The following is a 56,143-nucleotide window of genomic DNA, read 5'->3' as shown; positions in this document are numbered from 1 at the left end:
GTGGCGGGGCGGCGCGCCGAGACCGCGTCGGCGTTCCTGGACTTCTACGCCGGCTGGTACTCCACCGTGTTCGGGGAGCGCCAGTGCGCGATGCACGACCCGCTGGCCGCCGCGATCCTGCTGGACGAGGCGGTGGCGACCGAGACGGTGGAGGTGCCGGTGCGGGTGGAGCTGCGCGGGGAGTTCACGCGCGGCATGACCCTGGCCGACATGCGCCTCAACCGCGACCTGGGCGACGGCCGCCCGCCGGTGCGGGTGGTGGGCGCCGCCGACGGCACGGTGTTCCTGGCCCGGATGCTGGACGCGCTGCGCTGAGGTCCTGCGGGCCGCGCGCCCGCCGCCGCGCCGGCGGCGGGCCCGGGCTCGGCCGCTAGACGAGCTTGCGCGCGGTGGCCCACCGGCTCAGCTCGTGCCGGTTGGACAGCTGGAGCTTGCGCAGCACCGAGGAGACGTGCGTCTCGACCGTCTTGACCGAGATGAACAGCTCCTTGGCGACCTCCTTGTAGGCGTAGCCGCGGGCGATGAGCCGCAGCACCTCGCGTTCGCGCTGGGTGAGCCGGTCCAGCTCGGGGTCCATGGGCGGGGCGTCGGTGGCCGAGAAGGCGTCGAGCACGAACCCGGCCAGGCGGGGGGAGAACACGGCGTCGCCGTCGGCCACCCGCACGATGGCGTCGGCGAGTTCGCGGCCGGAGATGGTCTTGGTGACGTAGCCGCGCGCGCCGCCGCGCACCACGCCGATGACGTCCTCGGCGGCGTCGGAGACCGACAGCGCCAGGAAGCGGATCTCGGGGTGCTGGGGCAGGACGCGGCGCAGTACCTCGCCGCCGCCTCCGCCGGGCAGGTGGACGTCGAGCAGCACGAGGTCGGGGCGCTTGTCGGCGATCTCGCGGACCGCGCTGTCGACGTCGCCCGCCTCGCCGACGACGTCGACGGCGTCGCCCAGCTCGCCGCGCACGCCGCTGCGGAAGAGGCGGTGGTCGTCAACGATCACGACGCGCGGTACGGCGGCGCCGGAGGCAAAGGTGCTGTTCTGGTCGTCCACACGTTGGACTGTACCCACCCCCGCCCGGCGCGGGAATACCCCCTCCTGCCCGGCTCCGGCCAACCCGCCCGCCGGGCGCCTGTCAGGCCGGCTCCTCCCTCTCGCGCGGCATGCGCAGCTGCACCTCGGTTCCCTCGCCGGGCGCGGTGCGGATGCGGGCGCTGCCGCCGTGGCGCTCCATGCGGCCCAGGATGGAGCCGCGCACGCCCATGCGGTCCTCGGGGATGGCGTCGAGGTCGAAGCCGGCGCCGCGGTCGCGCACGAACACCAGCACCTCCTCGGGCTCGACCTCGCCGAACACCGAGATGCTGTCGGTACCGGCGTACTTGGCGGCGTTGACCATGGCCTCGCGCGCGGCGCGCAGCTCGGCCTGGACGCCGTCGTCGATGGGGCAGTCGCCGACGCACACGACCTCGATCGGCACGCCGTGGGCCTCCTCGACCTCGGCGGCCACCCGCTCCAGCGCGGCCTTGACCGTGGTCTCGGCGTCGGCGGGCCGCTGGTAGAGCCAGCTGCGCAGCGCGCGCTCCTGCACCCGGGCCAGGCGCTGCACCTCGCGCGGGTCCTCGGCGCGGCGCTGGATCAGGGTGAGGGTGTGCAGCACGGAGTCGTGGATGTGGGCGGCGAGTTCGGCGCGCTCCTGGCTGCGGATGCGCTCGCGGCGCTCGCGGTCGCGTTCGCGCACCAGGCCGATGATCCACGGCGCGACGATGAGGGAGATCCCGGCGATGATGGTCAGCGCGAAGGTGAGGCCGGCGCGGGCGGCGGTGAGCTGCTGCTGGAAGGCGAGGAAGCCGATGGCGCCGATGACCACGAGCAGCACGCCCGCGCCGGTGCGGGCCCAGCTCTTGCCCGACTGCGCGAGCACGGTGGAGGCCATCCACTCCTCGCGCACGGCCGGGTTGGCCTGCTGCCACAGGATGGTGGCGCCCAGCGCGCCGAACACCATGAACCACAGCACCGGCTGGAACCAGCCGCCGAACAGCAGCGCGAGCACGCCCAGCCCGCCGGCGAGCGCGCAGTAGGCGATGAGCTGGCTGATGTCGCGGCCCTTGCGCCGGGTGGTGTCGGGCTCGGCGGTGTCGGCGGGGTCCTCGGTGGCGACCGGGGTGAACAGCACCAGGACGACGTAGACGGCGATCCCGATCCCGCCGAAGGCCAGGGCGAGCAGCGCCAGCCGGGCCACGACGGGGTCGATGCCCAGGTGGCGGGCGAGTCCGGCGCCCACGCCGGCGACGAGCCGGCCGCTGCGCGGCCGGGTCAGCTGTGGCGCCGGGGGCGTTCGGGTCGCCGTGTCGGTCACCGTGTCCGTGTCTCCTCGTCCGCAGGGCCGCGGGCGGCCCGCGCGGGGCGCCGGGCCGTTGCCCGCCGCCGCGCCCGGGGCGCGGCGGGGTGTCTCGGTATGTCCTCCAGCATGCCCCCTGCGCGGGCGCGCGGTCATCAGGGGCGCGCCCCGGGTGCGGGCGGCGCGGGCTCAGGGTGGGGTCAGGGTAGATCCCGATGGGCAGCACGGGAGGCGGGCGGCCAGGATGGGGCACATGCGAAGGACCCGGCGGACGGCGGTGGGTGCGGACGGTGAGTGACGAGCGAGGGCCGATGGACGGACCGGAGCGGCGGGAGCACGAGGAGCCCGCGGCCCCGGCGGCCGATGGCGGGCCTTCTGGGATGGACGCGCCAGGCGCGCCCGAGGACCGATGGGCGCACGGTTCCTCGGGCGCGCCTGGCGCGTCGGATCCCGCCGAGCCGGTGGAGCTGATCCGCGACAACGAGCGGGGCCTGATCACGGGCGTGTGCGCCGGGCTGGGCGCCTACACGCGTGTGGACCCCATCGTGTGGCGGATGGCCTTCGCCGTGACCGGGCTGGCCGGGCTCACCGGCCTGCTGCTCTACATCGGCGCGTGGATGGCCATGCGCGACCCCAACCGGGGGCCGGCGATGTTCGAGCAGCTGCTGAACCGGCGCATCGACGAGCGCGCGGTCGTGGCGCTGCTGGGCCTGGGGCTGGCGATCGCCGCGGCGCTCAGCCTCGTGGGCGGGGTGCGGTGGGGCACCCTGATGCTGGCGACCCCGCTGATCCTGGGCCTGCTGGTGGCGCACAACCGGGGCGTGGACCTGCGCCGCACCTACCGCGAGCTGCCGGGGCTGCTGAAGTCGGCCGAGCCCCCGCCGGCCACGCCCGAGCCCGAGCCCAAGCCCGCCTACTACAACCCGGCCCAGCCGTGGGCGCAGGCGCCGGCCGGCCCGGTGGACCTGGCGGTGGTGGCGCGGATCACCGCGGGGCGGTCGGCGGCGCCGGCGCGCGACGCGGGTGAGGACGACGACGGCGACACCGACGGCCCGGACGCCGACGAGCACGACGGGCACGACCGGCGGGGCCGGCGCGGCTCCCGCCGGCAGCGGCGCGCCGAGCGCCGCGCCAGGCGGGGGACGCGGCTGACGGGTTTCGCGCTGCCCGCGATCGTGGCGGCCACCGGGATCACGCTCGGCGTGACCGAGGCGCCCGTCCAGGAGGCCCTGCTCGGGCCGGAGACCGGCCCCCTCTACCTCGGGAGCGTCGTGGTGATCATCGGGGTGGCGCTGCTGCTCGGCACCTGGTTCGGCGACCCGCGCGGGCTGATCGTCCTGGGGGTGGCCGCGACCGCGCTGCTGGTGCTGTCGGCCGCCGTTGACCTCACGGGGCAGCGGTTCGGGGCCGAGGAGTGGCGGCCGCGGTCGGTCGCCGACGTGCGGCAGGGGTACACGCTGACGGTGGGGGTGGCCGAACTCGACCTCACGGAGTTGCCGCTGGAGCCGGGGCAGCGCGTGGACGTCGACGCGACGGTGCGCTACGGGCGGCTGGAGGTGCTGGTGCCGGAGTACGCCCGGGTGGAGGTGCGGGGCGACGCCGCCTTCGGCGAGGTGCGGGTCGACGGCAGCACCCAGTCGGGTACCGGGGTGCGGCTGCGGCGGGTGCTGGAGCCGGTCGCGCCCCCGGAGGGCGCGGCCGCGCCGGCGGGCGGGGCGCGGGGCACGGGGGGCGCTGGAAACACAGAGGGCGCTGAAGGCACTGAAGGCGCGGGGGGCGCGGACAACGGGGCCTCGCCCGCCGGCGGGCGGGGCGGGGAAGGCGGCGGTGCCGACGAGGCGGCGCCGACGCTGGTGCTGGACCTGGACTCCCGATTCGGCGAACTGGAGGTGCGGCGTGTGGCGGCATAGGACCGACTGGGGCTCGCTCATCGCCGGGCTGCTGTTCATCGTGCTGGGGACGGCGTTCATCCTCGGCGGCCCCGGCCGCTGGGGCCTGGACACCGTGTGGATCGTGCCCGTGGTGGCCGTGGGCCTGGGTATCGCCGGAGTGGCGCGGGCGCTGGCGGCCTCGCGCGACCGGCACGGCCCCACGGAGAGCGGCCGGCCGGGCTAGCGCGGCACCGTCGCCGCGCGCACCGCCCGGCCGGCCGGGGCCGGGGCGGCCGGGGCAGGGGGCCCGCGGGGGCCGCGCCCCGGCCGTGCCGCGTCGGGTACGTGCCGGGGCGTGTTGAGGGCGCCGGCCGGCGGGCATACCCCCACCTGTCGGCGCGGCGCCGAGCCGCCGGCGCCCCGGTGGGCGCGTCCGGCACACCACGACGCGGCAGGAAGGCGGCACGGAGCATGAGCGTCCGGCTGAACGACGAGTTCACGGTCCCCGTTCCCGTGGAGCGGGCGTGGGAGGCGCTGCGGGACGCCCGGCTGGTCGCCGCCTGCCTGCCCGGCGCCGTCCTTGACTCCGTGGAGGGCGAGCGGGCGACCGGCCGGCTGCGGGTGCGGATCGGCTCCACCACCGTGACCTACCGGGGGGAGGCCGAGTTCGGCGGCGCCGACCCCGCCCGGCGCCGTGTCGAGGTGCGCGCGTCCGGACGCGAGGCCCGGGGGCCGGGTACGGCGTCGGCCGCGATCACGGCCCGCCTGTCCGAGGCGGAGGGCGGAGCGGCGACCCGGGTGGCCGTGTCCGCCGACCTCACCGCGACCGGCCGCGCCGCCGGGTTCGGGCCCGACGTGCTCGCGCGCGTCGGAGCCCGGCTGGTGGCGCGCTTCGCGGCCCGGATCGCCGCCGAACTGGGCGGGGGCGGCGCCGAGGAGGCCGCGGGGGCGGGCGCGCGGGTGGACGCGGTCGTGCCGCCCCAGGCGGCGATGCCCGAAGAGGTCACGGCGGCCCGGCGCCACGGCGGCGCGCGCGCCGAGGCGCGGCTGGAGCACGCCGCGGCCGCGGGTGGCGGGCCCGGTCCGCGGGACGCCTCCGGCCCGCCCCCGGCGGCCGGCGGAAAGGGCGGGGGCGCCGACACGCTCGGGCCCGCCCTCCGGCGCGCGCTGCCCGTGCTCGGCGCGCTGGTCCTGCTGGCGGTCGTGGCGCGGTGGCTGCTCCGGCGGTGCGCGGGGTGGTCCGGGGGCGGAGGGCGCCGCAGCGGGCGTCCGCCGGGTCAGGGGCGGCCGCGGCCGCACGGCACAGTGTGACCGGTGCGCGGGGCGGGGACCGGCGCCGCTGGCCGGAACCGGCAATTCGCGCGGGAGCCGTCGACAGCCGGGGCGCGCTGGGTCACGCTGTGGCCGAGACCGCTTGACCGAAAGGCGTTCCCCCATGCGTGGTCTGCTGCGCACGACCTTCCTGTCGGCCGCCGCCCTCGCCGCGTTGGCGGCGGCACCCGTCGCGGCGTCGGCCGCCTCGGCACCGCCGGACTGCTCTCCGGGCAGCATCTGCGGCTACACCGAGTACGGCTTCCGGGGCGAGCCCATCCCGCTGAAGGCGGGGGTGGGCTGCGTCAACCTCCAGGTGCCGATCCGCTCGATCGCCAACACCTACGGCAGCCCGGGGATCCCCGCCGCGGCGGCGGTCTACGACTCCCCCGGCTGCACGGGCGGCATGGTGGCCCAGGTCGGCCAGGAGCAGTCCGACACCATGATCATTCCGGACGGAGTCAGCGTCTACCTGGTCTGGTAGCGCGCGGCGGCTCCCCGGGGGCACGGCCCGGGGAGCCCCACCCCGCGCGCGGGAAGGGGCACAGCGCCGGCGCCGCCCGCCCGCGGGTGCCGGGGGCGATGTCCGTATCGGGACCCTGGACCCGGCTCGCCGCCCGCCGCATCCGGATCGGCCTTTTCCCGGAACCCTGTTCGGAGTTTACGCGTCGGAGGGGGTGTCGTCACCGCCCGTCGCCGCCTCGCCGCCTCCGGCGAGCGCGTCGCGCGGTCCGGTAGTCCACAGATCGGAGACCCCCCGTGTCCGTCGCCCGCCACGCGCGCCGCCTCCGCCTCCCCCACAGCGTCGTTCCCGCCGCGCTGGTCGTCGTGCTGTCCGCGATTCCCGCCGGCTGCGGCGGCGGCGAGGAGCCCGCGCCGGCGCCCTCGCCCTCCGACCAGGCCGCCGACCCCTCCCCCTCCCCCTCGGCCGAGCCGATCGAACTGCCGGCCTCGGTCGAGAACCCGCCCTGGCGCGGCGAGGTCGGCGCCAACGACCGGGGCGAACTCACCGTCACCAGCTACAACGGCGACGTGTCGCCCGTGCAGCACCAGACCCGGGTGACCTTCAAGTCCGCCACCGCCACCCCCGAGGGCGTGGAGTTCCTGCTGCACTTCCTGTGGAACGTGGCCGAGCCGGACGGCGAGGTCTACCACAGCCAGATCTACGCCGAGTCGGGCGGCGAGCGCCACACCACGGGCGAGGAGGGGGTCATGACCTCCTACGCCACCGCCCAGGCCACCAGCGAGATGGTCATCGAGCACACCTTCGTGATCCCCGGCGCCCCCGAGTCCGGCGCGATCTTCTTCCAGGGCGAGACCTACGAGGCCGACGGCACCGGCCTGCCGCCCATCGGGGTCTGCTACACCGCCGGCGCCGAGTTCACCGCCGAGGGCTGCGCCTGACACCGCCGCCGCCCGCCCCCGACCGCCCGCCGCCCGGACTCGGCGCGCTCACCGGCACCGGCCCCGCCCACATCGGCCGCTTCCGGGTGGTGGGCCGCCTGGGCGCGGGCGGCATGGGGCCGAGGCGCTGCACGCGGTCCACGCGGACCGGCGGCGGAACCCGCGCCGGCAGGCCGGTTTCGGGCTGATAAACCACGCTTCTTACGGACGTCCCGAGATGCCCGAAAGCACTATGATCATCCCGCATGTCGGCCTAACGACGAGAAAGAACCCACCATGAGCGCGCACCCCGGGGCCGATGGTGTGCCCCTCCCCCCTGAACTGCGGCCGCTGGACGGCGGCGATCCCCGTGCCATCGGCCCCTACACGGTGGTCGGGCGGCTGGGGCAGGGGGGCATGGGCACCGTCTTCGGCGCGGTGGGCGCCGAGGGCACCTGCATCGCGGTCAAGGTGGTCCACGAGCGCTTCGCCGAGGACCCCGCGTTCCGGGAGGCCTTCGCGCGCGAGGTCGAGCTGATGCGGCGGGTGCGCGGCGTCTACACCGCGGCCGTGCACGCCGCCGACACCGAGGCCGCGCGCCCCTGGGTGGCCACCGACTTCGTACCGGGGACAACCCTGCGCCGGCGCGTCGAGCAGGAGGGGCCGCTGGAGCCCGACATGCTCCTGGCGTTCGCCGCCGGTACCGCCGAGGCGCTGACCGCCATCCACGCCGCCGGGATCGCGCACTGCGACGTCAAGCCCGGCAACGTCATGCTCTCCCCCGAGGGGCCGCGCGTCCTCGACTTCGGCATCGCGCGCCCCGCCGGCCGCAGCGCGGCCGGGCGCACCGCCGGGGCGACCTTCGGCTCGCCGGGCTGGGTGAGCCCCGAGCGCTACCGGGGCGCCGAGCCGGGCATGCCCGCCGACGTGTTCGCCTGGGGCTGCCTGGTCGCCTACGCCGCCACCGGGCGCCCGCCGTTCGGCACCGGCGACGCCCAGGACAAGCGGCGGCGGACCCTCGCGGGCGACGCCGACCTGGCCGGGGTGCCCGACACCCTGCGGCCGGTGGTCGAACTGGCCATGGCCGCCGACCCGGCCGCGCGGCCCACCGCCGAGAGCGTCTACCGGGGGCTGATCGCGTTCGCCTCGCCCGACGACATCTCGCGCGTGGAGACCCGCGACCTCACCCGGCGGCTGCTGGACGTGGTGGGCAGCCGCTGGCGCGGCATCGACGCGAGCTGGCACGACCCGCGGAAGTGGCTGGCGGCCGCCCGGTTCGCCGGCGCGGTCGGCGGCGCGGCGCTGGCCGCGGGCGGCGGTGCGGCCGGCGTGGGCGGTGCCGGCGCCGGTGCGGCGGGCGCCGCCGGTGCGGGGGCGGGCACGGGAGGCGCCGGAGGCGGCGCCGGGCTCGCGGGGGCCGCGGGCGGCGCCGGCGCGGCGGGCGCCACGGGCGCGGGCGGCGCCGGCGCGGCCGGGGGCGCCACCGCCGGGGCCGCGGCGGGCGGGCTGAAGATCGGCGCCATCGCCGCCTCGGCCGTCATCGTGGTCGGCGGCCTGGGCGCGGGCGGGTACTTCACCCTCGACGCGCTCTCCTCGGAGAACGAGCCGCCGCAGGAGCAGGCCGCACCCTCGCCCTCGCCCACCCTGGGCACGCCCGACGAGATCGTCGCCGGGATCGTGCGGACGGTGGAGACCGCCGACAGCTACCGCGCCGTCGAGGCGACCACGCCCACCGACGGCCTCCCCTCGCAGGTGGAGCACGTGCTCTCCACCTCCGGCGGCGAACCCGTCTTCCAGACGACCACCGTCACCGGCAGCCCCGAGTCGCCCGAGTTCGCCATGGACCTGATCTACCGGCCCGAGGCCGACACGCTCATCGAGCGCACCTGGGGCCCGGGGGCGCCCTCCGACGACTACGTCGCCTCGTCCACCGCCGTGAACGAGGCCGTCCGCTGGCAGAACTCGCGCGCCGTCGTGCTCGCCCCGCTGGAAAGCCTGGCCGACACCATGGAGGTCGGCGGGCGGAGCGAGGACGAGGTCGACGGCACCCCGGCGGTGCGCGTCACCGGCACCTTCGACCTGGACGTGCCCAACGGGGAGTTCCCCTTCGAGGCCGACGGCCTGGACTTCAGCCTGTGGGCGGCCATGGACGGCAGCCCGCTCCGGCTGGAGTACGAACTCACCGGCGACGACCCCCTCGCCGCCACCGAGTACGTCTGGACCTACGGCGGCTTCGACGGCCTGGACGGCGACCTGTGCGGCGCGGTCGAGGGCGTCCCCTCCGTGGAGCGGGCCCTGCTGGTGCCCACCGACGACGGCATCGACTGCGGCGAGGCGCGCGCCGTCGCCGAGGAGTACCTGGCCATGCCCGACGAGGAGAAGGAGGGCAGCGGCTACGTCGCCGAGGTGGACGGCTGGGTGTGCGGGCTGGCCTCCACCGCCGAGGTGGCCAACCGCCTGTCGGAGGCGGCCGGCACCTGCTACCAGGGGGAGCTGGGCGCCCGGGAGCGGGTGGACCTGGTCCGGCTGCACTGAGGCGGCGGGCGGCGGCCGGACGGGTCCGGCCGCCGCCCGCGGGGGCCCGCCGCGCCGTCAGGCGCTGCGCCGCCCCACCTCTTCGGCGGCCGGGCGCGGCGCGGCGGCCGTGCGGCGGGCGATGCGCCCGCCCCGGTCGGCGGGCACGATCAGCGGGGTGCCGGTCTCGGGGTCGGGGATGACGCGCACCGGCAGCCCGAACACCTCCTCCACCAGCTGCTCGGTGACGATCTCGGCGGGGTCGCCCTCGGCCGCCACCTGCCCCTCCTTCATCACGATCAGGTGGGTGGCGTACCGGCAGGCGTGGTTGAGGTCGTGCAGCACCGCCACCAGCGTGTAGGACCGCTCGTGGTGCAGCTCCGCGCACAGGTCGAGCACGTCCATCTGGTGGGCGATGTCCAGGTAGGTGGTTGGCTCGTCCAGCAGCAGCAGCGGCGTCTGCTGGGCCAGCACCATCGCCAGCCACACGCGCTGGCGCTGCCCGCCCGACAGCTCGTCCACCATGCGCCCGGCCAGGTCGGTGACACCGGTGGCGTCCATGGCCTCGGTGATGACCTGCTCGTCGGAGCGCGACCACTGCTTGAGGAATCTCTGGTGCGGGTAGCGCCCGCGCGCCACCAGGTCGGCCACGGTGATCCCGTCGGGCGCGATGGAGCTCTGCGGCAGCAGGCCCAGCCGCCGCGCGACCTCCTTGGAGGGGTAGGAGCTGATGAGCCGGCCGTCGAGGTGCACGGCGCCCTGGCTGGGCTTGAGCATCCGCGACAGGGCCCGCAGCAGGGTGGACTTGCCGCAGGCGTTGGGCCCGACGATGACCGTGAAGGAGTTGTCCGGGATGGAGATCCCCAGGTCACGGGAGATGACACTCTGGTCGTAGGCCAGGGTCAGGTTCTCCCCCCACAACCGGGACGGTTCGGACATCGCTGCTCCTCGCTGCTTCACGTTGCCGGACTCAGGCATTTCCGGTCCGCCATTCTCGGTACAGCACCCAGACGAGGTAGCTGCCCCCGATGACGGCGGTCACCACCCCGACCGGAAGCTGGGTGGGCGCCAGGGCCCGCTGCGCCACCAGGTCGGCGGCCGAGAGCAGCAGCGCCCCCATCAGCGCGGCGCCCATCAGCGCCGTGCCGCTGGTGCGGGCCAGGCGGCGGACCAGCTGGGGCGCCGCCAGGGCGATGAAGGCGATGGGACCGGCCACGGCGATGGCCGCGCCGGTGAGGGCGCTGGCCGCCAGCAGCGCCGCGACCTGGGTGCAGCCCACGGGCACGCCCAGCGCCTGCGCGGTGGAGTCGCCCATCTCCATCAGCCGCAGCCGCCGCCCCAGCAGCAGCACCACCGGCATCAGCACCGCGCACGAGGCCGCGATGGTGAGCGCCTGGCCCCACGCGGTGCCGTTGAGGCTGCCGATCATCCACACCTGGGCGGTCATGGCCTCGGTCAGTTCGGCGCGGGTCATCAGGTAGTCGCGCACCGACAGCAGCATGGCGTTGATGCCGATGCCCACGAGCACCAGCCGGTAGCCCTGCACACCGCGCTTGAGCGCGAGCAGGTACACCAGCCCGGCGGTGGCCACACCGCCGACGATGGCGCCCAGGGAGACCTGGAGGGTGCTGCCGCCCAGCACCAGGATCACGGCCACCGCGCCGGCCGAGGCGCCGCCGGTGAACCCGATGATGTCGGGGCTGCCCAGCGGGTTGCGCGACAGGCTCTGGAACACCGCGCCGGCGATGCCCAGCGCCGCGCCGACCAGCACCGCCGCCAGCGCGCGGGGCAGCCGGACGTCGCGCACGAAGAACAGGTCCAGGCGTTCGCCGTAGCCGACCAGCGCCCACAGCACCCGGTCCAGCGCGATGGTGTAGTCGCCCACGGCCAGGGACACCGCGAAGACGGCGGCGGTGGCGGCCAGCAGGCCGGTGTACACGGCGGCGACGCGGGGGCGCACCATCACCGACACCCGGCCGCCGGCCAGGCGCAGCACGGGGGCCGGGCGCGTGCGCCGGCCCCCCGCGGCGGTGTCCTGGGCGCCGGTGCCGGCGCCGCGCGCGCGGGCGGGGGTCAGGGTCATAGCTGGGCCATCCTTCTGCGCCGCACCAGCATGATGAACACGGGGGCGCCCACCAGCGCGGTGATGATGCCGACCTCCAGCTCGCCCGTCGCGGGCAGCACCCGGCCGACGATGTCGGCCCCGGTCAGCAGGATCGCCGCGAGCAGCGCCGAGTAGGGCAGCAGCCAGCGCTGGTCGGGGCCGGTCATGGAGCGCGCCACGTGCGGGACGATGAGCCCGACGAACCAGATCGGGCCGGCGGCCGCGGTGGCGCCGCCGCACAGCAGCACGATCGCCAGCGCCACCAGCGCGCGGGTGCGGTTGATGTGGGCGCCCAGGGCGGCGGCGAGGTCCTCGCCGAGCGCGATGGTGTTGAGCGCGGGGCCCAGCGCCAGGGCCAGCACGATCCCCACCGCCAGGAACGGCCAGATGCGCGCGAACAGCTCCAGGTCGCGGCCCACGAGCGAGCCGACCTGCCAGAACCGGATCTGGTCGAAGACGAACTCGTTGAGCACGGTGATCCCGTAGACGAACCCCTGGAGCACGGCGGCCAGGGCGGTGCCGGCGAGCGCGAGCCGCACGGGGGTGGCGCCGGCGCGCCCGCGCGAGCCCAGCGCGTAGACCAGCACGGCGGCCACGGCGGCGCCGGCGAACCCGAACCACACGTAGGCGGTGGGGCTGGTCAGGCCGAAGACGAAGATGGCGACGACCACGGCCGCCGCGGCACCGGAGTTCACCCCGAGGATCCCCGGCTCGGCGATGGGGTTGCGGGTGAGGCCCTGCATGAGGGCCCCGGCCAGGCCCAGGGCCGCGCCGACGAACACGCCCAGCACGGTGCGCGGCAGGCGCAGCTCCCACACCACGCTGGTGTCGTAGCCGCCGTCGGGGTTCCACACCGCGTCCCACACGACGGGCAGCGGGATGTCCTTGGCGCCGACGGCGACGCTGAGCATGGCGCAGAAGAGCAGCGCCGCGAGGAGGACGAGCAGGCCGCCGGCGCGCAGCAGGTGGGTGCGGGCGGCGGCGCGGGTGCGGCGGTCGAGCGCGTGCGCGGCGACCACGGAGTCGGGGGCGGCGGGGTCCTCGCCCTCGGCCCCGGCGACGGCGGACGGCCGCTCCAGGCTCATCGCACCCCGCCGGGGCGGGCGGCCGTGACGGCCACGGGCACAAACACGACGCTTCCTCCCGGTTGTCCGCGCAAACTTAGTAGAGGCTAACCTATCCCGTGATCTCGGTGGAAGTGGGCACCGGGGTGGTCGGCGCCGCTTTTCGGACGGTGCCGCCGACCAACGCTCCCTCCCCGTACGCCCCCGCGCCCGCGCGGCGCCCGCCGGTCAGCGCCGGGTGATGCGCGGCGGGTCGAACACCCGCACCGGCGGCGGGGTGCCGTGGTAGCGCCGCACCTCCACCAGCACGTGCTGGCCGGTGGTGCCCTGGCTGAGCGACGAGGACCCCACGTCGGCGGTGAGCACGTTGGGGTTGCCGTGCACGCAGGTCACCTCCTGCGACGAGGGGTCGTACCAGGCACCGGTGGACAGCTGCACCACGTCGCGCCGCACGTGCGCGCTGACCTCCACACCGGCGAGCAGGCTGCCCCGGTCGTTCTCCACGACCACCACGTCGCCGTCGGACACCCCCCGCGCGGCGGCGTCGCCGGGGTGCATCCGCAGCCGCGCCCGCCCGGCGACCTTCAGCGAGCGGCTGTAGGCGCCCATGTCCTGCTGGCTGTGCAGGCGGCCCCGGGGCTGGTTGGCCACCATCAGCAGCGGCCAGGTGCGGGCGCGCGCCGAACCCAGGCGCTCCTCGGCGGGCAGCCACACCGGGTGGCCGGGGCAGTCGGCGTAGCCGAAGGAGGCGACGGTCGCGGAGTACAGCTCGATGCGCCCGCTGGGGGTGGCCAGGGGGTGGGTGTCGGGGTCGGCGCGGAACTCGGCGAACAGGGCGGTGTCGTCGCGCCGGTCGGGGATCGCCACGCTCCCGGCGGCCCAGAACGCGTCGAAGTCGGGGAGGTCGGCCCGCCCCGCGTAGCGCCCGCGCCACTCCTCGTAGACGTGCCGCAGCCACTGCGCCGACGAGCGGCCCTCGGTGAACTCCGCGGCGACCCCCATGCGCTCGGCCAGGCCGGTGTAGATGTCGTACTCGTCGCGGGCCGCGCCGTGCGGGGGAACCGCCCGGGGCATGGCGCGCAGCGCGGCGTCGCCCCGGCTGGCGCCGATGTCGTCGCGCTCCAGGGTGGTGGTGGAGGGCAGCACGATGTCGGCGTGGCGGGCCGTGGCGGTCCAGTGGGTCTCGACCACCACGACCGTGTCGGGGCGGCCGAAGGCGCGGGTGAGCCGGGACAGGTCCTGGTGGTGGTGGAAGGGGTTGCCGCCCGACCACGCCACCAGCCGGATGTCGGGATAGGTGGAGCGGGTGCCGTCGTAGTCGTACTCCGCGCCGGGGTTGAGCAGCATGTCGGCGACCCGGGCGACCGGGATGGCGCTGTCGATCGGCCGCCGGCCCTGCGGCAGGCGCGGCAGCCCGCCGGGGGTGGACCCGGCGCCGTAGTTGCCCGCCGAGCCGTAGCCGGAGGCGAACCCGCCGCCGGGCAGCCCGATCTGGCCCAGGCAGGCGGCCAGGGCGATCCCCGCCCACAGCGGCTGCTCGCCGAATCGGGTGCGCTGCACCGACCAGCCCACGTTGACGAGGGTGCGGCCGCGGGCCATGCGGCGGGCGAGGGCGCGCAGGTCCTCGGCGGGCAGGCCGCTGACGCGCGCCGCCCAGTCGGCGGACTTGGGGGTGCCGTCGTCGTGCCCGAGCACGTAGCGGCGCAGCACGGCGGCGCCGACGGTGTAGCGGTCGAGGAAGGCGGTGTCGGCCAGGCCCTCGGTGAAGAGGGTGTGGATCAGGCCCAGCAGCACGGCGGTGTCGGTGCCGGGGTCGGCGGGCAGCCACTGGGCGCCGATGTCGTCCAGGGTGTCGTCGCGCAGCGGGCTGACCGAGACGAAGCCCACGCCCTTGGCGGCGGCGGCGCGCATGCCCTCGGCGGCGACCTGGCGGTGCCGGCCGCCGGAGCTGACGTGGGTGTTGGACACCCGCAGCCCGCCGAAGGAGACCACCAGGTCGGTGTGCTCGGCGATGGCCTCCCAGGTGGGCGCGCTGTGCAGCACATCGGCCAGCCCGGGCCGGCCCAGGACGTGCGGCAGCAGGACCTCGACCCCGGCGTGGCTGTAGGTGTCGCGCGAGCGGGTGTAGCCGCCGATGGTGTTGAGGAAGCGGTGCAGCTGGCTCTGCGAGTGGTGCACGCGCCCGGCGCTGCCCCAGCCGTAGGAGCCGCCGTAGATCGCGGTGTTGCCGTGCTCGCGGCGCACTCGGTCGAGTTCGGCGGCGAGCAGGTCCAGCGCGGTGTCCCAGTCCACGGCGACGTACTCGTCGTCGGGGTCGCCGCGCCGGCCGTCGGGGCCGGGCCCGTTCTCCAGCCAGCGCCGCCGCACGGCGGGGGCGGCCACCCGCGTGGGGTGGTGCTGGGCACCGGGCACGTTGCCCATGAGGGGCGAGGGGTCGGCGTCGTGGGCGCCGGGCCGCACGCCCACCACCCGGTCGCCCGACACCAGGACGTCGTAGGTGCCCCAGTGCGCGGTGGTCGGGTAGGCCTTCGGCGCGGTGTCGTCCGGTGCGGTCATGCTGTCCCTTCCTCCGGGCGCTCCCTTTGCCCTGCTCTGCACTTTATGCACTGATGGAGGGCGGCCGCGCGGCCGCCCCCGCGTGTGCTTTGCGAGGATGGCGGACGGGGCCGCGGGCCCCGGGACGACCTGGTCGAGGCGAAGGAGGCGGACATGGGCTCGGTGGCATCGCGGTCGCGGCGCTCGGTGCTCGCGGTGCCGGGGTCCAACCCCCGGTTCATCGAGAAGGCGCGCGGGCTGGAGGTGGACGCGTTCTTCCTGGACCTGGAGGACGCCGTGGCGCCGCTCGCCAAGGAGGCGGCGCGCGAGACCGTGGTGGCCGCGCTCAAGGAGGGCGGGTGGGGCGGCAAGGTCCGCACCGTGCGGGTCAACGACCTGTCCACGCCCTGGACCTACCGCGACGTGATCACCGTGGTCGAGGGCGCCGGCGCGGAACTGGACTGCCTGGTGCTGCCCAAGGTCACCGGCCCCGACCACGTGCGGTGGCTGGACACCCTGCTCACCCAGATCGAGGCGGCCACCGGCCTGGAGCCGGGCCGCATCGGCATCGAGGCGCAGATCGAGGACGCGCGCGGCCTGGTCAACGTCGACGCCATCGCGGCGGCCTCGCCCCGGCTGGAGAGCCTGGTGTACGGCCCGGCCGACTTCATGGCCTCCATCAACATGAAGACGCTGGTGGTCGGTGAGCAGCCGCCGGGCTACGACGTGGGCGACGCCTACCACTACGTGCTGATGCGGATCCTCATGGCCGCCCGCGCCCACGGGCTCCAGGCGATCGACGGCCCCTACCTGCAGATCCGCGACGTGGACGCGTTCGCCCGCTCGGCCGCGCGCTCGGCGGCGCTGGGCTTCGACGGCAAGTGGGTGCTGCACCCGCTCCAGGTGGAGGCGGCCAACGCCGCCTACTCCCCCAGCCAGGAGGACTACGACCACGCCGAGCGGATCCTGGCGGCCTACGAGCACGCCACCACCGTGGAGCGGCGCGGCGCGGTGATGCTCGGCGAGGAGATGCTGGACGAGGCGTCGCGCAAGATGGCGCTGGTGGTGGCGGGCAAGGGCCGCGCGGCCGGGATGCGGCCCACCCCGCCCGCCGAGGGCGGCGGGCGTCCGGAGTAGCCCGCGCGCCGACCGCCCCGGCCGGGCGGGGCGGTCCGGCCGGGCGGAAGGGGCGCGCACCCCCTTCCGCAGGGGCCCGGCGCGGGGTAGTTTTGTTTGCCACAGTCAAACGTTCCTGCTCCGGCGGGCACACCCGGCCGGAGGACCTCGCCTCGGGGGCAGCCATGGGCACCACCGCCGCGCCGCACGTCCCACCGCGGGACGTCTTCGCCATCCGCGCGTTCAACCGGTTCTTCACCCGCCGGGTCGGGGTGCTGCGCCCCACTCTGCTGGACTCCCCCTGGACGCTGACCGAGGTGCGGATCATGTACGAACTGCGCCACCGCGGCCGCACCGAGGCGCTGGCGCTGCGCCGCGACCTCGACATGGACCCCGGCCAGCTCAGCCGCGTCCTGTCCCGGCTGGAGCGCGGCGGCCTGGTCGTGCGCTCGCCCTCGCCCGACGACGGCCGCCGCCAGCTGGTCGAGCTGACCGCCGAGGGCTCCCGCGTCTCCGCCGAACTGGACGAGCGCTCCAACACCCAGATCGAGGAGCTGATCGCGCACCTGGCCCCCGCCGACCGGCAGCGGCTGCTGGCGGCGCTGGCCACGGTGCGCCACCTGCTCGACGCCCCGGCGGCCCGCCGCGCGGCGCGGGGCGGCGCGCCGGAGCCCGCGGTGCTGCTGCGCGCGCCGCGCCCCGGCGACCTGGGGTGGGTGGTCGAGCGCCACGGCGCGCTCTACGCGGCCGAGTACGGCTGGGACCGGACGTTCGAGGCGTCGGTCGCCCGCATCGTGGCCGACTTCGGCGCCGGCTTCGACCCCGCGGCCGAGGCCATGTGGATCGCCGAACTCGACGGCGAGCGGGTGGGGTGCGTGGCCTGCGTCCGCGACGATGCCCAGACGGCCCGGCTGCGCCTGCTGTTCGTGGAGCCCTCGGCGCGCGGTCTGGGTACCGGCTCCCGGTTGGTCGGCACCTGCGTGGCCTTCGCCCGCGAGGCGGGCTACCGGCGCATGACGCTGTCGACGGTGTCGGTGCTGCGCTCGGCCCTGCGCATCTACGAGGCGGCGGGGTTCCGGCTCACCCGCTCCGCGCCCGCCCGCCTCTACGGCGCCGACCTGGTGCCCCAGGACTGGGACATGGACCTGTGAGGCCCGCCGGCGCGCGGAACCGGAACCGTTCCGTGTCGCGGCACGTCAGAGGTGCGTCACCAGGGAACGGACCGGCGGCGGCGCGGCCGGGGAACGGAGCGGCGCGTGGACGGCAGGTCGGTAGGAACGGGCATCCCGCTCGGCGTGGCCATCGGCATCTCCCTGGGGGTGGCCATGGACAACCTCGCCCTGGGCGCCGTCTTCGGTGTTGCCATCGGGATCACGTTCAGCGTCTCCTTCGCCGCCGCCGCCAAGCGCGGCGCCCCGGCCTCCGGGGAGTCCGAGGGCCTCGAGGGCACTGGCGGCACCGATGACGCCGACGGCACCGGCCCGAGCACACCGGAGAAGAGCTGACGTGCGCGCCCTCTTCGAGCGCTTCACCGGAATCCTCATCGGCTCCTCGTTCGGGACGGTCTTCGTCCTGGTCAACGCGCACGCCCCCCTACCCGCCGCCGCGGGCGCCGCGCTGCGCGTCCTGGCCCTCGCCTGCCTGGCCGCCACCGTGGTCCTGGGCGTGCTCGCCGCCCGGGCCGCCCCGCCCGCCACCGCTCCCGGCCGCGCCATGTTCGGCCGCGGCTACGCGGCCGTGGTGGCGGCCGAGGCGCTGCTGCTCTTCGGCGGCTTCCCGGTGCTGCGCGCCCTGGGCGCCCCCGCCGAGGCCAACGTCGCCTGGGTGGCGCTCGTCGTGGGCCTGCACTTCGTCGCGCTGATGGCGGTCTGGCGCGAGCGCGGCATCGCCGTGCCCGGCGCCGTGCTCACCGCCCTGGGCGCGGCCGGGTTCGCCCTGCTGGCCACCCCCGCCGCCGCCTGGACGCCGTTCGTCAGCGGTGTGCTCTCCGGTGCCACCCTGCTCGCCTGCGGCCTGTACGTGGTGCTGGCCGCCCGCCGCACCGCCGCGGCGGCTTGACGCGGCGCACAACACGCCCTCGTGCCGCTCTTACCGGCGGCTAACCCTGATGGGACACCATTGGCTGCATGAGCCGAGCCAGCCGCGTCCTGATCGCCGACGACGACCGCGCCATCCGCGACTCCCTGGAGCGGGCCCTCCAGCTGGAGGGCTACGAGGTGCGCACCGTGGCCGACGGCGTGCAGGCGCTGGCCGCCGTCCACGGCGACCCGGTGGACCTGCTGGTGCTGGACGTGATGATGCCCGGTGTCGACGGCCTGGGCGTGTGCCGGGTGCTGCGGGCCGAGGGCGACCGCACCCCCATCCTCATGCTGACCGCGCGGGTGGAGACCCCCGACCGGGTCGCCGGGCTGGACGCCGGGGCCGACGACTACCTGCCCAAGCCCTTCGAGCTGGACGAACTGCTGGCGCGGCTGCGCGCCCTGCTGCGCCGCGCCGCGCCCGCCGAGGACGGCGAGGGCGCGCAGCTGCTCCGGGTCGGCGACCTGCGGATGGACCCCGGCGCGCGGCGCGTCTGGCGCGGCGGCACCGAGGTGGTGCTGTCCAAGACAGAGTTCGACCTGCTGGAACTGCTGGTGCGCAACGCCGGGATCGTGCTGGACCACGCCACCATCTACGACCGCATCTGGGGCTACGACTTCGGCCCGGAGTCCAAGAACCTGGCCGTCTACATCAGCTACCTGCGCCGCAAGCTGGAGCCGCAGGGCACCCCGCCGCTCATCCAGACCGTGCGGGGCGTCGGCTACACGGTGCGCCCGCAGACGTCGAGGTGACCTGCGATGCCCCAGATGCCCCGGCCGGGCCTGGGCGTGCCGCCGCTGAGCGAGTGGCGGCTGGGCACCCGCTTCGCCGTGCTGTTCGCCCTGGTGGCCACCGTGGTCATCGCGGTGGTGGGCTCGCTGGCCTACAACACCGCCGCGTTCATGATCCGCACCGACGCCCAGAACGAGTTCGACGCCACCGTCGCCAACCTCACCGACGAGCTGCGCGGCGCCACCCAGCCGCCCGGCTACGGCAACCGCACCCTCACCCTGCTGCACTCCAACTCCTTCACCTACCAGATGGTCAGCCCCGACGGCGGGGTGTCGCTGCCGATCCGCCCCGGAGAGCAGGTGCGATTCCTGCCAACGGGCGAGGAGGACCGCGAGATCGCGCTGGAGCAGGAGCCCGGCGTCGTCCACACCCGTGAGGACAGCGCCGAGGGCGAGCGGTACCGCATCGCCACCGTCTCGCTGGGCGACGCCCAGGGCGCGCTGCAGATCGGGCAGCGGCTCTCGCCCACCGAGAGCATGCTCGACCAGCTCGCGGGGCAGATGCTGGGCGTGGGCGTGATGGTGGCGATCGGCGCCGCCGTCGCCGGCTGGCTGGTGGGGCGGGGCGTCACCGGCCGGCTGGTGCGGCTCACCGAGGCCGCCGAGTACGTCAGCGCCACCGGCCGCCTGGACTACCCGATGCCGGGGGGCGACAACGGCGGGGCCGGCCGCGACGAGGTGGGCCGGCTCGGCAACGCCTTCAGCGCGATGCTGGCGCGGCTGGCCGGGGCCAAGGAGGAGCAGCGCCGCCTGGTGCAGAACGCCTCGCACGAGCTGCGTACCCCGCTGACCAGCGTGCGCACCAACGTGAGCGTCATGAAGCGGTTCGACCGCCTCTCGCCGGAGGCGCGCGAGCGGCTGGTCGAGGACCTGCAGAGCGAGACCCGGGAGCTGACCGACCTGGTCAACGAGCTGGTGGAGCTGGCGACCGACAGCCGCGAGGACGAGCGCCCGCGCGAACTCCACCTGGGCGCCATGGCCGAGCGGGTCGCCGCGCGCACGCGGCGCCGGACCGGGCGCGACGTGGTGGTGGACGCCGACGACACGGTGGTGATGGGCCGGCCCACCGCCCTGGAGCGGGCGCTGTCCAACCCGGTGGAGAACGCCGCCAAGTTCGACCCCGGAGGCAGCGCCCCCATCGAGATCGTGATCCGCCGGGGCCGGGTGGAGGTGCGCGACCGGGGCCCGGGCATCGACCCCGCGGAGCTGGCGCACATCTTCGAGCGCTTCTACCGGGCGACCTCGGCCCGCAGCCTGCCCGGATCGGGCCTGGGGCTGTCCATGGTGCAGGACATCGTCACCGCGCACGGCGGGCGGGTCCTGGCGCGCAACCGGCCCGACGGCGGCGCCGTGGTGGGGTTCTGGCTGCCCCCGCTGCCGCCGGAGGCCGCGGCGGCGGAGTGAACCGGCGGCCGGGCGCGCGGGCTCACTCCACGGCGGGGTTGGCCGAGCGCCGCACCGGGCGGTGCGGGGCCGCGCCGCGCGTGTGCGGCGGCACGGCCGCACGCGTGGCGCGCCGGCCGCGCCCGCCGGGATCGGCGGGTGCCCGCTCGGCCGCCTCGGACGGCGCCGCGGATCGGGGGGCCGCGTCGGCGCGCTGCCGCGTCGGCGGCCCGCTGCTGCGCGCCAGCGTGACCACGCCCACCGCGCCCAGCACCGCGGCGGCCAGCGCCACGGTGCCGTCGAGCAGGCCGGTGGGCAGCCGCTCGTCGAAGAACGCCACCCCCATGGCGGTCGCGGCCAGGGGGGCGGAGATCAGCAGCACCGAGTAGGCGAGCGCGAAGTGCCCGGTGCGGTAGGAGTTCTGCACGATGACCGCGCCGCTGAGCCCGATCACCAGGCCCACGGCGGTGAGCGGCTGGAGCACCGCCGACAGGTCGGCCACCGCCGCCGACCCGATGACGCGGGCCAGCGCCGAGGTGCCGCCGTAGGCCACACCGCCCGCCAGCGCCAGGATCCAGGCCGAGGTGGTCGGGCCGCTGAACCGGGCGGCGGCCACGGCCAGCAGCATCGCGCCCGCGCAGCCCAGCGGCAGCAGCACGGTCTCGGCGCCGGTCAGGACCGGTGAGCTGGCGTGGTCGGGGATGGTGGCGAGCAGGCCGATGAGCGCGGCGGTGACCGCGAGCGACCCGAACACCTGCGCGGGGGTGAGCCGCTGGCGCCGGAAGAACGCCGAGAGCATCACCGCGAACATCAGGCCGCTCATGCCGATCGGCTGCACGATGACCAGCGGGGCGTGCCCCAGCGCCACCATGTGCGCCAGCACACCCGAGGCGGTCATGAAGGTGCCCAGGCACCAGCCCTTGCTGCGCAGCAGGGAGCCCAGGAGCCGCAGCTGGCCGCCGGTCCGGGGCGCGGCGACCACGGCCCGCTCCTGGAACGCGGCTCCGGCCGCGACGGCGAGCGCACCCGCGATGGCGATAACCACTGGCCACGTCATGAGCGGTCGCGCCCTCCTAGCGGTGCACCTGTGTGGTCGGCGATGGGACCACCGGACGATGGGGTTGCCCCGGCGTCCGCCATCGGCGGATCCGGTGACGGCGTGCGGGCGGAACCGCCGCCGGCGCCGGCGGGCGCGGGCGGCGGGCACAGCGAGGACGTGTCCGCGAAAGTGCGGCGCCGAGCGGCGCCGGGAGCCGTCCGGTTCCCGGCACAGGTATCGGTGCCGCGCGCCCGCGGGCACGGGCTGAGTCTGGCATGCCGCACTCGCCGGTGCCGCACTCAGGGCGGCGGTCGCCGGCGGCCAGGGCCTCCGGACGCGCCCTCGGGCCGCGTGCGCGCCCGCACGTGGTCCGCGCTCCTGAGTACCACCCTGGCCTCGGCATTGTCCTGGCCGGAAAGTGAAACCCTGATAAACAGGGCACGCCCGCACCCCCGGCGTCACCCGTGTGCCACGGCCGACTACCCCGTGTGCCCGCGCCTACCCCCCGCACCGCCCGGACCCGCCGCCCGCGCGGCGCCGCGCGGGCGGGCGCCGCCGCGCAAACGGCGGCGCACCGCGGCCTCAGCCCGACCGCGCCGCCCAGGGGCGGGCGAGGTCGCGGTAGATCTCCTCGTAGCGCGCGCACGAGACCTGGTGGTCGTGGCGGGCGGCGCGGCGGCGGCAGGCCCGGCCCATGCGGGCGCGCTCCTCGGGGGCGGCCAGGATCTCGCTCACGTACTTCGCCAGTTCCCCGGCGGCACCCGGCTGGTACAGGTAGCCGTTGTGCCCGGGCCGCACCAGGTGCGGCAGCGCCAGCGCGTCGGCGGCCACCACCGGCAGCCCGCTGGCCATCGCCTCCAGGGTCGCGATGCTCTGCAGCTCGGCGGTCCCGGCGATGGTGAACACGTCGCCGGAGTGGTAGACGTCGGGCAGGTCGCCGTTGGGCACGTGCCCCAGCAGGTGGACCCGGTCGGCGACCCCGTGCTCGGCGGCCAGCGCCTCCAGGTGGCGGCGCTGGGAGCCCGACCCCGCCACCACCAGCTGCGCGCCGGGCGCGGTGACGTGGGGCAGCGCCTCGACGAGGTCGGCGATGTTCTTCTCCGCGTCGAGGCGGCCGACGAACACCATGGTGGGGCGGTCGGGCACGCCCAGCCTGGCGCGGACGGCGGAGCGCGCGGCCGCGCCGCCCGCGAGCGGCCGGAAGCGGTCCAGGTCGGTGCCGCACGAGACCGCCTCGACGGCGCGGTGGAAGCCCTTGTCCCGCAGCAGGCGCGCCGCGATGCGGGTCGGCGTGGTGACGCGGTCGGCCTGGGAGTACACCCGCACGAAGTCGCGCCAGGCGTAGGCGCCCAGCGCGCCGCGCAGCGCCGGCGGGCAGCGCAGGTAGGCGAACAGGTTCTCCGGCATGAAGTGGTTGGTGGCCACGACCGGGACCCCGTGGCGGCGGGCCGCCCCCAGCAGGAGGCGGCCGACGATGAAGTGGTTCTGGATGTGCACGGCGTCGGGCCGCAGCCGCCGCATCAGGCGGTCGATGTGGCCGGGCGCGCCGGGCGGCAGGGCCAGCCGCACCAACTCGTGGACGAGGGAGGGCATCGAGCGCAGCCGGTGCTCGACCACGCCCTCGGCGCCGGCCACGCGGGGCGCGCCGTCGGGCGAGGGGCACACCATGTGCAGGTCCACGCCGCGCTCGGCCAGCCCGCGGGCCAGGCGGGCGGTGAACAGGGCGGCGCCGTTGACGTCGGGCGGGTAGGTGTCGGTGCCCATGAGGACCCGCAGCCGGCGGCGGGCGGCGTCCGGCCGCGCGGCGGGGTCCGAGGAGAAGGATGGTTCGCCCATGGTCAGGTCTCCGGAGTCGGCGCGGGTGAGCGGGGCCGCGCCCTGGTCGGGGTCGGCGTGATGGGCCGACCGCCGCGGCCGCCTCGGCGGTCGCGAACGGCGGCGGCAGGCCCGCGCGGCAGCGGGGCACCGCCCGCTGCCGCGAACGGTACCCCGTGATCGGGGCCGTACACCGGCGCCGCGCGCGGGAACGCGCGGCCCCCTGACCAGGCCGTCCTCGCCGCCGCGCCGGTGGGCGGCCCGCGCGGCGCCCGTGGCCGGGTCCGGCCGCGGGCGGCGGTGCCCGCGGGCGCCGTTCTCGCCGCCGTACCCCTGGACACGCGCGGGGACCCGGCGCGCTCCCCCAGTCGACGCGCCGGGTCCCCGTCTTCCCCGTGTGGACTTCTCGGACGCCGTGTCCGCCGGCGTCCGGCGGACGGCGGGCCTCGGCGGGCGCGGGGCCGCCCTCGGGCCCCGCGCCCGCGCGCGGCTCAGTTGCCGATGCTCTCCGAGGACTGCGCGGATAGGGTGACCTGGGTCTCGCGCTCCCGGCCGTCGCGCACGTAGCCGACGGTGATGGTGTCACCGGGCTGGTGGGAGCGGACGGCGGCGATGACCGCGTCCGAGCTCTCCATCTGCTCGCCCTCGATCGAGGTGATGACGTCGCCCTCACGGAGCCCCGCCTGGTCGGCGGCCCCGTCGTTGGTGGTCTCCACGATCGTGGCGCCCTCGGAGTCGGCCTGGCCGGAGATGGTGGCCTCGATGGCGGCGTACTCGGCGCTGCCGTCGGCGATCAACTGCTCGGCGATGGGCTTGGCCTGGTTGATCGGGATGGCGAACCCCAGGCCGATCGACCCGCTCTCGCCGCCGCTGCCGCTCGTGCCGACGATGGCGGTGTTGATGCCGATGACCTCGCCGCTCATGTTCATCAGCGGGCCGCCGGAGTTGCCCGGGTTGATGGGCGCGTCGGTCTGGATGGCGTTGATGACGGTGGAGGTCTGGCCCTGCTGCTGCTCGGGCTGCTGGCTGAACGGGTCCTGCTCCTCGGGCAGCCCGAACGGGTTCTGCGGCTGCTCCTCCTGGCCGCTGACGCCGGTGTTGACCGGGCGGTCGACGGCGCTGACCACGCCGCTGGTGACGGTGCCCGACAGCCCCAGCGGCGAGCCGATCGCCACGACGTCGGCGCCCACCTCGACCTTGTCGGAGTCGCCGAGGTCGGCGGCGGTCAGGCCGCTCTGCCCCTCGGCCTGGATGACCGCCAGGTCGGAGACGGGGTCGGCGCCCAGCACCTCGGCGCGCGCCTCGCTGCCGTCGTTGAACTGCACGGTGATCCCGCCCGCCTCCTTGGCGCCCGCCACCACGTGGTTGTTGGTGAGGATCTGGCCGTCGGAGCTGATGATGACACCGCTGCCGCCGGCCGCCCCCGCCTCGATGGAGACGACGCTGGGCAGCGCGGCCTCGGCGACGTTGCTGACCGTGCCGCTGGAGACCGAGCCCTCGGAGGGGTCGGTCAGGGAGTTCTGGGTCCCGCCCAGGAAGTAGGTGCTGATGACGGCGGCTGCGGGGCCCACGATCGCGCTCGTGATGATCGCCGTGATGGCGGCGACCAGCAGCACCCGGTTGCGCTTGAAGAACGGCTCGCGCGGCGGGCGGTCGCCGCCGGGCGGCAGGTGCGCGGGGTCGTAAGGCGGCGGAGGGCCGTAGCCGCCGCCCGGCCCGCCGGGACCCGCCGGTCCGGCCGGGCCTCCCGCGTGCCAGCCGCCGGAGTGGGCGGCGTGCTCGGGGCCGCCGGGGCCGGGGGGCCCGCCGTAGCCGCCGGGGCCGCGCCCCGGTTCGGCGGTGCCGTAGGGGTCGGTGGGGGCGGCCCCGCCCGCCGCCGCTCCGGCCGCGGCCGGTGCGGCGGGCGCGGCCCACGCGGGGCTCGCGCCGGGAGCCGGGTGGCCGTGGGAGGAGGGGGCGGGATGGCCGCCGCCCGGCGCGGAGAAGGCGCCGGCGGTGCCGTAGGGGTCGGTCTGGCCGTAGGGGGTGGCGGCCGGGGCGGCCTGCCGGGGCTCGCCGTGGGTGTCGGCGGGCGCCTCGGCCGGTGCTCCGCCCGGCTCACCGGTGGCCGCGGCCGCCGCCGCGGGCGCGGCCTCGGGTTCGCCGAACCGGGGGGCGCTCTGGGAGCGGGGCGGCCGGTTGGCCACCGCCGAGCGCCACGGCACGGGGGTCGGGGTGGGGTCGGCGCCGGGTCCCGTCGCCGCCTCGGCGCCGCCGTCGGCGCCCGCCTCGGCCTCGGGGGCCGGCTGCGGCTCCGCGTCCGGGGGCGCGCCCTGGTCCCGGGGGGCCTCGGCGTCGTCCTGGCGCCCGGCGGCGGGGGCGTCCTCGCCGGGTTCCGCGGAGGGCGCGGGCGCACCGGGCGTCGAGGGGGCCGCGGGGGCGCCGAGGACGGCGGTGTCGGCGGCGGACGCCTCGGCCGGCTCCGGCTGGCGGCCGTCGCCGTCCTGGCCCTCGTGGGGGGAGCCCTTGGTGGGGTCGGTCGCACTCATGTGTCCTCCGGATGCTCGACCTGTTACCGACAACAATCGGCGGCTGAGGTTAGAACGCGGTGAGACGGCGGATAGGTCGGGTTTCGAGTCGGCCCGGGGGCGGCCGGGCGGCCCGCTCCCCCCACACCGGGTGCGGAGGGCTTCTGCCCATTTACCGGTAAGAGGCGACATCGGCGCGCCGCCCACGTTCCGACCGGAATCTGAACGATCATCGAGGATACCGAGCGCCGGCGGCCCCCGCCCCGGCGCCGGGCGCGGCCGGACCCGCCCGGCCGCGCCGACGCCCCCCGCACGAGCGACCGCGTGGCCGCCCACTGACCCTGGGTTCCGTGGGCCACGCGGTCTCCCCCGGGGCAGCCGCCGGAGAGTGGGCGGCGCCGCGCCTGCGGTCCCCCGGGCGCCCGCTCCGCGCGGTGCGCGGTCGGCTCGGCGGATCGCCGTCACCGCCGCATGTCCGCCTCCGCGCCGGCGCGCCCGGCCTACGTGGTCCGCCCGCCCGGTGCGGTGCCCGCCACGGCGGCCGAGGCCCTGCTCACCCGCTGCCGTCGCCGGTCTCGGCGGGCAGGTCGGGGTTGGGCGCCCAGGCGCTCCAGGAACCGGGGTAGAGGCGGGCGCCGCTGTAGCCGGCGAGTTCGAGCGCGAGGAGGTCGTGGCAGGCGGTCACGCCCGAGCCGCAGTAGGCGGTGACCGTGTCGGCGGTGTCGACACCCAGCGCGCGGAAGCGCTCGCGCAGCCGCTCGGGCGCGGCGAACCGGCCGTCCTCGGCGAGGTTGCCCGCCCACGCGGCGCTGCGCGCGCCGGGGATGTGGCCGGGGCGCAGGTCGACGGGCGCGGGGGCCTCGCCGGTGTAGCGCTCGCGGGTGCGGGCGTCCACGAGCACGTGCCGGGGGTCGCCCGCCTCCGCCAGCACGGTCTCGGTGTCCACGATCCGGTCGGCCGGCCAGACCACGGGAGTGCGCGGGCGGGGCGCGGGCTCGACGGGGCCGGTGGCCAGTTCGCCCCGCCAGGCGGCGATACCGCCGTCGAGCAGGGCCGCGGGCGAGCCGAGGGCGCGCAGCATCCACACCAGCCGTGCGGCGACCGAGCCGTTGACGTCGTCGTAGCCGACGACGGGTGTGCCGTCGCCGATGCCCAGCCGCGCGAGGGTGGCCGCGAACGTGTCGGGGTCGGGCAGGGGATGGCGTCCGGTGCCCTCGCGGGCGGGCGCGGAGAGGTCGTGGTCGACGTCCACGAACACCGCGCCGGGCAGGTGCCCGCGCAGGTACTCCTCGCGGGCGGACCTTCCGTCGAGGTAGAACCGCACGTCGGCCACGAGGACGTCGCCGTGGTGCTCGGCCAGCCACTCCGCGCTCACCAGGACCGGGAGCCCCGGGGCTCCGTCGTTAGTCGTCATGACGGCACGGTACCCAGTCGCGGGTCCGCGGGAGCCGAGCCCGCGGGATCAGGCGCGGGGCGCGGGGCCTCGGGTGACGCGGCGCACCCAGAGCAGGCCCAGCACGGGCAGCACCAGGGGGATGAACAGGTAGCCGCTGCCGAACCCGGACCACACGGTGTCGTCGGGGAAGGCGGCGGGGTCGAACACGCTGAACGCGCCGACGACCAGCACGCCGAGCAGTTCGACCGCGCACGAGACCGCGGCCACGCGCAGCGAGGTCCGCCCGCCCCGCACGAGGCCGACCGTGGCGACGATGTAGATCACCCCGGCCAGGGCCGAGAGGAGGTAGGCCAGCGGAGCCTCGTCGAAGCGGGTGAGGATCTGCACCGCGGCGCGCGAGGTGGCGGCGATGGCGAAGACCGCGTAGACGGCCACGAGCACGCGGCCCGGGCCGGTGCGGCCGGCGGCGTCAGACACTTGCGGGGTTCCAGAGCTGTTCGAGGCGGACCATCATGACGGGCAGGATCAGGCACGCGAAGGCGATCACGGCGGGGCCCCAGCGGCTGCGCTCCATGAACCCCCACACCGCGCACGCGGGCGGCACGAGCACGACCGTGATCAGGTAGCTGACGAAGACGATGAACTCGCCGGGGCGCTCGCCGCCGGCCATGAGGACCGTGGAGACCACGCCCTGGCCGATGAGCAGCAGCCACAGCACCGCCATGCCCACCAGGTGCGGCACGACCATCGGCTGGTCGCGGAAGACCGAGATGAGGCACCACCCGGCCATGACCAGCGACGCGAGCTGGATGGTGGTGGTCAGCCCCTCGACCATGGGTTCCTACCTCCACCGAACGTGAGTCGACGTCCCCCGCGCGGCGGGGCGTCCCAGCACGTCAGGGCGCGACCTGGCCACCGCGGTTTCTACGACGCACTGTAGTACTTTCCGGGGAGGTCGGGGAAATCAGCCGGCGCGGCCGCACCGGGCACCGCGCGGCGGGCCCCGCGCGCGGGCGCGGGCCCTCGGGAGCCCGGCCCGCTTCGCCGCCCTCGGCCACGGCCCCCGCCTGCTCCGAGGGGAAAGCGGAACGGGCGAAACCGCGGGGCGCGAAATCCGCGTCACGGCGGCGCGGCCGAGTGGCGTTCGTCATTTCTCCTCGTCGTCGCGTTCGTGCCGGCCGCCCCTGCCGCCGCCCTCGGTATCCGGCGCGGGCACGGGAACCGGCTGGGGCAACTGGCCGTCGTTTTCCGGCTTTTCATGCCGACCCATCGACCGTCCTCCATCTGCGATAGAAGCTTCCCTCCGACAAAGAGTAACCGTTCCACTACAGCATTTATTCGATATGGCCCACACCGGCCAATCGGGCTACGGTGAACACCGGAGAACCCCCTAAAGGAAGGCGGAACCGGGCCCAGTTCAGGCCAGGCCATATCCGGATATTATGGAAACATGAACGGCGAAACCATCGCCAGAGAATGTTTCTCCGAGTTCTATGCCCTGCGCCCGCCCCCTGGCTTAGCATCAGCCTGACGACCGGCTCGTGCATCCCTCCCCGACCGTCTTTATCTCTCTCAATTCGGAGACTCCGATGCTTGATCGCCTGCGCGATCGTCCTGCCGCCGCCCTCAATCTCGACACCTACCTCGCCGATTACCGCCGCGAGTACGGCGGCGGCGGAGTGACGTGGAAACTCGAACGCATCCAGACCTTGAGCAAGCCCGGCGACCCAAGTTGGGAGGCGTTCGCGGCAGGCGACTGGTCCCGGGCGCTGGAATTGACCGAGGCCGCCCGGCCCCGGGCCGACGCCATGGTCGCCAAGTGCGCCGAGGACGGCGTGGTGACACGGCACATCCGCGTCGTCGAGGACCCGGTCAGCCCCTACCTGCAGTGGGAGATGCAGTTCCTGCGCATGCTGGCCGAGGCCGGGCGGCCCCTTCGGGTGGTCACCGCCGCCCAGGTGGCGCACTGGGAGCACGAGCGCATGCTCCCCGAGATCGTGGTTTTGGGCGACCGCGTGCTGTACCTCGTCCGCTACGACTCCGCGGGAAAGCCGTTCGGCGCCTGGCGGATCGGCGACCGCGACGTGATCGCCAGAAGCAGCGTCGAACTCGACGCCTTGTTCCGATCGGGCGAACCCCTCCTGGAGTACTTCCACCGCGAGATCGCGGACCTTCCGCCCCCGGCCGTCCGCACGTGAACACGCCGACCGGGGCCGGAAGCACCGGCACGGATCAGTTCTTGGGGGCCCACTTCTCCGGCGGGAACCACGCTCGCATGTTCCGCGGATCGACCGGAACCGAGATGTGCTCGTGCGTGATCAGCCACCGGCCGCCCGTCCGCCGGAAGCCCACCGTGGAACGCACCCAGATCGAACTTCGCACCCCGTTCTTTCGCGTGCCGCTGTCCAGGTGCAGCATGTGCGCGAACGCGGCGCCGCCGCCCACCGCGACGGACAGCTCATGCGTTTCCAGACTGATAGGCCCGTCGTATTCCCCGAACCACCGCACAAAGTTGCGGCGGACCGCGTCTTCACCCACGAATTGGAGCGGGGGAACGACATCGTGGTAAACGACTCCGGGAGAATAGAGCGACATCAGCCGGTCGACGTCCTTTGCCGCACAGGCATCGGCCCTGCGGTCCAAAAGCTCGCGGATCTCGGTTTCGTAAGCGGCCATCGGCTCCTCCGTCCAGTAGCGCACCGCACCGGGCCCACCCCACCGGCGGCCCCGCGGTCTCACCCCTCCGACACGACAGCCCCGAGGATTGTGACGCCCACCCGGCGAAGGCCCCGCCCTCGGCGGAGCCCGGCGGGTCAGCGGGGTGGGTGTGCGGGGGCTCGGGGGGCGGGGACGGGGCGGCGGGGGCGGCCGAAGGCGAGGGCCACGAGGAGGAGGACCATCGCGCCGATCGTGGCCAGCATCGAGGCGACGTCCCAGACGACGGCCAGGCGGACCACCGCCTCGGACTGGCTGAGCAGCATGAAGGACGCGAAGAGCAGGGTCCGCAGAACGAGCAGGACTCCGGCGGTGCGGATGAGGACGGCGGCCCAGGTCTCGGCCTGGCCGGCGCGGATCAGCGCGAACACGGCGACCGCCAGGGGCAGGAGGTTGCTGATCCAGATGAGGGCGTAGTTGAGGGTGGTCACGGCGGTGTCGCCGGTGTGCATGGCGCGGCTCCGGTTCGGGGTCGACGGGGCGGGAGGGTCAGCCCGCGGAGGGCGGCGGGGTGTCGGAGGGCGGCGGGGTGTGGTTCGCCGCCGGCGGCGGGGGGTCGCCGCCTCCGGGGCGGGGGCCGTAGGGTCCGCCGCCGGCCGCCGCGGGCGGCGGGCCGCCCGGCGCCCCCGGTCCTCCCGGCGTTCCCGGGACGCCCGGCGCCCCCGGGCGGCCCGGGGCCCCGCCGAACGTTCCAGGGGGCGGGGTGTGGCCCGGCGGCGGGCCCCAGCCCGGGGCTCCGGCGGGGGGCGCGCCCGGTGGCCTGCCGTGCGCGCCCGCTCGGGCCGGGGATTCGGCCGGACGCCGGACCGCGCCCAGGACCAGCAGCAAAAAGCCCGCCGCCAGCGCGACGTTCAGGACCGCGCTCAGGACGCTGATCACCGCGAACGGGACCTCCACGCCCAGGTGGATGTAGAGCTGCGGTGAGAGCAGGGGATCGCCCGCGCCGTCGAGCAGCATCAGCACCAGGCCGATCGCGGGCAGCACCCGCCGCCCCCGGGGAGCGAGGAACAGCAGGCCGAGCCCGAGCAGGGGAACGACGATGAAGGGGACGGACCATACGAAGGGCATCACGGGGCTGTGCATCGGTGCTTCCCGGCCTTCTTGGGATTCGCGTTCCGGTGAACCTACTCCACGGCGGTGACGGAACGCATCGGCCGGGTGATGCGGGGTGCTGGGGCGGCGCGTGGGGTCAGGCCCCGGGCCCGCCGGCCGGTCCGGCTCCGCCGCCGGAATGCCAACTAGGACCCGGGGCGCCGCCCGGCGGGTTCCATCGGCTTTCGGGCGGCGCGCCCGACGGACGGCCGCGGCGGGCCCCCGCGATGATCGCGATGAGCAGCAGCACCACCGAGGCGATGGTCAGCAGCGTGCTCAGGACGCTGTGCAGGGACGTGGCCGCCATGAGCGGGCCCAGGCCGCTGCCGTCGGGGGTGAAGTTGAGCATCCACACGTACCAGGTGACGTCCACCAGGGCGCGGAGGACGAGCAGCGCCCCGGCGGTGCGGATGAGCGCGCGCAGGTGCGGCGCGCGCCCCGCCCCCACCAAGGCGAGGACCCCCACCGCCGCGGTGGCCAGGGCGAGGATGAAGTAGACGGGGTCGAACGGCAGCGATTCCAGGGACAGCATGGGCGGACTCCGTATCCCGTCTAGCCGGCGGTGGGCGGCGGGTTGTCGCCGAAGGGCGGTCGCGGCGGGTGGCCGCCGGGCGCGGGCGGGCCGCCGGGCGCGGGCGGGCCGCCGGAGCCGGGCCGCGGACCGTCGGCGCCGGGCGGCCGATGCGGCGGAGTGGCGGGGCCGTACGGCCCGGCCGGCGGCGCACCGCGGGGTCCCGCCGGATAGGCGCCGGAGCCGGGCCGGCCGGGCGGGACGGCCGAGGCGGTGACCGGCGGGCGCCGGATGGCGGTGAGCACCAGGAGCAGCAGGGCCACGATCAGCAGCAGCCCGAGCAGGCTGCCCAGGATCCCGCCGACGGCCGGGTGGACCTCGACCGCCACCAGCGGCAGGAACATGGTGCCCACCCCGAAGACGAGGACGAGCGCCATGGCGATGGCGGGCAGCGTTCTGCGCCCGGACGGGATCAGCGGGGTAAGTGCCAGGCCCACCACGCCGAGCAGCACCAACGGCAGGTTCCAGAGCAACGAGGCGAACTGCGCCAGCATGGCGGACTCCCACTTCTCGGCGGTTGTCGTCCGACCAACCTAGCCGCCTCCGGCCGCACCCCACCAGGACGACGCCGCCGCTTGTGGACAATGCCCACCCGGTTTCCGACCACCTTCGCGGCCCGCCGCGCCCGTGCCCGGCGCCTCCCCACCGCCGCTCTGGCGTCCACCCGCGTCCAGGACCGGCACCCGGTTCGCCGCCGGGGCACGCGGGGGTGCGGCCCCGGCGTGTGCCGCCCCCGCGCCCCCGCAGCGTGCGTGGCGCCCGCCGCCCGGTCAGGCCGGCGGCAGCGGTTCGTGCGGCGCCTCGGGGTCGCGCGGCCCCCGGATGCGGCGGTCGGCCTCCGCGATCGCGACGTCGTTGATGCCGGCCTCCCGGCGGCGCATCAGCCCGTCGGGCGCGAACTCCCACTGCTCGTTGCCGTAGCTGCGCCACCACTGGCCGGCGGCGTCGTGCCACTCGTACTGGAACCGTACGGCGATGCGGTCGTCGGTGAACGCCCACAGCTCCTTGCGCAGCGCGTAGTCCAGCTCCCGCTCCCACTTGCGCCGCAGGAACGCCACGATCTCGTCGCGGCCGGTCAGGAACTCGTCGCGGTTGCGCCACCGCGAGTCGGGGGTGTAGGCGAGGGCCACGCGGTGCGGGTCGCGGGTGTTCCAGGCGTCCTCGGCCGCCTGGACCTTGCGCAGCGCGGTCTCGCGGGTGAACGGGGGTAGGGGCGGGCGGGTCATGCGGATACCTCCTGCTCGCGGTGCCGACCCCGGTACGGGTCGGGGTTGAACGTGGAGTACTCGGGCGGTCCCCAGCGCAGCGGCACGGCGCCGTCGATCTGCACCACGTGCTCCACCTCGAAGTCCACCACGCGCTGCGCGCCGGGCTCGGCGGCGGCCCGCTCCGGGTTCCAGTCGACCGACGCCCGGCCGGTCACCTGGAGTGTGGCGCCCCGCTCCCAGTCCAGGAACAGCAGTCCGGCGCGCGGGTCGAGTTCGAGGTTGCCCAGGGTCATGTACATGGAGTTGCCGGCGTAGTCGGGCCAGGACAGCCGGCGCTCGTCGGCGACCGCGACGAAGCCCGGGCGGCCGCCGCGGTGCGAGGCGTCGGCACCGAGGCCGGCGGCGTGGGTGGCGACGAAGAACGTGTCGGCCCCCGCGATCCACGCCCGCTGGGCGGGCGACAGCGCGGTGGACTCCGCGGCGGGGCGGGGCGCCGCGGCCTTTGGGGCGGCCTCGGCGCCGCGCGCCTGGATGTACTTGGGGCAGTTCGCGTACACCTGCTCGGTGCGGATCACCAGCCGGTCGCCCTCCTGCCGGGCCAGGCCGTTGACGCGCATCCGGCGGCGGCTCGCCGGTTCGATCGCCAGCACGCCGATCGGGTGCTCCTCGGCGAACAGCAAGGCCAGCGGGTCGCCGGGCACGGGCTCGCGCCGCGCCACCACGGTGCGGTCGTCGGGCGCCGTCACGAACCCGGGTTCGCCGGCCAGCGGGCCGGCCCACACGGCGCCGCGGGCGTCGGGGGCGCCGATCACCGCCAGGCGCTGCCTGCACAGGAAGTCGGCGGCGACGCGCGGCAGTGCCGCACCGACCTTGGCCGAGCCCCACGGCCGGTCGGGGAATTTCGCCCGCCGCTGCGCGATCCGTTCGCCTTCGTGGCGCACTGGTCCTCCTCGGGTGGGTGGTGCCGCGCGGGTCTAGAAGAACCCGCAGGTGGGTGAGCCGGGGGTGGGGGCGGGCGCGGTGTCGGCACCCGAGGGCGCGTAGATCTCCAGCCGGACGCCGTCGGGGTCGGTGAAGAACACGCCTCCGGAGGACGCGCCCTCGCCGTGGGGCACGATCCCGTCGTAGGCGAAGGTGACGCCCAGTCTGCGCAGCACGGCCTCGGCCTCGCGCACGGCGGCGATGTCGGGCACCTCGAAGGACAGGTGGTGCAGGCCGGGCCGGCCGGTGGGGAAGGCGCCGGCGCTCTGCTGCCACAGGGCGAGCGTCAGCGCGCCGTCGTCGCCGAGCAGGGCGAACCGCTGGTCGCCCTCGGTGCGCTCCGCCAGGACCTCCAGGCCGAACACCTCCCGGTAGAAGGCGGTGGAGCGCGCGAGGTCGGTGACGTTCAGGGCGACGTGTCCGGTTTTCATGGCGATGACACCTCTCCATATCTAATGGAAGAACCACATGAATCCATTAGTTCGATATGTCATCACGACAGCACTAACGCTGTCAACCCGTGCATCCATTAGGATCGGTCCGCGAAGGGGGGAGCCGTGCCCGACACGATCGCCGACCTGCTGCCGGAGGAGCCGCTGCCCGTCCGGCTGATGAACACCGTCTGGGCCGACCGCCGCGGCCGCCACGACGACCTCGCCGACACCGGCGGCCTGCGGGCGTGGCTGGAGCGCACCGGGCTCGCCGCGGCCCCCTCGGTGACCGCCGAGGACCTGGCCGCGTTCCGCCGGCTGCGCGCCGCCGCCCGCCGCGTCGCCGCCGACCTCACGGCCGACGACCGCCCGCCGGCCGGGGACCCGCCCGACGACCTCGGCACCGCGCTGGCCGACCTCAACGCCGACATGGCCGCATGCGCGCCCCGCCTGGTCGCCACCGGCGACGGCCTGGCCCTCCAGTGGCACCCCGGCCCCCGCGACGCCGACCGGGCCCGCGGCGAACTCGCCCTCGCCGCGGCGCGGCTGTTCAGCGGCGAGGACGCCGCCCTGCTGCGCGCCTGCCACGGGCCCGGCTGCGTGCTGTACTTCCGCAAGGACCACCCCCGCCGCGGGTGGTGCTCGGCCGGATGCGGCAACCGGGCGCGGGTGGCGCGCCACTACAGCCGCCACCGGCCGCCCCGGCAGGACTGAGCAGGACCCAGCGGGCGGGCCGGAGCGGGCCGGGCACGGCCGCCCGGGCGGCGGCGCCCCGCCCGGCGCGGGCGCTGTGCTGTGAGCGGATTCGGCCCACAGCAGAAGTACGGCGATGGCGCGCCCGGTCCTTCGGCAGGATGGGCCCATGCGCGTACTTGTTCTCGGTGGGACCGGATTCACCGGTCGACAGATCACCCGACGACTGCTGGACCGCGGCGACCGCGTGCTCGTGGTGCACCGGGGCCGCACCGCGGCGCCGCCCGAGGGCGCCGAGGAGCTGCGGACCGACCGCCGCGCCCTAGCCGAGCACGCCGACCGCGTCCGGGCCTTCGACCCCGAGGCCATCGTCGACGCCTACGCGCTGACCGGCGACGACGTGGACGCGGTGCTCCCCGTCCTGCCCCCCGTGCCCGCCGTGGTCCTCTCCAGCGCCGACGTCTACCTCGCCTTCACCGGCCTGCGGACCGGCCGCGAACTGGCGCCGCTGCCGATCGACGAGGACTCCCCCCTGCGCACCGACCGCCGCCCCTACCGCGGCGCGGGGCTGCCCGGGGTGCCCGAGGACTACGAGAAGCTCGACGTCGAGGAGCGCTGGCTGGCGCGCGGCGCGGTGGTGCTGCGCGCCCCTGTCGTCTACGGCCCGCACGACGCCCAGCGCCGCGAGGACGTCGTGCTGCGGCGGGTGCGCGCCAAGCGCGCCCGCATCCCGGTGGGGGCGGCCAACCTGCTGTGGTCGCGCCTGCACGTCGACGACCTGGCCGCGGCGGTCCTCGCCGCGCTGGACACCCGTGCCGCCGACGGCCAGGCGCTGAACGTGGCCGAGGCGCGCACCTGCTCGGTGGGCGGCTGGCTGCGCCAGATCCTCGACGCGGCGGAGTCCCCCGCCGAACTCGTGCGGGTGCCCGACTCCGCGCTGCCGCCCGACCTCGCGGCCACGGGCGCCTCGGCCCAGCACCTCCTGGTGTCCTCGGCGCGCGCCCAGGACCTGCTGGGCTGGCGGCCGGGCGACCCCGCCACCCGGGTCGCGGAGTCGGTGCGCTGGCACCTGGCGCACCCCTCGCCCGAGCCGTGGACCGAGGCGGACACGGCCGCCGACGACGCCGCGCTGGCCGCGGCCGACGGCTGATCCCGGGCGCCCCGGCCCCGCTCCCGGAACGCCGCCGCAAGGCCCTCGGAAAACCGGAACCGGCGGCCGCCCGCTGCCGGGCGGCCGCCGGTGGCGCGCCGCGCGCCCGCCGCTTCCCCCACGAGGGGTCAGCGGCGCGGCGCGGCGCCTACTCCCACTCGATGGTGCCCGGGGGCTTGCTCGTGATGTCGAGGGTGACGCGGTTGATCTCGCGGACCTCGTTGGTGATCCGGTTGGAGATGGTGGCCAGCACGTCGTAGGGCAGCCGCGACCAGTCGGCGGTCATGGCGTCCTCGCTGCTCACCGGGCGCAGCACCACCGGGTGCCCGTAGGTGCGGCCGTCGCCCTGCACGCCCACCGACCGCACGTCGGCCAGCAGCACGACCGGGCACTGCCAGATGTCGCGGTCCAGGCCGGCCCGGCTCAGCTCCTCGCGGGCGATGGCGTCGGCCTCGCGCAGGATGTCCAGGCGCTCGCGGGTGACCTCGCCGATGATGCGGATGCCCAGGCCCGGCCCGGGGAACGGCTGGCGCCACACCAGCTCGGGCGGCAGTCCCAGTTCCTCGCCGACGCGGCGGACCTCGTCCTTGAACAGCTCCCGCAGCGGCTCCACCAGCGCGAACTGAAGGTCGTCGGGCAGCCCGCCGACGTTGTGGTGGGACTTGATGTTGGCGGCGCCGGTGCCCCCGCCCGACTCCACCACGTCGGGGTAGAGGGTGCCCTGCACCAGGAACTCGACCGCGGTGTCGGCCTCGCCGGCCTCGGCCACGACCTCGCGCGCGGCCTGCTCGAAGACGCGGATGAACTCCCGGCCGATGATCTTGCGCTTCTCCTCGGGGTCGGTGACCCCGGCCAGCGCGCCCAGGAACCGCTCCTGGGCGTCGACCACCTTGAGCTTGGCGCCCGTGGCGGCCACGAAGTCCTTCTCGACCTGCTCGGCCTCGCCCTTGCGCAGCAGCCCGTGGTCGACGAACACGCAGGTGAGCCGGTCGCCGATGGCGCGCTGCATCAGGGCGCCGGCCACGGCGGAGTCGACGCCGCCGCTGAGCGCGCAGATGGCGCGCTTGTCGCCCACCTGGGCGCGGATGCGCTCCAGCTGCTCGTCGACGATGTTGACCATGGTCCAGGTGGGCCGGCAGCCCGCGCCCTCGTAGAGGAAGCGCCGCAGGACCTCCTGGCCGTGCTCGGAGTGCAGGACCTCGGGGTGGAACTGCACGCCGTAGAGCCCGCGCTCGGGGTCCTCCATGGCGGCGACGGGCGTGCTGGGCGTGCTGCCGACCGTGCGGAAGCCGGCCGGGGCCTCGGCCACGGAGTCGCCGTGGGACATCCACACGGTCTGCACGGCGGGCAGGCCGTTGAACAGCACGGACTCGGTGCCGGCCTGGAACTCGGTGCGCCCGAACTCGCTGCGGCCGGTCTTGGCGACGGTGCCGCCCAGCGCCTGCACCATGGCCTGGTAGCCGTAGCAGATGCCGAAGGTGGGCACGCCGGTCTCGAACAGGCTGCGCGGAGCCTGCGGCGCGCCGTCGGCGTAGACCGAGGACGGCCCGCCGGAGAGGATGATGGCCTTGGGCCGCTTGGCCAGCATCTCCTCGACCGGCATGGTGCAGGGGACGATCTCACTGTAGACGTGGCATTCGCGCACCCGCCGTGCGATGAGCTGGGCGTACTGCGCGCCGTAGTCCACGACGAGGACGGTGTCGAATGCGTGCTCGCCGGCGTCGGCAGGGGACACGGAACGGCCTTCCCGCAGGTGGAAACGTTGGTTTGGGCAGCTGGAACGCCACCCAGTCTAGGGCGTGGCGGCCCGGGCGGGGTCCGGGGCCGGCGGGCCGGGCCGTGGGACCCCGCACACGTCCGCGCACGTCCGCGCCCCCGGGCGCCTCGGCCGCGCGGGCCGCCGGTACCGTCCGGGCGCCGGGGCCGCCGGAGCGGGTCAGAACCCGGCCACCAGCACCGCGCGGTCGTCGGCGTGGTCGGTGGGCGTGGACCACGCCATCACCGTGGTGCACACGTCCTTGGGTGTGGGGTCGGCGAACCCGGTGAGCAGGGCCGCCAGCCGCGCCAGGCCGACGTCCAGCGACTCCCGGCGCTGCTCCACCACGCCGTCGGTGTAGCAGACGAGCAGGTCGCCGGGGTCCACACCGACCCGGGCGGTGCGGTGGGCCCCGCCCAGGGAGCAGCCCAGCGGCGGGTCGACCACCTCCTCCAGCCGCTCGCAGGCGCCGCCGGCGCGCCGCAGCATCGGCGGCACGTGGCCGGCGTTGGCGTAGGAGAGTTCGCGCGCGGCGGGGTCGTAGACGGCGTAGCACATGGTCGCCATGCTCGCCGGGAGGTAGGTGTCGACGTAGGCGTCGAGCCGCGCGGCCACCCGGTCGGGGCGGCGGCCATCGTCCAGCGCCGCCGCGCGCAGCACGCTGCGCAGCTGCGACATGACCGTCGCCTCCGACAGCCCGTGCCCGGCAACGTCGCCGATGACCAGGGCGATGTGGTCGCTGCCGGGAATGGGGAAGACGTCGTACCAGTCGCCGCCGACCTCCACGCCGTAGGCGGTGGGCGCGTACTGGGCGGCGACGTCGAGTTCGGCGGCGTCGACCCGCTCGGGCAGCAGGCTGCGCTGGAGGCCGAGCGCGATCTCGTGCTCGCGCTCCAGTTGGGCGCGCAGGTGGCGCTCGCGGTCGTTGGACACCGCCATGCGGCGCAGCCGCTCGCGGTCGAAGGTGGAGATTAGCCGGACCTGCACGACGGGCTCGCCCACGTCGGCCCAGGCGGCGCGGCTGCCGAACCCGTGGCAGCGGCGCGGGCGGCCCTCGGCGCCGATCAGCGCGAGGGCGCCGGCCATGGGCTCGCCCGAGCGGGCCCACCGCCACAGGGTGTCGCCGACCCGCTCGGGGCTGTCGGAGGTGAGGCGGTAGAGGTTGGCGCCGGTGACCACGGCGGGGAACAGCCGGCGCATGGCGGCGTTGTGGCCCAGGACCTCTCCCGAGAGCCCGACCAGCAGCATCGGTTCGCTGACCGCGCGGGTGATCGAACCGAACAGCTCACCGGCTAGCACGGCCGGTGCGGGCCGAGGGCGGGCGCGTCGGCGGTGTCGGCGGCCGGGGGCGGCGGGTCGAGGCGGTCGTAGTACTCGTTGCCGGGCGCGCCGTCGGCGGCCGGGCCGGGGCGCAGGTGGATGACGATGCGGCAGCGCGGGCTGCGCGCGGCGATGGTCTCGGACAGGTCGACCTTGGCGTAGCCCAGGTGGCGGGCCGTCATGGTGCCGAAGACGCTGGAGGTGAGCATGCACATCGCCTCGTTGCCGCGGACCTGGCCGCCAAAGGGGCAGGAGCGGTTGCCCAGGACGATGCGGTCGTCGTCGGCGGAGATGATGTAGACCTCGCCCTGGATGCGGCGGTAGAGGTCGACGAGGACCTCGGCGATCTGCTCGCGGTCGAACCGCGCGAGGTCGAGCTCGCGGGTGTAGAGGTCGCCCAGGGCGTCGCCGAGGCGCTGCCCGGCGAGCCCGATGTAGCCGGTGGCCTCCTCTCGGCCGATGACCTCCTCCAGCGAGGCGGTCAACTCGGTGACGAAGCGGCGCAGGAACACGTCGCTGGTCAGCGGAACTGCGGCTTTGGCTACTCGCATGGTCCCCTCCCTGGACTGCGAGGTGGCCGCCGCCGCGGTTCGGGGACGCGGGCGAGGTGGACGGCGGCGGCGTCGTGAGGCGAACGATACGCCCGCATGAATCCGGCTGCAGGAGTTTTCCACTTTTTACGGAACCGCGAACACGGCGCGGAGTTTCCGTGCGTTTCGGCGGACTCACCGGCGGTCACCGCCGCGCGTTCCGGGGCGCGGCGGGGTGCCGCCGGGCGCGGGACCGGGGCAAGGGCTGGGGGATCGCACGCGCGGGGCCTTCCGGGGAAAGGGCGCCCCGGCCGGGCGGCGGGCCGCCCGGCCGGGGCGCGGTCAGCGGATGCGGAACCGCTTCATCAGCCGGGCACTGGCCGTCATGACCGACGACAGGGTCTCGGCGTTCATGCCGGGGGTGCCGCCCAGCGAGACGAAGCGCTGGCTGGCGATGGTCTGGGACTCGGTGTAGCGCAGCAGGCCCTCCACGCCGTGGCGGCGGCCCAGTCCGGAGCGCTTCATGCCGCCCATGGGGGCGCCGTAGCTGGCCCACGCCGCGCCGTAGCCCTCGTTGACGTTGACCGTTCCGGCGTCGATGCGCTCGGCCAGGCGGCGCCCGCGCGCGGTGTCGCGGGTCCACACGCTGGCGTTGAGGCCGTAGTCGGTGGCGTTGGCGGCGTGCACGGCCTCGTCCTCGTCGCCGAAGGGGTAGACCGCCACCACCGGGCCGAAGGTCTCCTCGCCGCAGGCGGCCATGGTGGGCGCCACCCCCGCCAGCACGGTGGGCTCGTAGAACAGCGGGCCGATCTCGGTGCGGGGCCGGCCGCCGGCCAGCACCTCGGCGCCCTTGTCCCGGGCGTCGCGCACGTGGGCGTCGACCCGCTCGAACTGCCGGCGCAGGGTGAGGGAGCCCATGTCGGCGGAGTAGTCGAAGTCGGCGTTCAGCTCCATGCCGCGCACCGCGTCGGCGAAGCGCTCGGTGAACTCCGCGTAGCGCGACTCGTGGACATAGACCCGCTCCATCGAGATGCACAGCTGCCCGGCGTTGCTGAAGCAGGCCCGCTGCACGCCCTCGACGGTCCAGTCGAGGTCGGCGTCCTCGCACACGATGGCGGGGTTCTTGCCGCCCAGCTCGGCCGAGCAGCCGATGAGGCGGGCGGCGGCGCGCTGGGCGATGGCGGCGCCCACGGGCGAGGACCCGGTGAAGGCGACGTAGTCGGCGTTGTCGATCAGCGCGTCGCCGATCTCGGCGGGCTCGCCCAGCACCGGGATCCACAGGTCCTCGGGCAGGCCGGCCTCGACGGCGACGTCGATGGCCCACAGCGCGCTGAGCGCGGTCTGGGTGTCGGGCTTGGCGACCACGGCGTTGCCGGCCAGCAGCGCGGGCACGGCGTCGCTGACGGGCAGCGCGAGCGGGTAGTTCCACGGGCTGATGACGCTGACCACGCCCTTGGGGCGCCGGTGGAAGTAGGTGCGGGTGGCGCCGGGCACCGCGCCGGGGGTGCGCTCGCGGCGCAGCAGGCGGGGCGCGCGCCGGGCGTAGTGCAGGGTGCCGCCGGCGGCGTCGTAGACCTCCTCGAAGGCGTGCCGGCGGGCCTTGCCGGTCTCCCACTGGATGATGTCGAGGATCTCGCGCTGGCGGGAGAGCACCAGGTCGTGGAAGCGCACGAACGGCTCGGCGCGCTCGCGGGGGGTCAGCGCGGCCCACCGGCGCTGTGCGGCGCGGGCGCGCTCGAAGGCGCCGGCCACGTCGGCCGCGGTGGACTGCGGGAGCGCGGCGACGGGTTCGCCGGTGAAGGGGGCGGTGGTGGTCGTGGTGCGGGCCGGATCCGCGGCGACACGCCCGGTCAGGCGGGGAAGGGCGGCCTCGACCGCCGCACGCGTGGTAAACCCGCTCAACCCGCGCAAGCCGCTCTTACGTTGCATAGCGGTCGTCATGCCGGGAGCGTAATGCGGCGCGGGCCACCTTGACTACCCGTGAGTAACCAAGTTTTTCCGGTTATCGGCCGGAGTGCCGGGGAGGACTTCCGTGGGCCTTCGGCGGCGGTGCGCGCGCCGGCACGGCGCGCCGGCCGGGCCCGTGGACCGGGTGAAGGGATTCCGGGGCGCCGCGAGGAGACGTCCTCGGCCCCCGTGGCGGGAGGCTGCGATGTCGCACACCGAGAACACCACTGTCGCGATCGCGGGCGGAGGACCGGCCGGGATCATGCTGGGGCTGCTGCTGGCCCGCGCGGGCGTGGACGCCACCGTGCTGGAGAAGCACGCCGACTTCCTGCGCGACTTCCGCGGCGACACCGTGCATCCCTCGACCCTGCAGGTCCTGGACGAACTGGGGCTGGCCGAGGACCTGGAGCGCCGCCCGCACCGCAAGGTCACCACCATCACGGCGGCGCGCGGCGGGCGCGCGATCATCGACGCCGACCTCGACGAACTGCCGGGCCGCTACCGGCACATCGCGATGATGCCCCAGTGGGACTTCCTCGACATGCTCGCCGACCACGCGCGGACCTACCCCGGCTTCCGGCTGCTGATGAACACCGAGGCCACCGGGCTGATCGAGCAGGACGGCGCGGTGCGCGGACTGCGCTACCGGCGGCGCGACCCCGAGGGCGGCGAGCCCGGCCCCGAGCTGCCGCTGCGGGCGGTGCTGACGGTGGCCGCCGACGGCCGCGACTCCCGCGTGCGCGACGCCGCCGGGATGGTGCCCGCCGAACTGGGCGCCCCCATGGACGTGCTGTGGCTGCGTGTGCGGCGCGCCCCGGCCGGGGAGTCCGGCCTCAACGGCAGCCTGGGCGAGGGCCGGATGGCGGTGGCCATCGACCGCGGCGACTACTGGCAGGTGGCCTACCTCATCCCCAAGGGCGGCTACGACCAGGTGCGGGCCGGGGCCATCCGCGACTTCCAGGACAGCCTGCTGGAGCTGCTGCCGTTCCTGGGCGAGGACGCCGTCCGCGAGGTGGACGACTGGTCCCAGGTGGCGTTCCTCAACGTCAGCTCCGGCCGGCTGCGCCGCTGGTACCGGCCGGGCATGCTGGCCATCGGCGACGCCGCCCACACCATGACCCCCGTCGGGGGCGTGGGGATCAACCTGGCGGTGCAGGACGCGGTGGCGACGGCCAACCTGCTGGCGCGGCCGCTGCTGGAGGCCCAGAGCGACCCCGACCGCTACGCCAAGACGCTCAACCCCGAACTGCTGGCCCAGGTGCAGCGCCGCCGCTGGATGCCCACGGTCGGCACCCAGGCGATCCAGCAGCTGCTCCAGCGCCAGGTCATCGGGCGGGTGCTCAGCGGGAGCGAGCGGCTGCCGCTGCCGCTGCGGCTGGCGGCGGGCACCCACGCGTGGTCCCAGCTGGTGGCGCGGGTGATGGCCACCGGACTGCGGCCCGAGCACGTGCGGCCCCCCGCCGTCGCCGGTAGCGGACCCGCCTGAACCGGCGCGAAGCGAACGACCGCGCATCCGGCCGGCGGACCCGCCGGACCCCCGCGGGAGCAGCGGCCGGGCGGGTCAGGAGTCCCCGGCGAACCCCCGCGGGTTGGCGGACTGCCAGCGCCAGGAGTCGGCGCACGCCTCGGCCACGGTGCGCTTGGCGCTCCAGCCGAGGTCGCGCCGCGCGGCCGAGGCGTCGGCGTAGCACTCGGCGATGTCGCCGGGGCGGCGGTCGACCACCTCGAAGGGCACCGGCCGGCCCGTGGCGGCCTCGAACGCCGCGATCGCCTGGAGCACCGAGACGCCCTCGCCGGAGCCGAGGTTGTAGGCCCTGAACCCCGGCATGTCGCCCAGGTGCTCCAGCGCCGCGACGTGGCCCTGGGCGAGGTCGACCACGTGCAGGTAGTCGCGCACGCCGGTGCCGTCGGGCGTGGGGTAGTCGGCGCCGAACACGCGCAGCCGGTCGCGCCGGCCGGCGGCCACCTGGGCGATGTAGGGGAAGAGGTTGTTGGGCGTGCCCTGGGGGTCCTCGCCGATGAGGCCGGTGGGGTGGGCGCCGATCGGGTTGAAGTAGCGCAGGGCGACGGTGTGCCAGTCCGGGCGCGCGGCGGCGAGGTCGGCCAGGATCCGCTCGGCGAACAGCTTGGTCGCGCCGTAGGGGTTGGCCGCCGACAGCGGCATGTCCTCGGTGATGGGCACCCGGGCGGGGTCGCCGTAGACGGTCGCCGAGGAGCTGAACACCATGCGCCGCACCCCGTGGGCCTCCATGGCCTCGCACAGGGCGAGCAGGGAGTCGAGGTTGTTGCGGTAGTACAGCAGCGGCTTCTCGGTGGACTCCCCCACGGCCTTCAGGCCCGCGCAGTGGACCACCGCGTCGAAGGCGTGCTCGGAGAACACCGCGTCGAGGCGCTCGCGGTCGGCGCAGTCGCCGGCCACCACCGGGACGGCCCGGCCGGTGATGCGCTCGACGCGCGTCACGGCCTCGGGGCGGCTGTTGGTGAACGCGTCGAGCAGGACGACGTCGTGGCCGGCGCTGACCAGCTCAACGGCGATGTGCGAGCCGATGTAGCCGGCGCCACCGGTGAGCAGCACGTTCATGGGACTCCACCAGTGTCGAACGACGCGTCCGCCCACGTCGCGGACGCACCCAGCAGCATATGCGCGGGCGGGGGCCGCGGTGGCGCGCCGCTCCCGGGGCGGTCGGCCCGGGCGGGCCGGCCGCCCCGCCCTCACTCGCGGACGGCCGCCACCGCCGGGGCTGCGGGGGCGGCGCCCGCGCGCCGGTCCAGCGCGGCCGCGGCCACGGCCAGGACCAGCGCGCCGAGCGGCAGGAGCGCGCCGATCCAGTTGGGCGCGGTCAAACCGAGACCGCCGGCGATGGCGGCCCCGCCCAGCCACGCGCCCAGGGCGTTGCCGAGGTTGAAGAACCCGATGTTGAGGGCCGAGGCGAGCGTGGGAGCGTGGGCGGCCTTGTCCATGACGCGCATCTGCAGCGGCGGCACCGTGGCGAACCCGAAGGCGCCGACGAGGAAGACCAGCACGAGCGAGGCGGCCTGGCTGTGCGCGCCCCAGGTGAAGGCCAGCAGCGTGGCCGCCAGAGCGACCAGCGCGCCCAGCAGCAGCGGCATCGGCGCGCGGTCGGCGATCCGGCCGCCCGCCGCGTTGCCCACGACCATGCCCAGGCCGAACAGCACCAGCACCCACGTGACCGCCGACTCGGAGAACCCGGCCACCTCCACCATCATCGGCGCCAGGTAGGTGACGGAGACGAACACCCCGCCGAAGCCCAGCACGGTCATGCCCATGGCCAGCAGCACCTGGGGGTCGGCGAGGGCGGCGAACTCGGGGCGGACGCGGGCACCGGCGGGCCGCTCGCCGCGCTTCACGAGCGCCAGGACGCCGATGAGGCCGACGACGCCGACCAGCGCGATGACGGCGAAGGTCGCGCGCCAGCTCAGGGCCTCGCCCAGCAGGGTGCCGGCGGGCACCCCGACGACGTTGGCCACGGTGAGGCCGGTGAACATGAACGCGATGGCGCCCGCGCGGCGGGCGGGGGCGACCAGCCCGGCGGCCACGACGGCGCCGATGCCGAAGAACGCCCCGTGGGTGAACGAGGCGATGACGCGGCCGGCCAGGACCGCTCCGAAGGTGGGCGCCAGCGCGGTGACGAGGTTGCCCGCCACGAACAGCACCATGAGGGCGGCCAGCATCCGCCTGCGCTCGACCCGGGTGCCCAGGACGGTCGTCAGGCGCGCCGACGAAGACTCCGGCGGCGTAGACGGTGGCGATGTAGCCGGCGGTGGAGACGGACACGCCGAACTCCTCGGCTATGCCCGGCAGGACGCCGGTGACGACGAACTCGGTCGTGCCGATACCGAAGGCGCAGACGGCCAGCGCCCAGAGTGCCAGAGGCATGGAGGTTCCCTTGTTGCACGGGCCGGTAGACAGCTCGGACAATATATGCACACGCTGTTAGTTGCAAGCGCCTGATATTGCACGCGGGGGTATCCTGGCGGTGAGCGCCGACACACCCGGCGCCCCTCGCTTTGCCGCACGCCCAAGGAGGTCCGGCCATGGACGCCCCCGCACCCGCCCCCACCGAGGGCGGCGGCCCCCCGACGGTGCTGGCCCAGCGGTGGTGCGCGCTGTCGGTCCTCCACGACACCATCGAGACCCGCGTCGAGCGCGCGCTCCAGGACGGGCACGGGATCAGCACGCGCGAGTACTCCGTGCTGGTGGCGCTGAGCGCGCGCGACGAGGGCAAGATGCGCATGAGCGAACTCTCGGAGGTGGTCGTGCTCAGCCAGAGCGCCACCACCCGGCTGGTCAACCGCCTGGAGGGGCGGGGCCTGCTGGAGCGCCGGCTGTGCGCCGACGACCGGCGCGGCATCTACACCGCCCTCACCGAGGCCGGCCGCCGCCTCCTGGCCGAGGCCCGACCCACCAACGACGCCGCCCTGGACGAGGCCTTGGAACACGCCCAGCGCAACCCGGCCCTGGCACCGCTGGCGGCCGTCCTGCGCGAGGCACCCGCCTCCGCCTGAAGGGCCCCGCCCCGCGTGCGCCGCACCGGGGAGGCCCGCGGCACGTCGCGGCGCGCACGGCGACGGCGGTGGAAAATCCCGCTCTCCGGAAAAGGACGCAGGTCCTCAATTGGACATCCGCCGCCGCGGGGGCGTCTGGCGTTTTGGCCAATGGGGTGACGGAGAACACGCGCGGTTCTCCATTTATCAGTGCATAACGGAAAAATGGGCCGCCGCCCGTGCGGTCGCCACGGGATTGTCCGCGCCCGCGCCCTCACCCGCGCAGCGGGCGCGCGGGCCGGGCCCCGCGGCGCGTCCCCGGCCGCACGGCCGAGGAGGGCCGGCGGCCCGCTGGAAGCGGCGCCCGCCGCCGACCGAGCGCGCCCGCCCCGCCACCAGGCCCGACACCGCCCGCCGCCCCGCGTTCGCCGCGGCGCCGGCGGCCCGCCGCCGGCGCCGGCCGCCGCGCCCCTCCGGTCGGGGCCACGGCAACCGGGTGGCCGGGCCGCCGGCGGGGCGGCCTCGGGCCGAGGGCGTCCCGCCGACCGGACGCGCCCCGCGGCGAAGGGCCCTCGGCGGCACGCGGCCTGCGGCAAGGCGGCGCGCATTACGTCCGGAGAAATCCGCCCCGCGCGCGGCCGCGGCCTGACGAAAAGTGAGACGGGTTCGGATGATCTGCTATACCGGCGCATATCTGGGTACGCCCATCGCGAGCGCGGAAACCGGTAATGCCGCGGCGGTCCTCGCCGCGCGGCCCCGGTTTCGGTGCCCGACGGACAGCGTTGACCGTGAACGACCGCGAGCGGCCGGGCACCGGCCCGACCGCCCGTTCGTTCCCCAGACGCGCCGGGGACCGGCCTCGTCCCGTCCGCGAGACCGTTCCCCGGCGCCACCTCACTCCTGTGCCGCCGCCGGGCCGAGCCCGGGCCTACAGCCGGGGGTCGACCGGCTCCGACTCCAGCGCCAGCACACCGAACACCGGCTGGTGCACCCGCCACAGCGGCTCACCGGCGGCGTGGCGGGCCAGCGCCTCGACTCCGAGCCGGTGCTCGTTGAGCGCCATGCGGCTCTTGCGGCCGAGCCGGCGTTCGCGCAGCACCGCCATGCGTTCGGGCCGCAGGTAGTCGGGGCCGTAGATGATGCGCAGGTACTCGGGTCCGCGCACCTTCAGCCCGGGCTGGGCCAGGCCCCGGGTGCCCGCGGCCAGGGCGCCGTCGAGCGGCTTGACCACCATGCCCTCGCCGCCCGCGCCCACCAGTTCGCGCCACCACCCCACCGCCGCCGCGGTGGCCTGGGGGTCGGTGGTGTCGACCACGCGGTAGCGGGTGGTGCGCACCATGGCGCAGTGGTCGGCCAGCTTCTCGGCCACGCCCATGTGCCACAGGTGGTCCCGGTCGGCGAAGTGCGCGCCCTCGGCCGCCAGCACCGCGAACGGCGCGAAGCGCAGCCCGGCGGCGCCGTCGGTGGGCCAGGTGTAGCCCCGGTAGACCGTGCTGAACGCCTCGATCTCGCGGGCGCGCAGCACGGTGCGCTCGGTGAGGTCGGCGACGTCCAGGCCGCGCGCGGCCGCAGCCGCCAGCACGCCCTCGGCGGCGGGCAGCGCGGCGCGGGCCGCCGCCCCCACGGCCGCGTACTGGTCGCGGATCAGGCCCTCGGCCTTGGCCGACCACGGCAGGAGTTCGCCGTCGAAGGCGACCCAGTCGGTGTCGAGCCGCTCCCACAGCCCGGCCGCGGTGATGCCCGCGCGCAGTTCGGCCAGCACGGCCGACTCCACCCGGGGGTCGGTGAAGAACGGCCGGCCGGTGCGGGTGAAGACCGCGCCCAGCGCGCCGGGCACGAACCGCCGCGCGGCGGCGTCGGGGTCGCGGCAGACCACGGCCACCGCGCGCGAGCCCATGTGCTTCTCCTGGCAGATGACCCGGGCCACGCCCTGGTCGAGGAACGCGCCGAAGGCTTCGTCGGGGTGCTCCAGGAGGCCGGGGTCGGCCGAGGTGGGCGCGGGCGCCATGGTCGGCGGCAGGTACAGCAGCCAGCGGGGGTCGACCGCGTGCCGGCTCATGGCCTCAAGCGCCGCGAGGGCGTTGTCGCGCGGCACCCCTACCGTGCCGTACCGGGTGGCGATGCGGGTCACCGGTTCGTCGGAGAGGACGTCGCCGAGGGCCACCACCCCGGCGGGGGCGGCGGTGCCGGCGGTGCCGCCGGTGCCGTGCGCGGCGGCGCCCTCGGCGGCGGGGAACGGGCGGGCGGGTTCGTACCAGACCCGGTGGGCGTCGACCGCCACGAGTTCGCGCTCGGGGTAGCGCAGCGCCGTGAGCCGGCCGCCGAACACGCACCCGGTGTCCAGGCAGATGGTGTTGTTCACCCACTCCGGCCGGGGGGTGGGCACGTGGCCGTAGACGACCGTGGCCGCCCCCCGGTACTCGTGCGCCCACGGGTGGCGCACCGGCAGGCCGAACTCGTCGGTCTCGCCGGTGGTCTCGCCGTAGAGCGCGAAGGAGCGCACCCGGCCCGAGGCGCGGCCGTGGTACTCCTCCTTGAGCCCGGCGTGGGCCACGACGAGCCGCCCGGAGTCGAGCACGTAGTGGCTGAGCAGGCCGTCGCAGAACTCCAGGACGCGGGCGCGGAAGTCGTCGGGCGCGGCGCCGAGCTGGGCCAGCGACTCCTCCAGCCCGTGGGTGACCTGCACCTTGCGCCCCTTGAGGGCGCGCACCAGCTTGTTCTCGTGGTTGCCGGACACGCACAGGGCGTCGCCGGCGGCGACCATGCCCATGACCAGCCGCAGCACGCCCGGGGTGTCGGGCCCGCGGTCGACGAGGTCGCCGACGAACACGGCGGTGCGCCCCTCGGGGTGGCGGGCCCCCACCGCGCGGCCCTCGGGGTCGCGGTCGAGGACGTAGCCGAGGCGGTCGAGCAGCTCCTCCAGTTCGGCACGGCAGCCGTGGACGTCGCCCACGATGTCGAAGGGGCCGGTGAGGTGCCGCTTGTCGGTCCAGCCGGGCTCCAGTTCGACGGTGGCGGAGTCGATCTCGGCGCTGCCGCGCAGCACGTGCACGCGGCGGAAGCCCTCCTTGTCGAGCCGCTTGAGCCCGCGCCGCAGCTCGCGGCGCTGCCGGGCGACCACGTGCGGACCGAAGTCGCGGTCGGGGCGGGCGGCGTTGCGGTCGTGGGCGAGGCGTTCGGGGATGTCGAGCACGATCGCGGTGGCCAGGACGTCGTGGTCCTTGGCGATGCGCACGAGTTCGGCGCGCGCGGCCTGCTGGACGTTGGTGGCGTCGACCACGGTGAGCAGGCCCCGGCGCAGCCGGGTGGCGACGATGTGGTGCAGCAGCGCGAACGCGTCGGCGCTGGCGCTCTGGTCGTTGGGGTCGTCGCTGACCATGCCCCGGCAGTGGTCGGAGGAGACCACCTGCGTCGGCCGGAAGTGCCGGGCGGCGAAGGTGGACTTGCCCGAGCCGGACACGCCGATGAGCACCACCAGGCCCATCTCGGGGACGCCCAGCACCCGGGGAGCGGGGGCGGGGTCGCGGGGGTCGGCGGGGCGGCCGGCGGGGTTGTCGGCGCCGCGCGGCGCCGAGGAGGGATCGACGGCGCTCATCTGGTGAACACTCCCATCTGGGTGGAGGCCCCCACCTCGGGGTCTTCGGGGCCGACGGGCAGGTAGCGCACCCGGTAGCCGTAGGTGGCGGCGGTGTCGTCGGCCCACGCGCGAAACTCGGCGCGGGTCCACTCGAACCGGTGGTCGGTGTGGCGGTGCGCGCCCTCGGGCAGCGTGGGGTAGCGGACGTTGTACTCGACGTTGGGCGTGGTGACGACCACGGTGCGCGGTGCGGCGTCGCCGAACACCACGTGCGCCAGCGCGGGCAGCCGGGGCGGGTCGACGTGCTCGATGACCTCCATCAGCACGGCGGCGTCATAGCCCCGGAACCGGGGGTCGGTGTAGAGCGCCGACGCCGCGAACAGGGTCAGCCGCCGGCGGTGGTGCTCGGGCCGGCGGTCCAGCCGCAGCCGCCGCCGGGCCTGCTCCAGCACCGCCGCCGAGACGTCGGTGCCGGCCACGGTGTCGAAGCCGGGGTGGTCCAGCAGCCGCGCGAGCAGCCGTCCGGGCCCGCAGCCGAGGTCGAGGACGGACCGCGCGTTCTCGGCCTGGAGCACGGCCAGCACGGCGCCGGCCCGGCGCTCGGCCAGCGAGGGTCCGCGCTCGCCGGGCGGCTCGGCACCGCCGTGGGCGGCGGCCGCAGGCGCGGGGGTGCCGTGCCCCGCCGCGGGCGCTTTGGACTCCCCGGGCTCCCCGGACCCGCCGGAGCCGGAGGGGGCGGGGTGGTCGGGGACCGGCGGTTCCTCCTCGGCGGGTTCGGTGGCGACCGTGTCGGGGAGGGCGGCGAGGGGGTCGCAGCCGTCGGCCGCGAGGTCGTCGAGTTCGCTCAGCCGCGCCAGCGCGGCGCGGAACAACTGGGTGCGCCGGGCCAGGTAGCGCCGGGTGATCCAGGCGCGTTCGGGGTGGGCGGCCAGCCAGCCCTCGCCCGCGCGCAGCAGCTTGTCGACCTCGTCGCCGCTGACCCAGTAGTGCTTGTGGCCGTCGAGGACCGGCAGCAGGACGTAGAGGTGGCTGAGCGCGTCGGCCAGCCGGAGGTGGCCGGTCAGGGTCAGGCCGATGTAGTGGGAGTCGCCCCAGTCGGGCAGGCCGGGGTCGAGGGCGACGGGCTCGGCGTCGACCCGCCAGCCCAGGGGCTCGAACAGCCGCCGCGCGAGATCGGGGCCGCCCCGGCAGGGCACCGCGGGCAGCGCCAGGGTGAGCGGCAGCGCGGAGTCGGCGAGGTCGGGCCGGGCCGCGCTGCGCCCCCGCAGGGCGCTGCGGAAGACGTCGCCCAGCGCCACCGCGAACAGGGAGGAGGCGGCGTAGGGGCGGTCGTTGACGTACTGCGCCAGGGAGAAGTCGGGGCTGTTCGCCCCGGCCCTGCGGGTGCGCAGGAGCGCCTGGGGATCGACCTCCAGCAGCAGCGCCGCCGTGCAGCGGTCCGCGCTCGCCTCGGGGTAGAAGACGTGCGCGGTGCCGTAGGACTGCTCGAAGCGCTGCACGCGGTCGGGATGCTTGTGCAGCAGGAAGCCGAGGTCGGTGGCCGGCGGGCGCGTGGTGGTGATCGTCAGTAGCACGGCCCCAGTGTGGTGCAGCGACCCGCCGCGGTTCGAGTCCTTTTTCCCGCCTGTGGACAAACACCCGGGACGTCCGCCGCGCCCCGGCCCCCGACGCGGCGGCGGGGGCGGCGGTCGGCCGCCGCCCCCGGTGCGCCTACTTCACGCTCGCCGCCGCCACCTGGGCGGGCGGCACGATCTCGGGCGCGCCGTGCTGGATGGCGTCGGCCTCGTTGTCGTTGTCCTGCTCCTGGGCGGAGCGCTCGACCTCGATGCGCTTGCGGTAGTAGGCGACCTCGCGCTCGATCTGCTCCTCGGTCCACCCCAGCGGCCCGGCCATCAGCCGGGCGGCCTCCTCGGCGGCGGCGATGCCGCGGTCCCAGGTCTCGATGGAGATCCGGGTGCGCCGCGCCAGCACGTCGTTGAGGTGGCGGGCGCCCTCGCACTGCGCGGCGTAGACGATCTCGGCCCGCAGGTAGTCGTCGGACCCGCTCAGCGGCTCCTTGAGGCCGGGGTCGGCCTCCATCAGCGCCAGGACCTCGTGGACCAGCGTGCCGTAGCGCCGCAGCAGGTGGGTGACCCGCGAGCGGTGCAGCCCGGAGTCGCGCGCCAGCTTGCCGCGCTGGTTCCACAGCGCCGCGTACCCCTCGGCGCCCACCAGCGGCACCCGGTCGGTGACCGACTCCGGGATGCGGCCGTCCAGGCCGTGGGCGACCGCGTCCACGGCGTCCTTGGCCATCACCCGGTAGGTGGTGTACTTGCCGCCCGCGATCAGCACCAGGCCCGGCACCGGGTGGGCCACGGTGTGCTCCCGCGACAGCTTGGAGGTGTCGTCGGACTCCCCCGACAGCAGCGGGCGCAGCCCCGCGTACACGCCCTCGACGTCGTCGCGGGTCAGCGGCACCCGCAGCACCTGGTTGACGTGGTCGAGCACGTAGTCGATGTCGCGCCGGCTGGCCGCCGGGTGCGCCTTGTCCAGGTCCCAGTCGGTGTCGGTGGTGCCGATGATCCAGTGCCGGCCCCACGGGATCACGAACAGCACGCTCTTCTCGGTGCGCAGGATCAGGCCCGAGGACGCCTGGATGCGGTCGCGCGGCACCACCAGGTGGATGCCCTTTGAGGCGCGCACGTGGATCTGCCCGCGCCCGCCGACCATCTCCTGGATGTCGTCGGTCCACACCCCGGCGGCGTTGACCACCTGCTTGGCGCGGATCTCGATCGACTCGCCGGTCTCCAGGTCCTGGGCGCGGGCGCCCGTGACGTGCTCGCCCTCGCGCAGGAAGCCCACCGCCTGCACGCGCGAGGCGATGTGCGCGCCGTAGGTGGCGGCGGTGCGCAGCACCGTGACCACGTAGCGGGCGTCGTCGACCTGGGCGTCCCAGTACTGCACCGCGCCCACCAGCGCGTCGCGGCGCAGCGCGGGGAAGACCCGCAGCGCCCCGCCGCGCGTGAGGTGGCGGTGGTGCGGCAGGCCCCGGGTGTTGCCCATGGACGTGGCCAGGACGTCGTAGAGGGTGACCCCGGCGCCGACGTAGGGCCGCTCCCAGTGCTTGGTGAGCGGGTAGAGGAACGGCACCGGCCGCACCAGGTGCGGCGCGATGCGGTGCAGCAGCAGGCCGCGCTCCACCAGCGCCTCGCGCACCAGCTCGAAGTCCATCTGCTCCAGGTAGCGCAGGCCGCCGTGGATCAGCTTGCTGGACCTGCTGGAGGTGCCCGAGGCGAAGTCGCGGGCCTCGATCAGGCCGACCGACAACCCGCGCGACACCGCGTCCAGCGCCACGCCGGCGCCCACGATCCCGCCGCCCACCACCAGTACGTCCAGCTCGCCGCCCGCCATGGCGGCCAGCGCCTCGGCTCGCTGGTCCGGGCCCATCCGCGCTGCTGTCATCTCACGCCTTCCGACCAAAGCCTCTACCGGGTACGTCCCGGATCGTCCCCTGGCCAGGCTAACCCCACACGTCCCGGGCATTCCGCTGACACGGCGACGAGCGTGTCACAGGGCGCGAGCGGGGCGAACCGCGGGAACCGCGCGAACCGGGCCGCCCGCGCGGTCCGCCGCCTAGCCCAGCGCGCCGGCGGCGTCGTTGGCGTAGCGGTCGGCGGCGGCCAGGACGTCCTCGCCGTAGTCGCGGGACTCGTTGTACTCGAGGATGGCCTCCCACCAGCCGGAGTCGGTGGTCAGCACGCGGTCGTCGGCGCACAGGTAGCGCGCGGCGGCCAGGGCGGCGTCGTCGAGGTCGTGGGGGTCGGCGCCGCCGCCGTCGGCGTCGGCGCCCCAGCGCGCCCACGTGGTGGGGATGAACTGCATCGGCCCCACCGCGCGGTCCCACTCGGTGTCGCGGTCGAGCCGGCCGCCGTCGGAGTCGCGGATGGTGCGGGTGTTGTTGCTGCCGTCCAGCGGGATGCCGATGATCTCCTCGGTGGTGCGGCCGTCCGGCCCGATCTCGCCGCCGAAGATGGTGCCGTGGACGGACTCCACCTCGCCGATGCCCGCGAGGGTCGGCCAGGAGACCATGCACGCGGGCTGCTCGGCGCTGAGCCGCAGCTGGGCGCGGGCGTAGGACTCCAGGGCGCGTTCGGGCACCCCGGTGGCCTCGGAGACGGTGGCCAGCCACTGCGGGCTGGGCTCGGCGGGGGCCGCGTCGGGGTCGGGAGAGGGGCGGTCGTCGGCGGAGAGGTCGGGCCCGCCCGACGCGGAGGCCCCGGTGGCCGGGACGGTGTCGATGCTTCCGGCGGCCTGCCCGGCGCCGGGCGGCAGCGCCGGCGGGGAGTCGGGCTCCAGGGCACGGACGGCGCCGACGACGCCCGCGGCCACCCCGACCGTGGTCACCACGGCGGCCAGGGCCGCGACGGCGGGCCGCCACCGCGGGGCTTGTGCGGGCGTGGGTGTCGGGGAGGCGGGGGGAGCCTCCGGACCGGTTGTGGGGGGACCGCTCACGGAAACCTCGTCTTCGTCAACGGACGCAGTCGGCCAGGGAGTGCGTGGGTGGGTGGTCGCGTTCGTCGTCGCGGCGCCGCGGGACGCCTACGGCCGGTGAACAAAGGTACCCGCTGCGCCCGCCCGGCGGGAGGACGCCTCCGGAAATTCCGGGGGGCGCCCCCTGTGCCGCCGCGGCGGCGGCGCGCCGGGGCGCCCGGCCGGACCGGCGGGCGCAGGGCGGCGCCTCGCCGCCTCACGATCACCGGTGCGGGTTGACGACGACCTCGACGCGCTGGAACTCCTTGAGGTCGGTGTAGCCCGAGGTGGCCATGGTGCGGCGCAGGGCGCCCATCAGGTTCATCGAGCCGTCGCTGGTGGATGAGGGCCCGTGCAGGATCGACTCCAGCGTGCCGATCGTGCCCACCCGCAGCCGCTCGCCGCGCGGCAGGTCGTGGTGGTGGGCCTCGCTGCCCCAGTGGTAGCCGCCGCCGGGCGCCTCGGCGGCGCGGGCCAGCGGCGAGCCGATCATCACGGCGTCGGCGCCGCAGGCCAGTGCCTTGGCGATGTCGCCGCTGCGGGTCATGCCGCCGTCGGCGATGACGTGCACGTAGCGGCCGCCCGACTCGTCGAGGTAGTCGCGGCGGGCCGCGGCGACGTCGCCGATGGCGCTGGCCATGGGCACGGCCACGCCCAGCACCGAGCGCGTGGTGTGGCCCGAGCCGCCGCCGAACCCGACCAGCACGCCGGCCGCGCCGGTGCGCATGAGGTGCAGGGCGGCGGTGTAGGTGGCGCAGCCGCCGACCACGACCGGGACGTCGAGGTCGTAGATGAACTGCTTGAGGTTCAGCGGCTCGGCGCGGCCCGAGACGTGCTCGGCCGAGACGGTGGTGCCGCGGATGACGAAGATGTCGACCCCGGCGTCGATGACCGCCTTGTGGTACTGCGCGGTGTTCTGCGGGGAGAGGCGGGCCGCGGTGACCACCCCGGCCTGGCGGATCTCCTCGATGCGCCGGCCGATCAGCTCCTCCTTGATCGGCTCGGCGTAGATCTCCTGGAGCCGCCGCGTGGCGGCGGGGTCGTCCAGCTCCCGGATCTCGGCCAGCAGCGGCTCGGGGGACTCGTAGCGGGTCCACAGCCCTTCGAGGTCGAGCACGCCCAGTCCGCCCTGGCGCCCCAGCGCGATGATGGTCTCGGGCGAGGCCACGCTGTCCATGGGGCTGCCCACCAGCGGTGTCTCGAACCGGTAGGCGTCGATCTGCCAGGTGAGGGACACCTCCTCGGGGTCCCGGGTACGGCGGGCCGGCACGATCCCGATCTCGTCGAGTTCGTAGGCGCGCCGCCCGTTCTTGCCCAGCCCGATCTCCACCTGAGCCAACGCTTCGATCCCCTCTCGCGTGCCGCGCCGGATCCGTCACCGGCGCACGATGCCGAACGGCGAGTTTACCGCCGCCCGCAGTGCCGCGCCGGGGCGGTCGGCGCGGCCGCGCCGACCGGCGCGCCGCGCGCGGCCCGGCGCCTCAGCGGCGGCCGTGGTAGTTGGGCGCCTCGACGGTCATCTGGATGTCGTGGGGGTGGCTCTCCTTGAGGCCCGCCGTGGTGATCTGCATGAGCCGGCCGTTGTCGCGCAGCTCGGCGACCGTGCGCGCCCCGGCGTACCACATCGACTGCCGCAGCCCGCCCACGAGCTGGTGGGCGACGGCGGCCAGCGGGCCGCGGTAGGGCACCTGGCCCTCGACGCCCTCGGGGATCAGCTTCTCCTCGGTGGCGACGTCGGCCTGGGAGTAGCGGTCCTTGGAGAAGGACCGGCCGCGCATGGCGCCCAGCGAGCCCATGCCCCGGTAGGTCTTGTACTGCTTGCCGTTGATGAAGACCAGCTCGCCGGGGCTCTCCTCGACACCGGCCAGCAGGCTGCCCAGCATGACCGTGCTGGCGCCGGCCACGATGGCCTTGGCGATGTC

General features: G+C 75.6%; 50 protein-coding genes and 1 pseudogene (2 of these 51 running past the window's edge). 18 read left to right on the top strand and 33 right to left on the bottom strand.

From position 1 onward, the window contains the following. Window positions 1–315, top strand: the 3' end of a protein-coding gene (locus tag HNR12_RS19415; RefSeq protein ID WP_179768945.1) for a nucleoside hydrolase. Its footprint begins 618 nt before the window's first position; only the last 315 of its 933 coding nucleotides appear in the window; its start codon lies off the left edge, out of view; the stop codon is at window positions 313–315. Between the two features lie 55 nt (window positions 316–370). Here the strand turns inward: HNR12_RS19415 and HNR12_RS19410 are convergent, their stop codons facing one another. Both HNR12_RS19410 and HNR12_RS19405 read right to left on the bottom strand, forming a co-directional pair. Further along, complete coding sequence (locus tag HNR12_RS19410) at window positions 371–1,042, bottom strand: response regulator (protein ID WP_179768944.1); 672 nt, start codon at window positions 1,040–1,042, stop codon at window positions 371–373. A gap of 82 nt (window positions 1,043–1,124) precedes the next feature. Next, entirely contained in the window at window positions 1,125–2,345 is a 1,221-nt protein-coding gene (locus HNR12_RS19405; protein WP_308118906.1) for an ATP-binding protein, read from the bottom strand. A 362-nt stretch (window positions 2,346–2,707) separates the two neighbouring features. Here HNR12_RS19405 and HNR12_RS19400 point away from each other — a divergent pair, with 362 nt between their 5' ends. The 6 genes from HNR12_RS19400 to HNR12_RS19375 all read left to right on the top strand — a co-directional run bounded on the left by HNR12_RS19400 (window position 2,708) and on the right by HNR12_RS19375 (window position 9,427). Next, window positions 2,708–4,237 (top strand): PspC domain-containing protein, encoded by a 1,530-nt coding sequence (locus HNR12_RS19400; protein WP_246425129.1) that lies wholly within the window; start codon window positions 2,708–2,710, stop codon window positions 4,235–4,237. Next, window positions 4,224–4,442 (top strand): hypothetical protein, encoded by a 219-nt coding sequence (locus HNR12_RS19395; RefSeq protein ID WP_179768942.1) that lies wholly within the window; start codon window positions 4,224–4,226, stop codon window positions 4,440–4,442. Before HNR12_RS19400 ends, HNR12_RS19395 begins: the two co-directional genes overlap by 14 nt. 227 nt (window positions 4,443–4,669) lie before the next feature. Then, window positions 4,670–5,509 (top strand): SRPBCC family protein, encoded by an 840-nt coding sequence (locus tag HNR12_RS19390; protein ID WP_179768941.1) that lies wholly within the window; start codon window positions 4,670–4,672, stop codon window positions 5,507–5,509. Window positions 5,510–5,633: 124 nt separating this feature from the next. Continuing rightward, entirely contained in the window at window positions 5,634–5,993 is a 360-nt protein-coding gene (locus HNR12_RS19385) for a peptidase inhibitor family I36 protein (protein WP_179768940.1), read from the top strand. Between the two features lie 275 nt (window positions 5,994–6,268). Further along, the gene (locus HNR12_RS19380) at window positions 6,269–6,913 is read left to right on the top strand and encodes a hypothetical protein (protein ID WP_179768939.1); all 645 of its coding nucleotides are present in this window, start codon (window positions 6,269–6,271) and stop codon (window positions 6,911–6,913) included. A gap of 276 nt (window positions 6,914–7,189) precedes the next feature. After that, window positions 7,190–9,427, top strand: coding sequence for a serine/threonine-protein kinase (locus HNR12_RS19375; protein ID WP_179768938.1), 2,238 nt, complete (start codon window positions 7,190–7,192; stop codon window positions 9,425–9,427). Between the two features lie 57 nt (window positions 9,428–9,484). On the opposite strand, the gene HNR12_RS19370 is transcribed toward HNR12_RS19375, so the two are convergent. The 4 genes from HNR12_RS19370 to HNR12_RS19355 all read right to left on the bottom strand — a co-directional run bounded on the left by HNR12_RS19370 (window position 9,485) and on the right by HNR12_RS19355 (window position 15,130). Then, on the bottom strand, window positions 9,485–10,345 hold the full coding sequence (locus HNR12_RS19370) for an ABC transporter ATP-binding protein (RefSeq protein ID WP_179768937.1): 861 nt from the start codon (window positions 10,343–10,345) through the stop codon (window positions 9,485–9,487). 31 nt (window positions 10,346–10,376) lie between these two features. After that, window positions 10,377–11,489 carry a FecCD family ABC transporter permease gene (locus tag HNR12_RS19365; protein WP_179768936.1) on the bottom strand — a complete coding sequence of 371 codons (1,113 nt, stop codon included), beginning with the start codon at window positions 11,487–11,489 and terminating at the stop codon, window positions 10,377–10,379. After that, complete coding sequence (locus HNR12_RS19360; protein ID WP_179768935.1) at window positions 11,486–12,595, bottom strand: FecCD family ABC transporter permease; 1,110 nt, start codon at window positions 12,593–12,595, stop codon at window positions 11,486–11,488. The genes HNR12_RS19365 and HNR12_RS19360 overlap by 4 nt, the downstream gene beginning before the upstream one ends. A gap of 207 nt (window positions 12,596–12,802) precedes the next feature. Next, window positions 12,803–15,130, bottom strand: coding sequence for a molybdopterin-dependent oxidoreductase (locus HNR12_RS19355; RefSeq protein ID WP_179768934.1), 2,328 nt, complete (start codon window positions 15,128–15,130; stop codon window positions 12,803–12,805). Between the two features lie 153 nt (window positions 15,131–15,283). Between HNR12_RS19355 and HNR12_RS19350 the strand changes: the two genes are divergently transcribed. The 6 genes from HNR12_RS19350 (at window position 15,284) to HNR12_RS19325 (ending at window position 20,499) form a co-directional block, all read left to right on the top strand. Then, window positions 15,284–16,246, top strand: coding sequence for an HpcH/HpaI aldolase/citrate lyase family protein (locus HNR12_RS19350; protein ID WP_179768933.1), 963 nt, complete (start codon window positions 15,284–15,286; stop codon window positions 16,244–16,246). A 164-nt stretch (window positions 16,247–16,410) separates the two neighbouring features. Continuing rightward, window positions 16,411–17,376, top strand: a complete 966-nt coding sequence (locus HNR12_RS19345) for a bifunctional helix-turn-helix transcriptional regulator/GNAT family N-acetyltransferase (RefSeq protein WP_179768932.1) — start codon at window positions 16,411–16,413, stop codon at window positions 17,374–17,376. A 105-nt stretch (window positions 17,377–17,481) separates the two neighbouring features. Further along, entirely contained in the window at window positions 17,482–17,730 is a 249-nt protein-coding gene (locus HNR12_RS27895; protein WP_218901983.1) for a hypothetical protein, read from the top strand. Between the two features lies 1 nt (window position 17,731). Beyond that, window positions 17,732–18,283, top strand: a complete 552-nt coding sequence (locus HNR12_RS19335) for a hypothetical protein (protein WP_217781838.1) — start codon at window positions 17,732–17,734, stop codon at window positions 18,281–18,283. Between the two features lie 68 nt (window positions 18,284–18,351). Continuing rightward, window positions 18,352–19,056 (top strand): response regulator transcription factor, encoded by a 705-nt coding sequence (locus HNR12_RS19330; RefSeq protein ID WP_179768930.1) that lies wholly within the window; start codon window positions 18,352–18,354, stop codon window positions 19,054–19,056. 6 nt (window positions 19,057–19,062) lie between these two features. Next, the gene (locus HNR12_RS19325; protein ID WP_179768929.1) at window positions 19,063–20,499 is read left to right on the top strand and encodes a sensor histidine kinase; all 1,437 of its coding nucleotides are present in this window, start codon (window positions 19,063–19,065) and stop codon (window positions 20,497–20,499) included. Between the two features lie 22 nt (window positions 20,500–20,521). Here HNR12_RS19325 and HNR12_RS19320 read toward each other — a convergent pair whose 3' ends face one another. The 7 genes from HNR12_RS19320 to HNR12_RS29220 all read right to left on the bottom strand — a co-directional run bounded on the left by HNR12_RS19320 (window position 20,522) and on the right by HNR12_RS29220 (window position 28,505). Then, a complete protein-coding gene (locus HNR12_RS19320; RefSeq protein WP_218901982.1) occupies window positions 20,522–21,535 on the bottom strand; it encodes a DMT family transporter in 1,014 nt (337 codons plus the stop codon). 564 nt (window positions 21,536–22,099) lie between these two features. After that, window positions 22,100–23,353, bottom strand: coding sequence for a glycosyltransferase (locus HNR12_RS19315; RefSeq protein WP_179768928.1), 1,254 nt, complete (start codon window positions 23,351–23,353; stop codon window positions 22,100–22,102). A 470-nt stretch (window positions 23,354–23,823) separates the two neighbouring features. Further along, a complete protein-coding gene (locus tag HNR12_RS19310) occupies window positions 23,824–25,860 on the bottom strand; it encodes a S1C family serine protease (protein WP_179768927.1) in 2,037 nt (678 codons plus the stop codon). A gap of 532 nt (window positions 25,861–26,392) precedes the next feature. After that, window positions 26,393–27,253, bottom strand: a complete 861-nt coding sequence (locus HNR12_RS19305) for a sulfurtransferase (protein WP_179768926.1) — start codon at window positions 27,251–27,253, stop codon at window positions 26,393–26,395. Between the two features lie 48 nt (window positions 27,254–27,301). Then, window positions 27,302–27,712, bottom strand: coding sequence for a hypothetical protein (locus HNR12_RS19300; protein WP_179768925.1), 411 nt, complete (start codon window positions 27,710–27,712; stop codon window positions 27,302–27,304). Further along, on the bottom strand, window positions 27,705–28,070 hold the full coding sequence (locus tag HNR12_RS19295; RefSeq protein ID WP_179768924.1) for a hypothetical protein: 366 nt from the start codon (window positions 28,068–28,070) through the stop codon (window positions 27,705–27,707). Before HNR12_RS19295 ends, HNR12_RS19300 begins: the two co-directional genes overlap by 8 nt. 312 nt (window positions 28,071–28,382) lie before the next feature. Further along, on the bottom strand, window positions 28,383–28,505 hold the full coding sequence (locus HNR12_RS29220) for a hypothetical protein (protein ID WP_274613954.1): 123 nt from the start codon (window positions 28,503–28,505) through the stop codon (window positions 28,383–28,385). A gap of 319 nt (window positions 28,506–28,824) precedes the next feature. Between HNR12_RS29220 and HNR12_RS19290 the strand changes: the two genes are divergently transcribed. After that, complete coding sequence (locus HNR12_RS19290; RefSeq protein ID WP_179768923.1) at window positions 28,825–29,433, top strand: DUF6879 family protein; 609 nt, start codon at window positions 28,825–28,827, stop codon at window positions 29,431–29,433. 34 nt (window positions 29,434–29,467) lie between these two features. Here HNR12_RS19290 and HNR12_RS19285 read toward each other — a convergent pair whose 3' ends face one another. The 8 genes from HNR12_RS19285 to HNR12_RS19250 form a co-directional block, all read right to left on the bottom strand. Beyond that, a complete protein-coding gene (locus HNR12_RS19285) occupies window positions 29,468–29,911 on the bottom strand; it encodes a YybH family protein (protein WP_179768922.1) in 444 nt (147 codons plus the stop codon). A 137-nt stretch (window positions 29,912–30,048) separates the two neighbouring features. Beyond that, entirely contained in the window at window positions 30,049–30,402 is a 354-nt protein-coding gene (locus HNR12_RS19280) for a hypothetical protein (RefSeq protein ID WP_179768921.1), read from the bottom strand. 37 nt (window positions 30,403–30,439) lie between these two features. Then, the gene (locus HNR12_RS19275; protein WP_179768920.1) at window positions 30,440–31,033 is read right to left on the bottom strand and encodes a hypothetical protein; all 594 of its coding nucleotides are present in this window, start codon (window positions 31,031–31,033) and stop codon (window positions 30,440–30,442) included. A 106-nt stretch (window positions 31,034–31,139) separates the two neighbouring features. Next, a complete protein-coding gene (locus HNR12_RS19270) occupies window positions 31,140–31,574 on the bottom strand; it encodes a hypothetical protein (protein ID WP_179768919.1) in 435 nt (144 codons plus the stop codon). A 20-nt stretch (window positions 31,575–31,594) separates the two neighbouring features. Further along, on the bottom strand, window positions 31,595–32,107 hold the full coding sequence (locus HNR12_RS19265) for a hypothetical protein (protein ID WP_179768918.1): 513 nt from the start codon (window positions 32,105–32,107) through the stop codon (window positions 31,595–31,597). A gap of 276 nt (window positions 32,108–32,383) precedes the next feature. Further along, on the bottom strand, window positions 32,384–32,839 hold the full coding sequence (locus HNR12_RS19260; protein WP_217781833.1) for a nuclear transport factor 2 family protein: 456 nt from the start codon (window positions 32,837–32,839) through the stop codon (window positions 32,384–32,386). Further along, window positions 32,836–33,762 (bottom strand): pyridoxamine 5'-phosphate oxidase family protein, encoded by a 927-nt coding sequence (locus HNR12_RS19255; protein WP_179768917.1) that lies wholly within the window; start codon window positions 33,760–33,762, stop codon window positions 32,836–32,838. The genes HNR12_RS19260 and HNR12_RS19255 overlap by 4 nt, the downstream gene beginning before the upstream one ends. 33 nt (window positions 33,763–33,795) lie before the next feature. Next, entirely contained in the window at window positions 33,796–34,233 is a 438-nt protein-coding gene (locus HNR12_RS19250) for a VOC family protein (RefSeq protein WP_179768916.1), read from the bottom strand. Between the two features lie 126 nt (window positions 34,234–34,359). Here HNR12_RS19250 and HNR12_RS28620 point away from each other — a divergent pair, with 126 nt between their 5' ends. Beyond that, a complete protein-coding gene (locus HNR12_RS28620) occupies window positions 34,360–34,947 on the top strand; it encodes a CGNR zinc finger domain-containing protein (protein WP_308118549.1) in 588 nt (195 codons plus the stop codon). A gap of 148 nt (window positions 34,948–35,095) precedes the next feature. Further along, complete coding sequence (locus tag HNR12_RS19240) at window positions 35,096–36,076, top strand: NAD-dependent epimerase/dehydratase family protein (protein ID WP_179768915.1); 981 nt, start codon at window positions 35,096–35,098, stop codon at window positions 36,074–36,076. A gap of 148 nt (window positions 36,077–36,224) precedes the next feature. Here HNR12_RS19240 and guaA read toward each other — a convergent pair whose 3' ends face one another. The 4 genes from guaA to HNR12_RS19220 all read right to left on the bottom strand — a co-directional run bounded on the left by guaA (window position 36,225) and on the right by HNR12_RS19220 (window position 41,611). Beyond that, window positions 36,225–37,811 (bottom strand): glutamine-hydrolyzing GMP synthase, encoded by a 1,587-nt coding sequence (gene guaA / locus HNR12_RS19235; protein WP_179768914.1) that lies wholly within the window; start codon window positions 37,809–37,811, stop codon window positions 36,225–36,227. Window positions 37,812–38,012: 201 nt separating this feature from the next. Continuing rightward, window positions 38,013–39,131, bottom strand: coding sequence for a PP2C family protein-serine/threonine phosphatase (locus tag HNR12_RS19230; protein WP_179768913.1), 1,119 nt, complete (start codon window positions 39,129–39,131; stop codon window positions 38,013–38,015). Further along, the gene (locus HNR12_RS19225; protein ID WP_218901981.1) at window positions 39,125–39,703 is read right to left on the bottom strand and encodes a methanogen output domain 1-containing protein; all 579 of its coding nucleotides are present in this window, start codon (window positions 39,701–39,703) and stop codon (window positions 39,125–39,127) included. The genes HNR12_RS19230 and HNR12_RS19225 overlap by 7 nt, the downstream gene beginning before the upstream one ends. Before the next feature lie 321 nt (window positions 39,704–40,024). After that, window positions 40,025–41,611, bottom strand: a complete 1,587-nt coding sequence (locus HNR12_RS19220) for a succinic semialdehyde dehydrogenase (RefSeq protein WP_179770723.1) — start codon at window positions 41,609–41,611, stop codon at window positions 40,025–40,027. A 223-nt stretch (window positions 41,612–41,834) separates the two neighbouring features. Between HNR12_RS19220 and HNR12_RS19215 the strand changes: the two genes are divergently transcribed. Continuing rightward, window positions 41,835–43,115: an FAD-dependent oxidoreductase gene (locus tag HNR12_RS19215; protein WP_179768912.1), complete on the top strand. Its 1,281-nt coding sequence runs from the start codon at window positions 41,835–41,837 to the stop codon at window positions 43,113–43,115. Between the two features lie 75 nt (window positions 43,116–43,190). On the opposite strand, the gene galE is transcribed toward HNR12_RS19215, so the two are convergent. Further along, window positions 43,191–44,210 (bottom strand): UDP-glucose 4-epimerase GalE, encoded by a 1,020-nt coding sequence (galE, locus tag HNR12_RS19210; protein WP_179768911.1) that lies wholly within the window; start codon window positions 44,208–44,210, stop codon window positions 43,191–43,193. A gap of 131 nt (window positions 44,211–44,341) precedes the next feature. Continuing rightward, window positions 44,342–45,527 (bottom strand): annotated as a pseudogene (locus tag HNR12_RS19205) (MFS transporter). Between the two features lie 158 nt (window positions 45,528–45,685). Between HNR12_RS19205 and HNR12_RS19200 the strand changes: the two are divergent. Beyond that, entirely contained in the window at window positions 45,686–46,156 is a 471-nt protein-coding gene (locus tag HNR12_RS19200) for a MarR family winged helix-turn-helix transcriptional regulator (RefSeq protein ID WP_179768910.1), read from the top strand. 907 nt (window positions 46,157–47,063) lie between these two features. Here the strand turns inward: HNR12_RS19200 and HNR12_RS19195 are convergent. The 6 genes from HNR12_RS19195 to guaB all read right to left on the bottom strand — a co-directional run. Beyond that, complete coding sequence (locus tag HNR12_RS19195) at window positions 47,064–49,619, bottom strand: polynucleotide kinase-phosphatase (protein WP_246425636.1); 2,556 nt, start codon at window positions 49,617–49,619, stop codon at window positions 47,064–47,066. A 107-nt stretch (window positions 49,620–49,726) separates the two neighbouring features. Continuing rightward, entirely contained in the window at window positions 49,727–51,286 is a 1,560-nt protein-coding gene (locus HNR12_RS19190; protein WP_179768908.1) for a 3' terminal RNA ribose 2'-O-methyltransferase Hen1, read from the bottom strand. Between the two features lie 136 nt (window positions 51,287–51,422). Next, the gene (locus tag HNR12_RS19185) at window positions 51,423–53,153 is read right to left on the bottom strand and encodes a glycerol-3-phosphate dehydrogenase/oxidase (protein WP_179768907.1); all 1,731 of its coding nucleotides are present in this window, start codon (window positions 53,151–53,153) and stop codon (window positions 51,423–51,425) included. Between the two features lie 171 nt (window positions 53,154–53,324). Continuing rightward, window positions 53,325–54,098 carry a lytic murein transglycosylase gene (locus HNR12_RS19180; protein WP_308118408.1) on the bottom strand — a complete coding sequence of 258 codons (774 nt, stop codon included), beginning with the start codon at window positions 54,096–54,098 and terminating at the stop codon, window positions 53,325–53,327. 346 nt (window positions 54,099–54,444) lie between these two features. Further along, window positions 54,445–55,551 (bottom strand): GuaB3 family IMP dehydrogenase-related protein, encoded by a 1,107-nt coding sequence (locus HNR12_RS19175; RefSeq protein ID WP_179770722.1) that lies wholly within the window; start codon window positions 55,549–55,551, stop codon window positions 54,445–54,447. A 151-nt stretch (window positions 55,552–55,702) separates the two neighbouring features. Further along, on the bottom strand, window positions 55,703–56,143 hold the final stretch of the coding sequence (gene guaB, locus HNR12_RS19170) for an IMP dehydrogenase (protein WP_179768905.1). Its footprint extends 1,053 nt past the window's final position; 441 of the gene's 1,494 nt are visible here — the last part of the coding sequence; its start codon lies beyond the right edge, outside the window — the gene reads right to left on this strand; its stop codon occupies window positions 55,703–55,705.

Origin of the sequence: Streptomonospora nanhaiensis (genome assembly GCF_013410565.1) — a bacterium.
Taxonomy (GTDB): Bacteria; Actinomycetota; Actinomycetes; order Streptosporangiales; family Streptosporangiaceae; genus Streptomonospora; species Streptomonospora nanhaiensis.
Note: the sequence above shows the minus strand (reverse complement) of the source record. Positions and strands in the feature narration are given on the sequence as shown.

What these genes read in the sequence shown, in the direction of transcription:
- HNR12_RS19320 (WP_218901982.1), bottom strand. Translation starts at nt 21,535, where the DNA reads ATGACGTGGCCAGTGGTTATCGCCATCGCGGGTGCGCTCGCCGTCGCG.
- HNR12_RS19330 (WP_179768930.1), top strand. Translation starts at nt 18,352, where the DNA reads ATGAGCCGAGCCAGCCGCGTCCTGATCGCCGACGACGACCGCGCCATC.
- HNR12_RS19360 (WP_179768935.1), bottom strand. Translation starts at nt 12,595, where the DNA reads ATGAGCCTGGAGCGGCCGTCCGCCGTCGCCGGGGCCGAGGGCGAGGAC.
- HNR12_RS19275 (WP_179768920.1), bottom strand. Translation starts at nt 31,033, where the DNA reads ATGCACAGCCCCGTGATGCCCTTCGTATGGTCCGTCCCCTTCATCGTC.
- HNR12_RS19355 (WP_179768934.1), bottom strand. Translation starts at nt 15,130, where the DNA reads ATGACCGCACCGGACGACACCGCGCCGAAGGCCTACCCGACCACCGCG.
- HNR12_RS19370 (WP_179768937.1), bottom strand. Translation starts at nt 10,345, where the DNA reads ATGTCCGAACCGTCCCGGTTGTGGGGGGAGAACCTGACCCTGGCCTAC.
- HNR12_RS19260 (WP_217781833.1), bottom strand. Translation starts at nt 32,839, where the DNA reads ATGACCCGCCCGCCCCTACCCCCGTTCACCCGCGAGACCGCGCTGCGC.
- HNR12_RS19290 (WP_179768923.1), top strand. Translation starts at nt 28,825, where the DNA reads ATGCTTGATCGCCTGCGCGATCGTCCTGCCGCCGCCCTCAATCTCGAC.
- HNR12_RS19220 (WP_179770723.1), bottom strand. Translation starts at nt 41,611, where the DNA reads ATGCAACGTAAGAGCGGCTTGCGCGGGTTGAGCGGGTTTACCACGCGT.
- HNR12_RS19270 (WP_179768919.1), bottom strand. Translation starts at nt 31,574, where the DNA reads ATGCTGTCCCTGGAATCGCTGCCGTTCGACCCCGTCTACTTCATCCTC.
- HNR12_RS19295 (WP_179768924.1), bottom strand. Translation starts at nt 28,070, where the DNA reads ATGGTCGAGGGGCTGACCACCACCATCCAGCTCGCGTCGCTGGTCATG.
- HNR12_RS19280 (WP_179768921.1), bottom strand. Translation starts at nt 30,402, where the DNA reads ATGCACACCGGCGACACCGCCGTGACCACCCTCAACTACGCCCTCATC.
- HNR12_RS19350 (WP_179768933.1), top strand. Translation starts at nt 15,284, where the DNA reads ATGGGCTCGGTGGCATCGCGGTCGCGGCGCTCGGTGCTCGCGGTGCCG.
- HNR12_RS19310 (WP_179768927.1), bottom strand. Translation starts at nt 25,860, where the DNA reads ATGAGTGCGACCGACCCCACCAAGGGCTCCCCCCACGAGGGCCAGGAC.
- HNR12_RS29220 (WP_274613954.1), bottom strand. Translation starts at nt 28,505, where the DNA reads ATGGGTCGGCATGAAAAGCCGGAAAACGACGGCCAGTTGCCCCAGCCG.
- HNR12_RS19195 (WP_246425636.1), bottom strand. Translation starts at nt 49,619, where the DNA reads ATGGGCCTGGTGGTGCTCATCGGCGTGTCCGGCTCGGGCAAGTCCACC.
- HNR12_RS19305 (WP_179768926.1), bottom strand. Translation starts at nt 27,253, where the DNA reads ATGACGACTAACGACGGAGCCCCGGGGCTCCCGGTCCTGGTGAGCGCG.
- HNR12_RS19240 (WP_179768915.1), top strand. Translation starts at nt 35,096, where the DNA reads ATGCGCGTACTTGTTCTCGGTGGGACCGGATTCACCGGTCGACAGATC.
- HNR12_RS19225 (WP_218901981.1), bottom strand. Translation starts at nt 39,703, where the DNA reads ATGCGAGTAGCCAAAGCCGCAGTTCCGCTGACCAGCGACGTGTTCCTG.
- HNR12_RS19250 (WP_179768916.1), bottom strand. Translation starts at nt 34,233, where the DNA reads ATGAAAACCGGACACGTCGCCCTGAACGTCACCGACCTCGCGCGCTCC.
- HNR12_RS19285 (WP_179768922.1), bottom strand. Translation starts at nt 29,911, where the DNA reads ATGGCCGCTTACGAAACCGAGATCCGCGAGCTTTTGGACCGCAGGGCC.
- HNR12_RS19315 (WP_179768928.1), bottom strand. Translation starts at nt 23,353, where the DNA reads ATGGGCGAACCATCCTTCTCCTCGGACCCCGCCGCGCGGCCGGACGCC.
- HNR12_RS19185 (WP_179768907.1), bottom strand. Translation starts at nt 53,153, where the DNA reads ATGACAGCAGCGCGGATGGGCCCGGACCAGCGAGCCGAGGCGCTGGCC.
- HNR12_RS19390 (WP_179768941.1), top strand. Translation starts at nt 4,670, where the DNA reads ATGAGCGTCCGGCTGAACGACGAGTTCACGGTCCCCGTTCCCGTGGAG.
- HNR12_RS19265 (WP_179768918.1), bottom strand. Translation starts at nt 32,107, where the DNA reads ATGCTGGCGCAGTTCGCCTCGTTGCTCTGGAACCTGCCGTTGGTGCTG.
- HNR12_RS19345 (WP_179768932.1), top strand. Translation starts at nt 16,411, where the DNA reads ATGGGCACCACCGCCGCGCCGCACGTCCCACCGCGGGACGTCTTCGCC.
- galE (WP_179768911.1), bottom strand. Translation starts at nt 44,210, where the DNA reads ATGAACGTGCTGCTCACCGGTGGCGCCGGCTACATCGGCTCGCACATC.
- HNR12_RS19215 (WP_179768912.1), top strand. Translation starts at nt 41,835, where the DNA reads ATGTCGCACACCGAGAACACCACTGTCGCGATCGCGGGCGGAGGACCG.
- HNR12_RS19375 (WP_179768938.1), top strand. Translation starts at nt 7,190, where the DNA reads ATGAGCGCGCACCCCGGGGCCGATGGTGTGCCCCTCCCCCCTGAACTG.
- HNR12_RS19325 (WP_179768929.1), top strand. Translation starts at nt 19,063, where the DNA reads ATGCCCCAGATGCCCCGGCCGGGCCTGGGCGTGCCGCCGCTGAGCGAG.
- HNR12_RS19200 (WP_179768910.1), top strand. Translation starts at nt 45,686, where the DNA reads ATGGACGCCCCCGCACCCGCCCCCACCGAGGGCGGCGGCCCCCCGACG.
- HNR12_RS19400 (WP_246425129.1), top strand. Translation starts at nt 2,708, where the DNA reads ATGGACGCGCCAGGCGCGCCCGAGGACCGATGGGCGCACGGTTCCTCG.
- HNR12_RS19365 (WP_179768936.1), bottom strand. Translation starts at nt 11,489, where the DNA reads ATGACCCTGACCCCCGCCCGCGCGCGCGGCGCCGGCACCGGCGCCCAG.
- HNR12_RS19385 (WP_179768940.1), top strand. Translation starts at nt 5,634, where the DNA reads ATGCGTGGTCTGCTGCGCACGACCTTCCTGTCGGCCGCCGCCCTCGCC.